The 57,671-nt window shown below is 37.4% G+C and carries 51 protein-coding genes, 2 pseudogenes and 1 riboswitch (2 of these 54 cut by a window edge); of the genes and pseudogenes, 20 read left to right on the top strand and 33 right to left on the bottom strand.

Translation table 11 applies throughout. The features are described 5' to 3' along the window. From moeA to DK861_RS15780, 3 genes and pseudogenes are all read left to right on the top strand, one after another. Positions 1-733 carry the 3' portion of a molybdopterin molybdotransferase MoeA gene (gene moeA / locus DK861_RS15790; protein WP_109400719.1) on the top strand. It extends 509 nt beyond the left edge of the window, so 733 of the gene's 1,242 nt are visible here — the last part of the coding sequence; the start codon falls outside the window, past its left edge; it ends in the stop codon at positions 731-733. 4 nt (positions 734-737) lie between these two features. Beyond that, positions 738-1,505, top strand: a complete 768-nt coding sequence (gene moeB / locus DK861_RS15785; protein WP_109400718.1) for a molybdopterin-synthase adenylyltransferase MoeB — start codon at positions 738-740, stop codon at positions 1,503-1,505. A 268-nt stretch (positions 1,506-1,773) separates the two neighbouring features. Then, positions 1,774-3,473 (top strand): annotated as a pseudogene (locus DK861_RS15780) (amidohydrolase). 91 nt (positions 3,474-3,564) lie between these two features. Here the strand turns inward: DK861_RS15780 and DK861_RS15775 are convergent. Further along, entirely contained in the window at positions 3,565-4,029 is a 465-nt protein-coding gene (locus tag DK861_RS15775; RefSeq protein ID WP_109400717.1) for a GNAT family N-acetyltransferase, read from the bottom strand. A 9-nt stretch (positions 4,030-4,038) separates the two neighbouring features. Then, complete coding sequence (locus tag DK861_RS15770; protein ID WP_006537557.1) at positions 4,039-4,617, bottom strand: TIGR00730 family Rossman fold protein; 579 nt, start codon at positions 4,615-4,617, stop codon at positions 4,039-4,041. A gap of 323 nt (positions 4,618-4,940) precedes the next feature. On the opposite strand from DK861_RS15770, the gene rhtA reads away from it, so the two are divergent. Together rhtA and dps are read left to right on the top strand one after the other, a co-directional pair. Further along, positions 4,941-5,834 (top strand): threonine/homoserine exporter RhtA, encoded by an 894-nt coding sequence (gene rhtA, locus DK861_RS15765; protein ID WP_109400716.1) that lies wholly within the window; start codon positions 4,941-4,943, stop codon positions 5,832-5,834. Positions 5,835-6,100: 266 nt separating this feature from the next. After that, positions 6,101-6,607 (top strand): DNA starvation/stationary phase protection protein Dps, encoded by a 507-nt coding sequence (gene dps, locus DK861_RS15760; RefSeq protein WP_006537560.1) that lies wholly within the window; start codon positions 6,101-6,103, stop codon positions 6,605-6,607. Between the two features lie 64 nt (positions 6,608-6,671). On the opposite strand, the gene dinG is transcribed toward dps, so the two are convergent. Beyond that, on the bottom strand, positions 6,672-8,786 hold the full coding sequence (gene dinG / locus DK861_RS15755; RefSeq protein WP_109400715.1) for an ATP-dependent DNA helicase DinG: 2,115 nt from the start codon (positions 8,784-8,786) through the stop codon (positions 6,672-6,674). Positions 8,787-9,037: 251 nt separating this feature from the next. Between dinG and DK861_RS15750 the strand changes: the two genes are divergently transcribed. Continuing rightward, positions 9,038-9,946 carry a LysR family transcriptional regulator gene (locus DK861_RS15750; RefSeq protein WP_109400714.1) on the top strand — a complete coding sequence of 303 codons (909 nt, stop codon included), beginning with the start codon at positions 9,038-9,040 and terminating at the stop codon, positions 9,944-9,946. Positions 9,947-10,156: 210 nt separating this feature from the next. Next, positions 10,157-10,582, top strand: coding sequence for a 3-hydroxyacyl-ACP dehydratase FabZ (gene fabZ, locus DK861_RS15745; protein WP_006537564.1), 426 nt, complete (start codon positions 10,157-10,159; stop codon positions 10,580-10,582). Between the two features lie 60 nt (positions 10,583-10,642). Here the strand turns inward: fabZ and DK861_RS15740 are convergent, their stop codons facing one another. Together DK861_RS15740 and purB are read right to left on the bottom strand one after the other, a co-directional pair. Then, positions 10,643-12,031, bottom strand: a complete 1,389-nt coding sequence (locus DK861_RS15740) for an MmgE/PrpD family protein (protein WP_109400713.1) — start codon at positions 12,029-12,031, stop codon at positions 10,643-10,645. An 82-nt stretch (positions 12,032-12,113) separates the two neighbouring features. Then, complete coding sequence (purB, locus tag DK861_RS15735; protein ID WP_109400712.1) at positions 12,114-13,481, bottom strand: adenylosuccinate lyase; 1,368 nt, start codon at positions 13,479-13,481, stop codon at positions 12,114-12,116. A gap of 403 nt (positions 13,482-13,884) precedes the next feature. On the opposite strand from purB, the gene metC reads away from it, so the two are divergent. The 4 genes from metC to sseA all read left to right on the top strand — a co-directional run bounded on the left by metC (position 13,885) and on the right by sseA (position 17,768). Then, positions 13,885-15,060 carry a cystathionine beta-lyase gene (gene metC, locus DK861_RS15730; RefSeq protein WP_072062876.1) on the top strand — a complete coding sequence of 392 codons (1,176 nt, stop codon included), beginning with the start codon at positions 13,885-13,887 and terminating at the stop codon, positions 15,058-15,060. Between the two features lie 34 nt (positions 15,061-15,094). Further along, entirely contained in the window at positions 15,095-16,462 is a 1,368-nt protein-coding gene (gene dcuC / locus DK861_RS15725) for a C4-dicarboxylate transporter DcuC (RefSeq protein ID WP_072062877.1), read from the top strand. 261 nt (positions 16,463-16,723) lie between these two features. Then, complete coding sequence (locus tag DK861_RS15720) at positions 16,724-16,912, top strand: hypothetical protein (RefSeq protein WP_174704117.1); 189 nt, start codon at positions 16,724-16,726, stop codon at positions 16,910-16,912. A 13-nt stretch (positions 16,913-16,925) separates the two neighbouring features. Next, a complete protein-coding gene (sseA, locus tag DK861_RS15715) occupies positions 16,926-17,768 on the top strand; it encodes a 3-mercaptopyruvate sulfurtransferase (protein ID WP_109400711.1) in 843 nt (280 codons plus the stop codon). A gap of 75 nt (positions 17,769-17,843) precedes the next feature. On the opposite strand, the gene DK861_RS15710 is transcribed toward sseA, so the two are convergent. From DK861_RS15710 to rhlE, 3 genes are all read right to left on the bottom strand, one after another. Beyond that, the gene (locus DK861_RS15710) at positions 17,844-18,092 is read right to left on the bottom strand and encodes a GlsB/YeaQ/YmgE family stress response membrane protein (RefSeq protein ID WP_072062879.1); all 249 of its coding nucleotides are present in this window, start codon (positions 18,090-18,092) and stop codon (positions 17,844-17,846) included. A 201-nt stretch (positions 18,093-18,293) separates the two neighbouring features. Beyond that, a complete protein-coding gene (gene dusC, locus DK861_RS15705; RefSeq protein WP_109400710.1) occupies positions 18,294-19,226 on the bottom strand; it encodes a tRNA dihydrouridine(16) synthase DusC in 933 nt (310 codons plus the stop codon). Positions 19,227-19,235: 9 nt separating this feature from the next. Beyond that, positions 19,236-20,663 (bottom strand): ATP-dependent RNA helicase RhlE, encoded by a 1,428-nt coding sequence (rhlE, locus tag DK861_RS15700; RefSeq protein WP_109400709.1) that lies wholly within the window; start codon positions 20,661-20,663, stop codon positions 19,236-19,238. A 370-nt stretch (positions 20,664-21,033) separates the two neighbouring features. On the opposite strand from rhlE, the gene cecR reads away from it, so the two are divergent. From cecR to DK861_RS15675, 5 genes are read left to right on the top strand one after another with little or no spacing between them, the layout of a single operon-like run. Next, complete coding sequence (gene cecR, locus DK861_RS15695; protein ID WP_109400708.1) at positions 21,034-21,732, top strand: transcriptional regulator CecR; 699 nt, start codon at positions 21,034-21,036, stop codon at positions 21,730-21,732. Between the two features lie 11 nt (positions 21,733-21,743). Continuing rightward, on the top strand, positions 21,744-22,730 hold the full coding sequence (gene hlyD, locus DK861_RS15690) for a secretion protein HlyD (RefSeq protein ID WP_109400707.1): 987 nt from the start codon (positions 21,744-21,746) through the stop codon (positions 22,728-22,730). A gap of 13 nt (positions 22,731-22,743) precedes the next feature. After that, entirely contained in the window at positions 22,744-24,513 is a 1,770-nt protein-coding gene (locus DK861_RS15685; protein WP_109400706.1) for an ATP-binding cassette domain-containing protein, read from the top strand. Beyond that, positions 24,506-25,657: an ABC transporter permease gene (locus DK861_RS15680; RefSeq protein WP_072062885.1), complete on the top strand. Its 1,152-nt coding sequence runs from the start codon at positions 24,506-24,508 to the stop codon at positions 25,655-25,657. The genes DK861_RS15685 and DK861_RS15680 overlap by 8 nt, the downstream gene beginning before the upstream one ends. Positions 25,658-25,669: 12 nt before the next feature. Further along, entirely contained in the window at positions 25,670-26,779 is a 1,110-nt protein-coding gene (locus tag DK861_RS15675; RefSeq protein WP_072062886.1) for an ABC transporter permease, read from the top strand. Positions 26,780-26,891: 112 nt separating this feature from the next. Here the strand turns inward: DK861_RS15675 and DK861_RS15670 are convergent, their stop codons facing one another. From DK861_RS15670 to moaA, 5 genes are all read right to left on the bottom strand, one after another. Then, positions 26,892-27,602: a Bax inhibitor-1/YccA family protein gene (locus DK861_RS15670; protein WP_006537586.1), complete on the bottom strand. Its 711-nt coding sequence runs from the start codon at positions 27,600-27,602 to the stop codon at positions 26,892-26,894. A 194-nt stretch (positions 27,603-27,796) separates the two neighbouring features. Continuing rightward, positions 27,797-28,258, bottom strand: coding sequence for a molybdopterin synthase catalytic subunit MoaE (gene moaE / locus DK861_RS15665; protein WP_006537587.1), 462 nt, complete (start codon positions 28,256-28,258; stop codon positions 27,797-27,799). Position 28,259: 1 nt separating this feature from the next. Further along, positions 28,260-28,505, bottom strand: a complete 246-nt coding sequence (gene moaD / locus DK861_RS15660; RefSeq protein ID WP_109400705.1) for a molybdopterin synthase sulfur carrier subunit — start codon at positions 28,503-28,505, stop codon at positions 28,260-28,262. After that, complete coding sequence (moaC, locus tag DK861_RS15655; RefSeq protein WP_072062889.1) at positions 28,502-28,981, bottom strand: cyclic pyranopterin monophosphate synthase MoaC; 480 nt, start codon at positions 28,979-28,981, stop codon at positions 28,502-28,504. Before moaC ends, moaD begins: the two co-directional genes overlap by 4 nt. Positions 28,982-29,020: 39 nt before the next feature. Next, positions 29,021-30,001 carry a GTP 3',8-cyclase MoaA gene (gene moaA, locus DK861_RS15650; protein WP_109400704.1) on the bottom strand — a complete coding sequence of 327 codons (981 nt, stop codon included), beginning with the start codon at positions 29,999-30,001 and terminating at the stop codon, positions 29,021-29,023. Further along, a riboswitch (molybdenum cofactor riboswitch) is annotated at positions 29,991-30,133 on the bottom strand. (Overlaps the previous gene by 11 nt.) A gap of 279 nt (positions 30,134-30,412) precedes the next feature. On the opposite strand from moaA, the gene yvcK reads away from it, so the two are divergent. Beyond that, positions 30,413-31,351 (top strand): uridine diphosphate-N-acetylglucosamine-binding protein YvcK, encoded by a 939-nt coding sequence (yvcK, locus tag DK861_RS15645; RefSeq protein ID WP_109400703.1) that lies wholly within the window; start codon positions 30,413-30,415, stop codon positions 31,349-31,351. A gap of 104 nt (positions 31,352-31,455) precedes the next feature. Here the strand turns inward: yvcK and DK861_RS15640 are convergent, their stop codons facing one another. The 6 genes from DK861_RS15640 to bioB form a co-directional block, all read right to left on the bottom strand. Then, positions 31,456-32,406, bottom strand: coding sequence for a DUF1266 domain-containing protein (locus DK861_RS15640; RefSeq protein WP_109400732.1), 951 nt, complete (start codon positions 32,404-32,406; stop codon positions 31,456-31,458). 196 nt (positions 32,407-32,602) lie between these two features. After that, on the bottom strand, positions 32,603-34,612 hold the full coding sequence (gene uvrB, locus DK861_RS15635; RefSeq protein ID WP_072062893.1) for an excinuclease ABC subunit UvrB: 2,010 nt from the start codon (positions 34,610-34,612) through the stop codon (positions 32,603-32,605). Between the two features lie 470 nt (positions 34,613-35,082). Beyond that, positions 35,083-35,766: a dethiobiotin synthase gene (gene bioD / locus DK861_RS15630; RefSeq protein WP_109400702.1), complete on the bottom strand. Its 684-nt coding sequence runs from the start codon at positions 35,764-35,766 to the stop codon at positions 35,083-35,085. Continuing rightward, on the bottom strand, positions 35,759-36,523 hold the full coding sequence (gene bioC / locus DK861_RS15625; protein WP_109400701.1) for a malonyl-ACP O-methyltransferase BioC: 765 nt from the start codon (positions 36,521-36,523) through the stop codon (positions 35,759-35,761). The genes bioD and bioC overlap by 8 nt, the downstream gene beginning before the upstream one ends. Further along, on the bottom strand, positions 36,498-37,661 hold the full coding sequence (gene bioF, locus DK861_RS15620; protein WP_109400700.1) for an 8-amino-7-oxononanoate synthase: 1,164 nt from the start codon (positions 37,659-37,661) through the stop codon (positions 36,498-36,500). Before bioF ends, bioC begins: the two co-directional genes overlap by 26 nt. Next, positions 37,661-38,698, bottom strand: a complete 1,038-nt coding sequence (gene bioB, locus DK861_RS15615; protein WP_072062897.1) for a biotin synthase BioB — start codon at positions 38,696-38,698, stop codon at positions 37,661-37,663. The genes bioF and bioB overlap by 1 nt, the downstream gene beginning before the upstream one ends. A gap of 103 nt (positions 38,699-38,801) precedes the next feature. Here bioB and bioA point away from each other — a divergent pair, with 103 nt between their 5' ends. Further along, the gene (gene bioA, locus DK861_RS15610; RefSeq protein ID WP_109400699.1) at positions 38,802-40,076 is read left to right on the top strand and encodes an adenosylmethionine--8-amino-7-oxononanoate transaminase; all 1,275 of its coding nucleotides are present in this window, start codon (positions 38,802-38,804) and stop codon (positions 40,074-40,076) included. Positions 40,077-40,150: 74 nt separating this feature from the next. Here bioA and pgl read toward each other — a convergent pair whose 3' ends face one another. Beyond that, the gene (pgl, locus tag DK861_RS15605; RefSeq protein ID WP_109400698.1) at positions 40,151-41,140 is read right to left on the bottom strand and encodes a 6-phosphogluconolactonase; all 990 of its coding nucleotides are present in this window, start codon (positions 41,138-41,140) and stop codon (positions 40,151-40,153) included. 149 nt (positions 41,141-41,289) lie between these two features. Here pgl and DK861_RS15600 point away from each other — a divergent pair, with 149 nt between their 5' ends. After that, positions 41,290-42,111 carry a pyridoxal phosphatase gene (locus DK861_RS15600; protein ID WP_006537605.1) on the top strand — a complete coding sequence of 274 codons (822 nt, stop codon included), beginning with the start codon at positions 41,290-41,292 and terminating at the stop codon, positions 42,109-42,111. A 77-nt stretch (positions 42,112-42,188) separates the two neighbouring features. Here DK861_RS15600 and modC read toward each other — a convergent pair whose 3' ends face one another. From modC to DK861_RS15580, 4 genes are all read right to left on the bottom strand, one after another. Next, on the bottom strand, positions 42,189-43,253 hold the full coding sequence (gene modC, locus DK861_RS15595; RefSeq protein WP_006537606.1) for a molybdenum ABC transporter ATP-binding protein ModC: 1,065 nt from the start codon (positions 43,251-43,253) through the stop codon (positions 42,189-42,191). Continuing rightward, positions 43,247-43,939, bottom strand: a complete 693-nt coding sequence (modB, locus tag DK861_RS15590) for a molybdate ABC transporter permease subunit (protein ID WP_006537607.1) — start codon at positions 43,937-43,939, stop codon at positions 43,247-43,249. Before modB ends, modC begins: the two co-directional genes overlap by 7 nt. 17 nt (positions 43,940-43,956) lie before the next feature. Then, complete coding sequence (gene modA, locus DK861_RS15585; RefSeq protein WP_072062901.1) at positions 43,957-44,727, bottom strand: molybdate ABC transporter substrate-binding protein; 771 nt, start codon at positions 44,725-44,727, stop codon at positions 43,957-43,959. A gap of 352 nt (positions 44,728-45,079) precedes the next feature. Then, positions 45,080-45,223 carry an AcrZ family multidrug efflux pump-associated protein gene (locus tag DK861_RS15580; RefSeq protein WP_071788544.1) on the bottom strand — a complete coding sequence of 48 codons (144 nt, stop codon included), beginning with the start codon at positions 45,221-45,223 and terminating at the stop codon, positions 45,080-45,082. 158 nt (positions 45,224-45,381) lie between these two features. Between DK861_RS15580 and modE the strand changes: the two genes are divergently transcribed. Further along, a complete protein-coding gene (gene modE, locus DK861_RS15575) occupies positions 45,382-46,173 on the top strand; it encodes a molybdenum-dependent transcriptional regulator (protein WP_109400697.1) in 792 nt (263 codons plus the stop codon). A 114-nt stretch (positions 46,174-46,287) separates the two neighbouring features. Here modE and DK861_RS15570 read toward each other — a convergent pair whose 3' ends face one another. From DK861_RS15570 to DK861_RS15525, 9 genes and pseudogenes are all read right to left on the bottom strand, one after another. Next, positions 46,288-46,530, bottom strand: a complete 243-nt coding sequence (locus tag DK861_RS15570) for a hypothetical protein (protein ID WP_109400696.1) — start codon at positions 46,528-46,530, stop codon at positions 46,288-46,290. A 986-nt stretch (positions 46,531-47,516) separates the two neighbouring features. Then, a pseudogene (locus DK861_RS18520) lies at positions 47,517-47,822 on the bottom strand (DUF637 domain-containing protein); the annotation flags it as partial. Between the two features lie 215 nt (positions 47,823-48,037). After that, entirely contained in the window at positions 48,038-48,184 is a 147-nt protein-coding gene (locus DK861_RS15560) for a contact-dependent growth inhibition system immunity protein (RefSeq protein WP_239452195.1), read from the bottom strand. Continuing rightward, on the bottom strand, positions 48,185-48,562 hold the full coding sequence (gene cdiI, locus DK861_RS15555) for a ribonuclease toxin immunity protein CdiI (RefSeq protein ID WP_109400695.1): 378 nt from the start codon (positions 48,560-48,562) through the stop codon (positions 48,185-48,187). It abuts the gene before it with no gap. Positions 48,563-48,800: 238 nt separating this feature from the next. Continuing rightward, positions 48,801-49,187 carry a contact-dependent growth inhibition system immunity protein gene (locus tag DK861_RS18515; protein WP_239452194.1) on the bottom strand — a complete coding sequence of 129 codons (387 nt, stop codon included), beginning with the start codon at positions 49,185-49,187 and terminating at the stop codon, positions 48,801-48,803. 297 nt (positions 49,188-49,484) lie between these two features. Then, positions 49,485-50,084 carry a hypothetical protein gene (locus DK861_RS15540; RefSeq protein WP_109400693.1) on the bottom strand — a complete coding sequence of 200 codons (600 nt, stop codon included), beginning with the start codon at positions 50,082-50,084 and terminating at the stop codon, positions 49,485-49,487. A gap of 408 nt (positions 50,085-50,492) precedes the next feature. Further along, entirely contained in the window at positions 50,493-50,825 is a 333-nt protein-coding gene (locus DK861_RS15535; RefSeq protein WP_109400692.1) for a hypothetical protein, read from the bottom strand. Then, positions 50,822-56,209: a DUF637 domain-containing protein gene (locus DK861_RS15530; RefSeq protein WP_109400691.1), complete on the bottom strand. Its 5,388-nt coding sequence runs from the start codon at positions 56,207-56,209 to the stop codon at positions 50,822-50,824. The genes DK861_RS15535 and DK861_RS15530 overlap by 4 nt, the downstream gene beginning before the upstream one ends. A 15-nt stretch (positions 56,210-56,224) precedes the next feature. Then, positions 56,225-57,671: the 3' portion of a ShlB/FhaC/HecB family hemolysin secretion/activation protein gene (locus DK861_RS15525; RefSeq protein WP_109400690.1), read on the bottom strand. 98 nt of this gene lie beyond the right edge of the window; only the last 1,447 of its 1,545 coding nucleotides appear in the window; its start codon lies off the right edge, out of view — the gene reads right to left on this strand; its stop codon occupies positions 56,225-56,227.

Genomic DNA, 57,671 nt, shown 5'->3' with positions numbered 1-57,671 from the left:
GATCGCCACTGTACCGGTTTATCGACGTTTAAAAGTTGCCGTTTTCTCAACAGGTGATGAGTTACAAACCATTGGTCAGCCATTAAAAGCGGGCCAAATTTATGATACCAACCGCTTTGCGGTACGTTTAATGCTTGAAAAACTAGGATGTGAAGTCTTAGATTTAGGTGTTATTCCTGATTCACCGGAAAAACTGCGTGAAACTTTTAAAAAGGCGGATCAAGAAGCAGATTTAGTGATCAGCAGTGGTGGTGTTTCTGTGGGCGAAGCCGATTACACCAAACAAATTCTTGATGAAATTGGTGAAATTGGTTTTTGGAAATTAGCGATTAAACCAGGCAAACCTTTTGCCTTTGGTCATCTGCACAATGCGTGGTTCTGCGGTTTGCCGGGTAACCCAGTCTCGGCAACTGTGACATTCTACCAATTAGTCCAACCTTTAATCGCTCGTTTATCAGGATTTAGCCATTGGAAAGCACCACAACGTTTCCAAGCTATTGCACAATCTCCATTGAAAAAATCCGTGGGTCGTCTTGATTTTCAACGTGGTATCGCAAGTATTAATGCGGAGGGTATATGGCAAGTAGACACTTCTGGTCACCAAGGCTCACACGTTTACAGCTCCTTTAGTGTCGCTAACTGCTTTATTGTCTTAGAACGTGAGCGCGGTAAAGTGGCAGCGGGTGAAACGGTCACAATCGAGCTATTTAATTCTCTACTAAAAAGTGAATAGTTTTATGAGTATCGAATTAACCGATGAAGAAACACTGCGCTACAATCGCCAGATTGTATTAAGGGGTTTTGATTTTGATGGTCAAGAGGCGCTGAAAAGTGCCTCTGTTTTGATTGTTGGTGCAGGTGGCTTAGGATGTAGTGCTTCGCAATATCTTACAGCTGCAGGTGTAGGAAAACTCACATTATTAGACTTTGATACAGTTTCCCTTTCTAATCTTCAGCGCCAAATTCTTCATCGTAATGCGACGATTGGGCAACCCAAAGTGCTCTCTGCAAAAGCAACATTAGAAGCAATTAATCCTCATGTCACAATAGAAACCGTTGATGCATTACTTGAAGATGAGGCTTTAGCTAAACTTATTAGCCAACATAATATCGTAATGGACTGTACGGATAATGTGGCAGTACGCGAGCAACTTAATCGCCTCTGCTTTCATCAGAAAAAACCGCTAGTATCTGGTGCCGCTATTCGAATGGAAGGTCAAATCAGCGTATTCACTTACCAAGATGACGAACCTTGCTATCGTTGCTTGAGCCATCTTTTTGGCGATAACGCTTTAAGTTGTGTTGAAGCAGGCATAATGGCACCTGTTGTGGGTACTATTGGTACATTACAAGCTGTTGAAGCAATAAAGTTACTTACTGGTTACGGTGAAAATTTGCATGGTAAGGTATTGATGTTTGACGCAATGCGAATGCAATTTCGTGAATTCAAATTACCCAAAAACCCGCATTGCGAAGTGTGTTCTGCCAATTTACCAGACAACTAACCACTTTCTATTATAAATAAGGTAAGTCTAACCTATTTAAACTTACCTTATCGCCTTTCAAAGATAGAGCTATTAATCTGTTTTTTAAATATTTTAATCGTCCTATAAATCATATTTTTCATTACGTCGATGTAACAAGCTTATAGTATTCACTCTGATTTAATTCTACTATGACCGCCCGCGTCAAAACGCAACAGGATACCCTATAAGCAGAATAATCATTTAAGCACGCATTCTACGTGCTAAAAAAGCAATACAAGGTAGAAGAATGACATTTCAAATTGCAGACACTCTCTATTACAACGGACTTATTTATACCGCTGATCATAATAACAATATTGTTGATGCTATCGCGATCAACCAAGGTGTAATTATTGCTTCAGGTAAAAAAGAGGCGCTACTTTCTTACTGTAATGAAAATACTGAGCAGATTGATTTGCAGGGAAGAATGGTCATGCCGGGCATTATTGATGCGCATATGCACCCTTTCTGGGGAGGTGCAACGTTAGCTGGTTGCCATCTTGATTATCAATCACTCACTATCGATGACATTTTATCGCGTATTCAAAAATACCTTGATGAAAACTTTATTGATAATGATACCGAATGGCTAAAAGTCTCTGCATGGTATCGTGAAGGCATGCAACCGGAAGGTGTGCAAATGACACGTTATCACCTTGATACCTTAAAAACGACGCGTCCTATTTTACTCTTTTCTAGTGATTGCCATAGTGTTCTTGCTAATTCTCGCGCTTTAGCGCTGTTAAATATCACTGCAGAAACGCCCGATCCCCCAGATGGAAATATTGAACGTGATAGTGATAGAACGCCTATCGGTATTCTTGAAGATGCACCTGCAATGCAAGCTATTGATAGCTTGCCACCCCTCACTGAAGCACAAAACCTACAAATCGCCCGTCATGTTCAAAAACGATTAAATAAACAAGGTGTAACCACTATTATGGATGCGCGTGTGGGTGAGCCTCAATTACGCGCCTTTAATAAATTAAGAAACACGGGTGAGCTGACCCTTCGTGTTGAAAATGCTGTTGAAATTACGCCAGATGATGTGCCATCTATTGATGATATTCCAAACGCTGTACGCCATGCTGCAACTCGTTTTTCACAATGGCATCAAATCAGCAATGGCGCTCAACCCAGTGTTGCGATCCGTCATATTAAACTTTTCCTTGATGGTGTATTACAAGCTCCGATTATGACAGCGCGCTTACATGCACCATATCGTATTAATGTTGGCACTGACGATACGCCACATTGGCAAGACTCTGAACATATTGGTGATCTCTATTTTTCACCTGAAATCTTAACGCCATTAATAACAGAAATTGCTCGTGCGGGTTATCATCCTCATATCATACCGTTGCTGAAGGTGCAATCAGTACAGCTCTGGATGCTATTAGTGAAATGCGTAAAGTCTTACCTGAGAAAGACATTAGACCGGGGCTTGCGCATAATGAATTAATGTGTGAAAAAGATTACGCGCGTTTTACACAATTAAAAACCTACCCTTTTCTCTCTTTCCAATGGGCGGCTGTCGATCAGAGCAATATCGAGAAAGATATTGAAATGCTCGGTAAATCTCGCTGTGACTATTTGGAAACAGCAGGGAAATTTATAGATGCGGGTGTCACTGTAGCTTTTGGTAGCGACTGGCCAATTGATCCACTTAATGAATGGTATGATTTTAAAGTTGCGATGACTCGCCAAAAAGATGCAACAAGTCCACGCCTTGATAACGATCGTAATCTGACATTAGTGGAAGTCTTACGTGCAGCCACCATTAATGCGGCAGAAGCTTTGGATATGGATAGGCAAATTGGATCATTAGAAGTCGGAAAATTTGCCGATTTTATTGTATTAGATAGAAACCTGTTTGAAATATCGGCAGAAGATGTTGAAAATGTCAGGGTATTGTGTACGATCATTGCGGGGAAACCCACAATTTAGCTGAATAATATAATTAATAAACCCGCCATTGAAGCGGGTTTATTTTTATCTGTGCACTTAATCCTATGAGAATTAACGTAAATTGGCTCTGCTATAAAGCAATTCCCATCACCGTGCTCACTTCTTTTAATCCTTCACGCCGGTAAAAACGTTTAGCCGCACCGTTTTCAGCTAATACAGATAACTCAAGATGAGTCATTTTTTCCGATTTGGCCCACTCTTTCATTGCTGTTAATAGCAAGCTACCTACGCCTTGGCTACGAATGGAAGGGTCAACAATAATATCGTAAATATAAGCGTATTTACGTTGAACCAAGCAGTTAAACATAGGTGTTTCTTGAATTTGCGCAATGCTAAATCCAACCACTTTGCCATCTAAATCTGCGACCAAAAGATGAAACTTATTATTTTTTATTCCATTAATAATAAAAGCTTCATCTTGCTTACCCGGTTTTAATCGATCGGGTTGTAAATTAGCCATTTCATTAAATAAATGGGAGTAAAGATCATTAATTTCTTCTACATCAGACAAAATCGCTTTTCTTATTATTATCATTTTTTACCTTTATTTGTCGTAGGTTTTTACTGGAGGTGCAATATATGTTTCAAATTTATCTAATAATTGAATAGGACATTGTTCCACAATCGCCATATTACGGTATTTTTCATGTAAGAATTGTTCGTCCGCCATTTTATCAATCATCATTAATAATGGTGAATAAAACTGATTGATATTAAGTATGCCCAATGGTTTTTGATGCAAACCAATTTGGCTCCATGTAAAGACTTCACTAAACTCCTCTAATGTACCAAAACCACCAGGTAAAGCGACAAAACCTTCTGCCAGTTCTATCATTTTACTTTTACGCTGATGCATAGTCTCAACAATATGCAGCTCAGTCAGATTTTTATGAGATATTTCACGCCCTTCTAATAACGTAGGAATAACGCCAATTACCTTTCCGCCTTCAGCTAATACTGTATCGGCAAGTGTGCCCATAATTCCTACACTTGCACCACCATAAATTAAGGTGATATTACGTTTAACCAGCTCTTTGGCAAAAATAATGGCCTGTTCTTTATAAATAGGTGAAGCACCTAAACTAGAGCCACAATACACTGCGATAGATTTTATTTTATTCATTTTTTATTCTCTTTTAGCTAGTTAAAACGAGTTTGGAATTATACTGAAGGTGCATTTAATAAAAAAGGTTAAAAAAAATGTTTTTACGCTTTTTATCGCATATATATTTTTAACCATTATTAATACTTATATTCATAAGAAGTTATTTTATTAAATATAAATTAATTTATATTTTAACCAATCTCACTAAACGAAATTAAAATAAAAAATATTTATTAATAAATAGCTATATTAAAGCGGGTAATTTTACTTTATATTATGCGATCCTTTGTTAGCTTTTAACAGAGCACACATACGATTGATTATTGACGAGGTTTTATAGGATGTTGTCAGCCAGGCACTCAGCTAAATTACAGGTGTTTTATCCTGTGCTTCTTTTGCTTCTCTCTATGCTTTCAATTCAAAGTGGCGCATCCCTTGCTAAAAGCCTATTTCCTGTTATTGGAGCCCCAGCTGTAACGGCATTACGTCTATTATTGGGTACGTTGATCCTCTTTTTTATTTTTAAACCGTGGCGACTCAAGTTCACTCGAGAATCGGTTATGCCACTGTTTTTATATGGCTTATCTTTAGGGGCAATGAATTACCTTTTCTACCTCGCACTTGAAACTATTCCGCTAGGTATTGCTGTTGCCCTTGAATTTACAGGCCCTTTAGCCGTTGCAATGTTTTCATCACGTAGAGCTATCGACTTTTTATGGATAATTTTAGTGATTGCGGGTTTGGGCTTATTGCTCCCTATTGGTGATAATATCCATGATGGTCTTGATCCGCTTGGTATGCTTTATGCGTTGGGTGCGGGTGTAGGTTGGGCATTATATATCGTATTCGGACAACGTGCAGGAAAAGGCTATGGTGCGGCAACAGTTTCAATTGGCTCATTAGTTGCTGCCTTTATTTTCGTACCTATCGGTATGTTACAAAGTAGCCCTGATATTATGTTTAGCTGGTCTATTTTACCTATTGCCTTAGCCATTGCGATTTTATCAACTGCTTTCCCCTATACGTTAGAAATGATCGCACTTACACGCCTACCAGCCAAAACGTTTGGTACTTTAATGAGCTTAGAGCCATGTATGGGTGCTTTTATTGGTATTATTTTCTTACACGAACATTTGACGCTAATACAATGGGTTGCCTTAGCCTTTATTGTTTTAGCTTCTATTGGTTCAACAACAACCATGAAAAGTAAAACCAAAATTGAGGAAGTAAAATAGATATTTAACTCATTTTACTCAGTAAAAATAAATATTAATTTAAAAAGGATCATATGATCCTTTTTACTTATTAAATAATAACTTTACTGACCTATCATTGCTATTTTTCGTTCATTGTCTTACCCTAAATAGACTATTTCGATAGATTAGATTTTTTAAATAGATGACCTATCAATTTAATAGTATCAATCGATAAGACTAACCATTAATAATTCACTATCATAATTAACAGAAATTAAGTTATTAATTATTTAGGGAGAACGATTATGAGTACTGCCAAATTAGTCAAATCCACACCTTCAAGCCTGCTTTATACCCGTAATAATCTCGATGACAGCGTAAAACTACACGCTATCGAGTTACTGCAACAGATGGTGACGCAGTTTATCGACCTATCTCTCATCACAAAACAAGCGCACTGGAATATGCGTGGTAGAAACTTTATTTCTGTTCATGAGATGGTTGACGGCTTCCGCGATACCATTAATCAGCACACTGATGAGTTTGCAGAGCGTGTTGTCCAATTAGGTGGCACAGTATTAGGTACTGCACAAGTGGTGAGTAAGAAAACCCCTTTAAAAGCTTATCCTCTGGATATCCATGATGTGCAAGATCACCTAAAAGCATTGGCTGATCGTTATGCTGTTGTTGCTAATGATATTCGTAAAGCCATTGACGAAGTTGAAGACGAAGATACCGCCGATATGTTTACGGCTGCATCGCGTGATCTTGATAAATTTTTATGGTTTATTGAAGCCAATATTGAGAACTAATTCTTAATAAAAAATTACAATTATGACGTTAAAAGGCTACCTCTCTTTCTTTAGGTAGTCTTTTTTATTTATCTTTTACTTTCGGCATATCCGGCTGATAGATAGGAAAAACAGGCAGTGCCGTTAATAAGCGTGAACCATAGTTTTTAGTTAACAGACGTCGGTCATAAATCACGATTTCACCGTGGCAATGATGACTACGAATAAGACGCCCAACTTGCTGAATTAAATTAAACGATGCACTTGGCAAGCTCTGCACTTCAAAAGGATAACGTTTCAGCGATTTTAGCCACTCACCTTCTGTCACAATCACCGGGTCCGTCACTGGCGGAAAAGCAATTTTATGAATATGCACTTGCGTTAAATAATCACCTTTTAAATCGAGCCCTTCGGCAAAAGATTGCAAACCTATTAATACACTATTATCACCTGCATCAATACGCTTACAATGTGTTTCAACTAATCTATAACGAGGCTGATCCCCTTGTACCAATAAGCATAAACGTAAGTCTTTCACTTCTTCTAAAAAGCCTTCCATTGCCCGTTGGCTACTAAATAAAACCAATTGCCCTCGATGGTTATTCTCTTCCATGCTTTGTCGAAAATAACACGCCATCTCTTTTAAATGTTCGCGCTCATGAATCATTGTCGGTTCATAGCGCATTTTAGGAATAACTAATCTACCCTGATCTTTATGTTCAAAAGGTGAAGATAACGTAATAAAGCGATCATCAAAATGCTCACTTAGCCCCGTTAATTCTTGAATGCGAGAATAGCTATTTAACGAGCGCAAGGTTGCAGAGGTAATAACCACATGCGGGATATTTTTCCATAACAATTGTGTCAGTTGTTCGCTGACACGAATACCCGCACAATGAAAATAGAGATGAGACTGCTTTTTATCGTAACGACGAGTTAGCCATTTGGATACTGGTGCTTTTGAGGTTTGTTCTAATGTAGCTAAACGCCACAATTTTGCCATATTCTCTAAATATCCCACCATTCTACTCGTCGTTAAAATGGCACGATGTAAACGCACAATATCTTCTTTCGCTGTCCGTTCTGTTAAATCAGTTAAAATGGCTTCACCCAGCATTTTTAAACCATCCGTTAGCTTAAATAATGTCTGGCAACTTAACAGGAATTGTTCAGGTAATTCACCTAACGGAAAGAGATATTCATCTTGTTCACTGCGTTCTGGTAATAGTGCTCGCGTAAAGGTATCAACCTCTTGATAAGCCTCACGTAACTTAGCAATATGAGCATCAAAACGAATAGGATCAGCCAATTTAGGTGGTCTTACAGGGATAAATTGCGCTAAATACTGACTAACATGGCGAGTGATATTATCAAGCTGATTATTAAGGGAAACTAAGGTTATTTCCCCTTCGACTTCAAGTGCATCTCGTGCAACATCAGGAATATGATGCCCTTCATCAAGCACCAAAAGCAGATTTTTAGCATCAGGCAATACGGATTCACTTTCCATTGCCGCCATCACTAAAGCATGATTTGTAATAACTACATCTACTTCATCAATTTCACGACGTGCAATAAAGAAAGGGCAGCGATGATAATATTGGCAATTGCGCCCTAAGCAATTCATTTTATCCGTGCTGATTTTGCGCCATAAACTGTCTGTTAGTGCGCGTTTATGGTGATCACGCAAACCATCCCAACCGAAACTAGTGAAATCATTTTTGAGCTCTCGACAAATTTCTCTTTCTGCACTCGTCGCAACATCAACTTTATCTTCAAGCAAAAACATTAAGTCAATTTGTTCGCCCTCTGTTGCACAAATCGCATCTAAATTACGAGGGCATAAGTAACGCCCACGACCGAAAGCGCCAGTAAACGTAAGATCAGGAATGATTTTTTTTAGTAATGGCAGATCTTTGCTATAAATTTGATCTTGCAGCGCCACATTGGCCGTACTGATAATCAGTGGTTTTTTCTCATCACGACTAATGGCAATACCCGGAATAAGATAAGAGAGTGTTTTTCCCACACCAGTTGGGGCCTCTATCACTAAATGACGTCCCATTTCATCAGAAAAAGTCTTAGCCACTTCAGCGATCATTTCACGCTGTGGCGCACGCGGAATAAACCCTTCAATATGATCTGGTAGGGCTTTATACCACTGACTTATTTGATTTTTAACTGATTGAGAAAGGGACATAACCACTCTGCAACTGATTTTAAGAAAGGCGCCATTGTCTCATAACACTGTATAAAAATCAGTAGTTACCTTCGATTGCTCTCCTTTTTCATCAAAGAATGGATAACACCTCGAAATTATTGAGCTTTGTTATGGATTATTAATTCAACTCTTCATAGTATGAGTATTCATTATGTAACATCTAAAATAGTCTTATAAAAATATGATTTATTGTTTTTACTAAACACAACATCAGTTAAGAGACTCCTATAATGACCTCTGCAAAGCGCCCTATTTTTAACTTAGAACTTGATTTACTTCGAACCTTTGTTGCTGTTGTCGATGGTAATACCTTTGCTGCAGCAGCGGAATCTGTTTGTCGTACACAATCTGCGGTAAGCCAGCAAATGCAACGGCTAGAATCTCTGATAGGCAAAGAGCTGTTTGCTCGCCAAGGTCGAAATAAAACACTGACAGAAGCAGGTACACAACTACTTAATTATGCTCGCCGTATTTTACGTCTGAATGATGAAGCGTGTCTTTCATTGATGCATGAAGAAATTGATGGGATCTTAAAAATTGGCTCTCCTGATGATACGGCAAACACGATTTTACCTGATCTCCTCGCGCGTTTTTCTGGAGCCTATCCTCGCTTAATCATGGAAATTATTGTGAAACGTAGTCCGTTCTTAATGTCTATGTTAGAAAATAACGAACTTGATTTAGCCATTTCCACCGAAGAACATGTAGGTTATCCCAAAATTGTATTACGCGTTTCCCCCTCTTTATGGTATTGCGGAAAACACTTCCGATTTGATCTTGATGATCCCCTACCATTAGTTGTATTAGATGAACCCAGCACATACCGCGATATGATGATTAATCACCTTGATCAGCAAGGTATTCGTTGGCGAATCGCTTATATTGCTACAACACTTTCAGGTGCCAGAGCCGCAGTACGTGCAGGCTTAGGTATTATGGCGCGTTCAATTGAGCTATCAGGTGATGATTTGCGTATTTTAGGCGAAAAGGAAGGTTTACCCGCTTTACCAGCCATTAGTTATAACCTGTATCTCAATGCCAATAGCCCAGGGAAAGCCGCACAAATACTGTTTGATTCATTAAAAAATGAACAAAATGAAGTGATTAATCATGCTGATATTACTCTTCAACAAGAATAATAAAAATAAATAAACCATTGCGATATCACATCAGAAAGTTCGCAATAACAAAGACTAGATTTTATCTATACTGGTCTTTGTTATCTATTTAACTCAAATTTCTCAATCAAAAGACAGGCTAACACTGTACGATATTGAATAAGAATGAAATAATAGCCACCCTTTTTGTAAAATAAAGTTTATCCTATCACCATAACGAGGAGAAAATGTATGCCCATTTCCGTCAGTGAAATAATGGAAATATTGCCTCATCGTTATCCATTCTTATTAATCGATCAGGTTATTTCTAAACCAGCTGAACTTGCCAGTGGCAAATTAACCGCTATTAAAAATGTCACAACCAATGACACTGTTGTTTTTGGCGAATTTTACCCACCGTTATTACTACTTGAAAGCATGGCTCAAGCTTCAGGCATTCTTGCACATTACTACCTTTCACCTATGAGTGAAGATCAGCGATGTTATTTTGCCAGTATAAAAAACGCACGCTTTTATGATGTGGTTAAAGCCGGTGATCAGCTACTTATTGAGATCCAATTTTGCCGGCAGCGACGCACTATTGTTAGCTTTTCAGGTACGGTGAAAATTGGGGAAAAGATAGTTTGTACCTCTGAGTTTATGTGTGCAAGGCAATAAAAAAGGATTGGTAGCTAAACCAATCCTTCATATCATCATCTTATTGACATTATACTTAACTTAATCGGTCACTTCTTCATTACGCAATAATTGTGTTATCTCAGAAAGAGTGATCTTTTCAAAATTCAATACTTTTTCAACGAGTTGAGCCGATTGTTTATCCTCTATTACTAAAGAGGCATTATCGTAAAACTTACTGATCACATCTTTATCTGTTATTGGATTTTTCGGATTACCATATTGAATATCTAATCTCTCCGTGATCTTCTCGCCATTTTTTAATGTCACAAAAATTAATCCAGGAAAATAGGTAGGAAATGGAATTTCGCCTTTTTCTGGATAACGATAACTCACTTTTTTCGCTAACCTTTGAATATCTTCACGTTGTAGGTTTTCAGGAAATAATGAAGACAGCGTTAAAGCATTATCTAAAAAGCCCGCTGCAAATAGCCACGGTAAACTAAATTTTGCCCCATAAGCTGTTTTAGGCGCCCATTTTGTTTCAAGTGGCTCGCAAATTAAAGCGGCTGCGACAGGATCAACTACGCACTCAACGCTTTCAATATCATCAGCCGTGATCCCTTTTTTCAGCAAATTACGGCCACAATCAATAGTGGCATGAGCAAAATGACACACAGGATAAGGCTTAATAGAAACATTTAAAAATTCCCATACTTCACCTAATCCCAATGCGACTTGTTCGGGTTTTGCTTGCTCTCGAATACCATGAGTTTGATAAAGACTATAGCGACCTTCAAATATCGTTTCAGGGCCAGTCATTCCACCTTTTGCTAATGATGCTGCGATAATACCAGATTGCGCAGCCCATCCCGCATGAAAGCATTTAGAAGATGAGCTATTAGCAAGATATTCTGCTACTCCTCCTGCTTGGCTTCCTGTTAATCCTAATGCATTCACAGTTTGTTCAGGTGTTAATTTTAATAGTGAGGCAGCACAAGCTGTTGCACCAAAAATACCAGCAATCGCTGTGGCATGAAAACCACGCTGATGAAATCCACTATGGCTTGCTAAGCCCACTCTTGCTGCCACTTCCCAGCCAATCACCCATGCCGTTAAAATATCTTGTGATGATGCACCAATAGATTCACCCAATGCAAAAGCAATCGGCGTTAATACCGCACTGCCATGTGCAATCGAGTCTGTGTGTGTATCATCAAAATCTAATGCATGTGAAGCAATACCATTTGTCAATGCAGCCACAGTGGTACTTGCCGTTAGCGAACTCCCCCAGATTGGGACATTTCCTTGACTATCAGGTAAAAAAGCTACACCTTGGCGACTTTGAATAGCGCTTTGTTGCACACTTCCAGCAAGGGCGACACCTAATGTATCTAATAAATGAATTTTAGCGCGCTCTACAACTTGAGCCGGTAAATCAGAAAAATGGGTTGTGGTAATAAATCGGGCTAACTGCTGACTCAATGTCATAAACACCTCGGAATAGATAAGAAAAAGCCAGCAATATCACCGGCTTTTAGGATAATAAGAAGGTTAGATATAATTAAGTCACTTAGTCATTTAGCCAGCCAGAGGCTTTGGTTTGTGCAACAACACGATCAACTTGGGCTGGTGCATTACCAACATATGTCGTTGGATCTAAAAGCGCATCAAGCTCTTCTTGAGTAATGTGATCACGAATACGAGTATCACGATTAATCGCTTCCACGAAGGTGATACCTTCTTCTTGTCCGGACATTGATGCTTCATACACAATTTCATGTGCAGTTTGTTTACCCGCTTTATCAGATAATGCAAACATCACACGCTCTGCCAACATGAAGCCCCCTAGGATATCCATATTTTCGCGCATTTTCTCGACATGCACATTCAGTCCACCTATTACTGTTTTCATATTATCGAAGATTACAGATAGCATCAGACACAGTTCTGGCATGATCTTCCATTCCATTTTCCAGATTGCACCATCACGCTCATGTTGATGTTTCATCATATCCGTTAAAACAGAAAGATTCGCTTTTAGGGTATTACTCACACAGGCCGCATTTTCAACAATGGCAGGATTACGTTTATGTGGCATGGTCGAAGAACCCACTTGCCCCTTACCAAAAGGCTCAGATAATTCATCAATTTCGTTATGTGCTAACAGTAAGATTTCATTAGCAATTTTACCTAAAGTTCCGCTAATTAAGCCTATTAGCATGCCATATTCACTGAATCTATCACGCGCAGGTTGCCATGAAATTTCAGGTACAGCTAAGCCTAAGCGTTTTAATACGCGAGCTTCTAATTCATCTGCCTTATCGCTTAAAGAGGCTTTTGTACCAACCGCACCGACAACGCTGCCAACAAATAAGCGAGGTTCTATCTCTTTAAGACGTTGATAATGACGCGCTAATTCAGTTAACCAAATCGCTGTTTTATGTCCAAACGTAATTGGCAGAGCTTGTAATGCTAATGTACGCCCAACCATTGGTGTGTTGCGATGTTGTTCGCTTAATGAAAGCAGAGCACGACCTAATACTTTGATATCACGCAAGAAAGTATGATGAGCATCTTTTAATTGCAGTACAAGGCCAGTATCAATTACATCTTGTGTTGTTGGACCAAAGTGAATATATTCTCCATAGTGTTCTGGACAAGCATGCTCTAAACCACGAATTGTTGGCACTAATGGATGGCGAGTAAGACGCACTTGTTCTAATACATAATCCATATCAAGTTTTTCAAGCTTCGCAGTCTCTGCAATAACTTTTGCAGCGTCTTTTGGAATCAAACCTAATTCAGCTTGCTCAATCGCTAATGCAGCTTCGTAATCAAGCCAATTTTGCATTCTAGTTTTATCAGAAAAAATAGTTCTCATTTCTTCTGTTGACCATAAATTCTTTAATAAAACAGAATCAAAAACACTGGTTCCCATAATTATTTCCCCTGTTAAAAGAATAATAAAAAAATCGTTTTTTAAATAAAACGACTTGTTAGATTGTTATTTTATTTATGCAATATAATCTCAATAAAAACACTTTGATAATTTTAATCTAATTTAAAGCTTTTCTAATCAATTAAAAAATAACATCAATTCAAATGGTTACAAATAACTCTTTATTTATTAGTTATAACTTTTGAATCTTAAATGTTATTTAAGATTTAATTAGAATAATTAATGCTAAAAAATTAGAGGAAGATCATCATTTTTAAAAAATAGCTATTTTAAAAACAAATAAGTTTGTTATAAATAATAGAAACAAAATAAGCGCAAACAGTAATTAACCCTTTTATTTAATTACCAGGGAACTCTATTTCTATATTTGGAGATATTAATAATGAAACAAAATAAACAAACAAAACTAATACACAGTGGACGCCAAGCAATCAAAACTTCTGGCCCCATTAATCCACCAGTCATGAGAGCCAGTACCATTGTTTTTGATTCGATTAAAAGCTGGCGCGAAGTGCGTGATCGCCGAGCAACAGAGCGTGTTTTAAGCTATGGCGCACGTGGTACCGAAACCGCATTCGCCCTTGAAGCTTTAGTAACCGAATTAGAAGGTGGCTATCGCGCTCAGTTGTTCCCTACTGGATTGGCAGCTATCGCCGTCACTATTATGGGATATGCGCGTAGTGGTGGGCATGTTTTATTTGCTGATTCTGTTTATGAACCTGTGCGTAAAATTGCATCGGCTTTTCTTGAGCCCAATAACATTGCTTATAGCTTCTTTAAAACAGATGGTTCAGATTTTGAGCAAAAAATTCAACAAAATACACAGCTTATTTTTGTCGAATCACCCGGCTCATTACTTTATGAAATGCTCGATTTACCTGAAATTTGCAGAATTGCTCATGAACGGGATATTCCTGTCGGTGTTGATAATACATGGGGCTCTGCGTGGCTTTATAACCCACTGGAATTAGGCGCTGATGTCTCTGTTATTGCTGCAACTAAATATTTATGCGGTCACTCTGATGTGATGATGGGCATTATGGTTGCGAATGAAAAAGCATGGAAAAAAATTGGTGCATTACCTGAAGCATTAGGTCAAGCCAGTAGCCCTGATGATGCAGCACTGGTACTTCGCGGAATGAGAACATTAGGTCAACGTATTGCTGCTCATGGCAAATCAGCTTTGGCTATCGCACAGTGGTTAGAGACGCGTCCTGAAGTTGAAAAAGTATGGTTCCCTGAATTACCTAATCACCCTCGTCATGATTTATGGAAACGTGACTGCAAAGGCAGTAATGGCCTATTAACCATTGAGTTTAAACAAGAATTTACCGCAAAACAATCAGAGCAATTTATTGATGCGCTTGAACTATTTGGTATTGGTGCATCTTGGGGCGGATTTGAAAGTCTTGCATTACCTGCCAATGTCGTTGGCGCAAGAACAGCGTCTAATTGGCGTGAAGGTCATGGCCCTTTTGTACGTTTACACATCGGCCTTGAAGCAACAGACGACCTCATTGCAGATATTACACAAGCTTTTTCAGCATTAAACCAATAACAAAAAGTATTGCATCATTACCGGGGAATTCACTATGACAGGTTTAATTATTGCCGCGCTGGTAACAGTGCTGGTGGTTTATTTACTGGCGCGGGGTTATAAACCTCAACCAGTATTATTACTCGGCGGGTTATTACTCTTGCTCTTAACAGCATCTCTCGACCTTAATCCGTTATTACCAGAAAATAAATCCACTCAATTTAAATATTTTGATGTTTTCCAAATCTTTACGAATATTATGAGTTCTCGCCTAGCGGGTCTTGGTTTAACATTAATGGCAATTGCCGGTTTCTCTCGTTATATGGAACACGTTGGCGCAAGCCGTGCTTTATTCGCTATTTTTGAAAAGCCATTAAAAGCGATAAAATCACCTTACTTATTATTAGTGATTTCATTTCTCGTTACTCAAATCTTGGTGATCTTTATCCCTAGCCATGCAGGTTTAGGTATGCTGTTAATGGTCACTATGTATCCGATATTAATTCGTTCTGGTATTAGTCCACTTTCCGCTTTAGCCGTAATTGGATGTTGCCAGTTTATCGACCATGGTCCCGGTTCTGGTAATGTGATTATGGCAGCAAAAACAGCGGATATTGAACCTGCCGTCTATTTTGTTCAGCACCAATTACCCGTTACTATTCCTATTATTATTGCAGTTGCGATTACTCATTTCTTTATTCAACGCTGGTGGGATAAACGTGAAGGATTTGTTTTTGACCCAACAACCATTGATGTCGTAAAAGAAGAAGGTAATAAAGTCCCGTTATCTTATGCCTTATTACCCGTGATCCCTTTAATTCTGATTATCGGCTTCAGTCCTTTGCTACACCCTTATATTAAATTAGAAGTCACCACAGCGATGATTATTAGTACTGTGATTGCACTTCTTTTTGAATATGTTCGCTTACGCGATGCAAAAGCGGTAATGAATAGCTTTATGCTGTTTTTTGAAGGAATGGGTAAGCAATTTGTATTAGTGGTCTCGTTAATTGTATCGGGTGAATTCTTTGCGAATGGTTTACTAAAAAGTGGTGCCGTCGACACACTAATTAGCTCTGCTCAAGATGCGGGTTTTGGTATTGCCGCCATGATCATTGTCATGAGTGCCATTCTTGCATTAGCCGCCTTTTTAATGGGATCAGGTAATGCGGCATTCTTCTCATTCGCCGCCTTAACACCAAAAATTGCTGCATTCTTAAAAGTAGATGTGGTCACTTTAATTTTACCAATGCAAATAATGACAAGTTTTGGTCGTACTGTTTCACCCATTACTGCCGCTATTGTCGCCATTGCAGGTATTGCGAATGTCTCACCTTTCCAAATAGTTAAACGTACTGCTATTCCTATGGCTGTCGCAGCCATTGTGAACTTAGCAATGACATTCTGGTTTTTATATTCTTAATTAAGTTGCGTTACCCCTTGCCCTTAAACTCATTTACTCCTGAGTTTAAGGGGTTTTTCTTATCATTGACTGTAACCTTTGATTGAAATAATTAACGCCAACACCAACTTTACTCAGGCTATTTATAAAAAATAAATAGCCTGTTTATTTATCTATTTATCTCTTTTTTAGCCACTATCATTTGTCGATTAAACTGACTTAGCACTTGTTTCAACTTCATATCTCGATATACTTTTGCGCAACATTCATCTGCAAATGAACATTATGAAAAAAATAATTATTGTTATTATCGCGCTACTTGCCTTTGGTTCTATCGGTGGTGTTTTCCTTGCGGGCTTAAATATCTATACACGCTCCACAACACCAATAGAAACAGAGCAAACTCAACCTGAAACATCACCTACACAGCAATTTCCAGCTATCCCAGACAGCTCACCTTCTGCTAAATAAATGAGGTCGCACCGTGGAATACGATTACTTTGTTACCCCCCAATGGCTATTTGAACATCAACATAATGCTGATGTTGTGATCCTTGATGTCAGCGCACCAATGCCCACTCAACAGATTGACTATCAAGCACTTTATCTTGAACGTCATATTCCACATGCTCATTTTTTTGATCTCGATGAAATCGCAGATAAAACGACAACATTGCCCCATATGTTGCCATCTGATGCACTCTTTTCAGAAACGCTGACACAATTAGGTATCTCTAATACCACAACGGTTATTCTTTACGATCAAGGCAACTTATTTTCCGCACCTAGAGGTTGGTGGACATTAACAACGCTAGGTTGTTGTAATGTGCGTATTCTTGCTGGTGGCTTACAGGCATGGGTTGAAGCTGGATTTGCAACAGAACAAGGTGAAGTAATTAAAGTGCCGGCACTGTCTCCTTTTATTGTTGAACGTCATGCACAACGTTATGCCAATAAACAGCAACTTCTTGATAATTTAGAGACCAAACAAAAACAGGTAGTTGATGCACGTTCTGCTGATCGTTTTTATGGTAGAGCACCTGAACCCCGTCCTGGTTTGCGTAGTGGACATATCCCGGGCAGTAAAAATGTACCTTGGAATGAACTCGTTGTTAATGGGCAATTGAAAAGCAACGCTGAGCTAAAGCAAATTTTTGAACAATCTGGTATTAATTTATCACAACCTATTATTGTGACTTGTGGTTCAGGTATGACCGCGGCAATTTTATTTTTAGCGTTAACCGTATTAGGTTGCCAAGCTATCGCACTTTATGACGGTTCTTGGGCACAATGGGGTGCTGAAAGTGCCCTTCCTTGTGAATGCTAATTTGATCTATTTTGCCTGAAAAAGTAAACCCGCATTACGCGGGTTTGTTGTCAATCTCTATTTGGTATGGAGATATTAACTTGCAAATATCTTTGCAAGATAGAGCACCACAATGGCACCAATTACAGCAACGACAAAACTACCAAAGTTAAAGCCATCCACTTTGCCTTTGCCAAAGAAGCTACTAATTGCGCCACCAACAACCGCCCCCACAATACCTAAAATACAAGTCCATATCAGACCAATATCATAAGAGCCGGGCATTAAGAATTTCGCCAGAATACCCGCAATCAAACCAAAAATAATCCAAGAAAGAATTCCCATATTTCCCCCTAAAATAGTCATGATATAGACAACATACCTAAAAATGTCACCTATTGAGTGTAAGTCGAAATAGTTATTTTTTCCAATTGTTAGAGATAAGTAACATCATATTTAAGATAAATAGAGAGATTATTGCTTAACGAACAAAAAAATAGCGCTGATTAATGAGCGCTATTATTATCGAATAAGATTATTTTTAAACTACAGCGCCTCTATGGCGAGCGCAATTTCTGGCGACGTTTTTAATGTTCTAATTTGCCGAAATAACTCATCGGCCTCGGGATACTCTTTGCGTAAATAGCTAAACCACTGTTTAATCCGTGATGCATGATAAATTGTTGTATCGCCACGCTTTTCTAAACGAACATAGCGCTTTAATAATTCAATCACCTCTTGCCAAGGCATTCTTGCTTCAATCCCCTTTACAACACGGCTTAAATTAGGCGTGTTCATGGCGCCACGACCAATCATTATCGCATCACACCCCGTTGTCGCTAAACAGGCGAGTGCGTCTTCACGGTTCCAAATTTCACCATTGGCAATCACAGGTATTGAGAGTCTTTGACGAATATCACTAATGGCTTGCCAATTAATTTTTTCAGCATTATAGCCATCTTCTTTTGTCCTGCCATGTATCGTGATTTCCGTAGCACCACCTTGTGCTACGGCATCAGCAATTTCATGACTATACGCAGAAGAATCCCAACCAAGTCTCACTTTAACAGAGACAGGTAACGCTGAAGGCACTGCGTCACGCATTGCTTTTGTTGCTTGATAAATCGTTTCTGGCTGTTTTAGAAGAGAAGCACCACCACCACTACCATTGACTGTTTTTGAAGGGCAACCACAGTTTAAATCAACCCCCCAAGAGCCTAACGATACCGCCCTAAAGGCATTTTCAGCCAACCATTGTGGATGTTGCCCTAATAATTGCACCCGCACCAGTGTTCCACTTTTAGTGCGACTTTCTGTATGTAGTTCAGGACATAAACGATAAAAAGCTTTTGTTGGTAATAATGAATCAACAACACGCACAAACTCTGTAATACAGAGATCGTAATCGTTAATCGAAGTGAGCAACTCTCTCACAAGGGGGTCTAAAACCCCCTCCATTGGCGCTAATAAAACTCGCACTTTTTAACCTCAAAACTCTTTTCTAGCTTTTGACCAAGGGCTTTGATTATTACTACCTTCATCACTTTTACGTGAACGACGAGGCCCTAATTTACCAGTACGAGAGCCATCTTTATTACGGTAGTTTTCTTTGCTTTTATAACGACCACCTTCTTTACTGCCTTCGCTATCATTCTCTTTACGAGCATTATTACGATTATCTTTGCCACGAATATCTGCACGCCCATGACCACCGCCACTTCTACGTGGTGCATTATTTTTTGGCTTCTTATGCAATGGAGCAGCTTTAATTGAAGGATCAGGATCGTAACCTTCTAAGGCTAAACGAGGAATTTCACGTTTTAATAGACGCTCGATATCAGCTAATAATCCATGTTCATCAACACAAACCAATGAAATAGCTTTACCTGTTGCAGCAGCACGACCTGTTCTACCAATACGGTGAACATAATCTTCTGCAACTTGCGGTAATTCAAAGTTGACGACATAAGGCAGTTGGTCAATATCAAGGCCACGAGCGGCAATATCAGTTGCCACCAGCGCTTTTAATTTACCGTCTTTAAAGTCAGCTAAAGCACGAGTTCTCGCACCTTGGCTTTTATTGCCATGAATAGCCGCTGATTTGATACCATCAGCATTTAAATGTTCAGCAAGCTTATTAGCACCGTGCTTTGTACGTGTAAAAATAAGCACTTGTGGCCAGTTTTCTAAGCCAATTAAATGTGATAACAACTCTGTTTTACGTTTTTTATCCACTAAATGGACATATTGATCAACAGATTCAGCTGCTGAATTTTTTGGTGCAACGGAAATACTCACAGGATTATTTAACAACGAGTTGGCAAGTCCTGTGATCTCTTTAGAGAATGTCGCAGAGAACAATAAATTTTGACGTTTTTTCGGTAATTTATTGATCACACGGCGAATATCATGAATAAAGCCCATATCTAACATACGATCAGCTTCATCAAGCACTAAAACTTCAACACGAGAAAGATCAACCGCATTTTGATGTTCAAGGTCGAGTAAACGCCCAGGCGTTGCAATCAATACATCAACGCCACCACGCAATTTCATCATTTGTGGGTTAATACTCACACCACCAAAAACCACAAGTGAACGAATAGGAATATAACGGCTATACGCTTTTACGTTTTCGGCAATTTGGGCGGCAAGCTCGCGTGTTGGTGTCAAAATCAGCGCTTTAACGGGTTGGCGACCTTTAGTTTTTGTAGCTGATTGAGATAACTTTTCCAATATTGGTAATGTAAAAGCTGCTGTTTTACCTGTGCCTGTTTGTGCACTGGCTAATACGTCTTTACCTGCCAAAATCGGCTCAATCGCCTGTTGTTGAATAGGGGTTGGGGTTTTATACCCTTGTTCATCAATAGCGCGGAGAAGCGCCTCACTTAAACCAAGCGATGTAAAATCGGTCAAAACAGTAGTCTCCTACAACCAGAACGTATAACACGGTGATTGAAATTAAAAATGACGGGCTTTCATACTGTCAATCTATAAAGATTATTACTCTATAGGTACTATCATTTCTAGGCATAGACAGTGATAAAAGAGAATGAACCTTGCTAGGTTAACCTAATAACCCCTATTTTAACAGTTTTTGCTATATTCAGAATACAAAAATAATTTTCAATAATAGATAGTATTTTTTATTACAAATCACTTTTATTCGATTATTTATTACAAATTTTCCCTATGTTCAATATCATCTAATATAATACGCCTTGTTATCGCTGTTTTTAATATCATTGGTTTTGTTACATTTTACTTAAGTAAGGTATCTTCTATTATGTCAGAAACCCATCAGAAGACGACACGTGGTGAACTAGCAAAACGACAATTATTGGAAGCGGCATGTGAGATCTTTGGTAAAAATGGCCCCGATGCAGCCACCACACGCCAAATTGCACAAGCTGCTCAACAAAATATTGCCGCTATCGCTTATTATTTTGGTTCTAAAGAAGGGTTGTATCTCGCCGTTGCACAACATATTGCTGATCTTATTCGCCTTGATTTTGAACCGACAGTGATCATTCTTGACGAATTTCTTGAACGACCTAACCCAACAGAACATTTGCCATTACTGCAAACGCTTATCACAGATAGTTTTCTACAATATGCTCGTCTTGTGCTTGATAAAGAAAATATTCACCTTAGTCGTATCATGGCAAGAGAACAGCTTGTTCCCACAGAAGCATACTCTTTGATCCACCAACAAGCATTATCGCCTCTTTTAACGCGTGTAAACAAACTATTAGCTCTCTATATTGGTTTAGATGCTACACTACCCACAACGATGTTACATACTCACGCTATTTTAGGCGAAGTACTATCATTTCGTTTAGTAAGAGAAACCATTCTTAGACAAACAGGATGGGATAGAATAGGTAAAAATGAATATCAAATTATCTCGAACACCTTAAAAACTCATATTACCTTACTACTCAACGGATTAAGAGAGATTTACACTAACCCACATCACGCATAAATAGAGTTATTATGAAAACTAAAAAAGTCAGTTTGTTTATTATCTTAATGATTATTATCGGTATTATTGCAGGTATCTATTATTATGAAGAAAACAAAGAGTCTGAATTAGTACTCTATGGCAATGTCGATATACGTACAGTCAATCTTAGTTTTCGTGTTGCTGGAAGATTAGACACATTACTCGTTGATGAAGGTGCCCCAGTCAAACAAGGGCAATTGTTAGGAAAACTTGATGATGCCCCCTATCGTAATGCACTAAATAAAGCTTATGGTGAGCGTGATAGTGCTATTGCTGCATTAGCGTTAATGGAAGCCGGCTATCGCAGTGAAGAAATTGCACAAGCCCAATCTGATGTGTCATTAAAACAAGCAGCTTGGCAATATGCCAACAACTTTTATAAACGTCAGCAAGATTTGGCTAACCGAAAAGTCATTTCAGCCAATGAGTTAGATAGCGCAAGAAATAATCGCAATCAAGCAGCCGCAGCCTTAAAAGCAGCCCAAGATAAATTAAATCAATATCAAAATGGTTATCGAAAAGAAGATATTGATGCGGCGAAAGGACAAGTTATGCAAGCTAAAGCCGCCGTCGCACAAGCTGAATTAAATCTCCAAGACACGCAATTAATCTCTCCATCACAAGGTACTGTGTTAACTCGAGCTGTGGAGCCAGGCACAATATTATCTGCTGGAAGCCCTGTATTTACGGTGTCATTAACTAACCCTGTTTGGGTCAGAGCTTATATCAGTGAAACACATTTAAACGAAGCAATTCCCAATCGAGAAGTTTATCTCTACACCGATGGACGTAAGGATAAGCCATACCATGGTACGATTGGATTTGTTTCCCCAACAGCCGAATTTACGCCAAAAAGTGTGGAAACACCTGAATTAAGAACGGATTTAGTTTATCGCCTCAGAGTGGTTGTAACAGATGCCGATGACGAATTGCGCCAAGGTATGCCTGTCACCTTAAAATTTGCCTCCTCTCATTAAATGTGAGGGAAAAATGGAACACACTGATTACACTATCGAACTTCAAGGTGTTGAGAAACGCTTTATAGGGATGGAAAACCCTGCAGTTTCGTCATTAACAGCCACCATCACAGGTGGCTCTGTGACGGGATTAGTTGGCCCTGATGGTGCAGGTAAAACAACCTTAATTCGGATGCTTGCTGGGCTATTAAAACCAGATGCCGGTGATATTCGTATTTTAGGCATGGATCCGCAAAAACAGAGTGTCGATGTCAGAGCTATTCTTGGCTATATGCCACAAAAATTTGGGCTCTATGAAGATTTAACGGTATTAGAAAACCTTAATCTTTATGCTGATTTAAAAAATGTCATCGGTGAAGAGCGTAAAAAAGTTTACCAACAGTTGCTCTCTTTTACCGATCTCACTCGCTTTACCTCTCGCCTTGCAGGCAATCTTTCAGGCGGAATGAAACAGAAATTGGGGCTTGCTTGTACTTTATTAGGTAGTCCTAAAGTTTTACTGCTTGATGAGCCCGGTGTTGGGGTCGATCCCATTGCACGCCGTGAACTTTGGCAAATGGTGCATGCTTTGGCTAGCGATGGCATGTTGATACTATGGAGCACCTCTTATCTTGATGAAGCAGAGCAATGTAAAAACATTCTTTTGCTTAACAAAGGAGAGTTACTTTATAGTGGTATTCCACAAGACTTAACAGCAAAAATGGCAGGTCGTTCTTTTCTGCTTGATGTTGAAGGCCATCAGCGAAGAAAAGTATTACAACAAGCTATTATTCAACCTCAAGTAACTGATGGTGTTATTCAAGGACAATCTGTTCGTTTGATCCTGAAAAAACAGAGTAATCAATCTGAATTACTGGACGCTTTGGGTAAACCTGATGCGAAGCTTATTCCCGCTACTCCTCGCTTTGAAGATGCTTTTATCGATTTATTAGGAGGTGGACCTTCTCATAAATCTGAATTAGCTGAAATTATGCCTCAGATCCCTCCTTCACCTAATGAGACTGTAATTGAAGCACAACAGTTAACCAAAATGTTTGGGCAATTTGCAGCAACCGATCATGTCGATTTCCAAGTTAAACGTGGTGAAATTTTCGGTTTATTAGGCCCTAACGGTGCAGGTAAATCGACAACCTTTAAAATGATGTGTGGTTTATTAGTCCCTACCAGCGGTAAAGCCCTTGTGCTAGGTATGGACTTAAAAGAAAGCTCAGGTAAAGCGCGTCAACATTTAGGTTATATGGCACAAAAATTCTCACTTTATGGCAACCTTAAAGTGGGACAAAACTTGAAATTCTTCTCTGGTGTTTATGGCTTACATGGCAAACAGCAACGCAATAAAATCAACGATATGATAACTGCCTTTGGTTTACAGCCGATGGTAAATCAAATCACTGAAACCTTACCTTTAGGTTATAAACAGCGCCTTGCCCTTGCGTGCTCATTAATGCATGAGCCTGATATTCTCTTTTTAGATGAACCAACATCAGGCGTTGATCCATTAACACGAAGAGAATTTTGGCTACATATTAATGGCATGGTTGATAAAGGAGTGACCGTGATGGTTACCACTCACTTTATGGACGAAGCCGAGTATTGTGATCGTATTGGTTTGGTTTATCGCGGAAAAATCATTGCGGCTGGTGAGCCAGATTCTCTCAAAAAAATGGTTGCCAGTGATGATAATCCAACTCCTTCAATGGAGGATGCCTTTATTGGTTTAGTGCTGGATTACGATAAAAAACTTGAAAGTGAAAATGATAAAGGGAGCGAAAAACATGCATAATTCAGCTCAATCATCTCATGCTCGCTTTTCTTGGCGACGTTTATACGCACTGTGTTTAAAAGAAACAAAGCAGATCACCCGTGATCCCAGTAGTGCCCTAATAGCTATTGTTATCCCGCTCACTTTGCTATTTATTTTTGGATATGGCATTAATTTAGACTCAAGCAAATTAAATATTGGTATTTTAACTAATCAACAAAGCCAACCCGCACAAGAGCTTGTTTACACCTTCACAAACTCACCGTATATCAATGCAACTATTAGTGATAATCGACAATTATTAATCGATAAAATGCAAGCGGGGCAAATTCGTGGCATTGTGGTTATTCCTGTTAATTTTGCTGAATTACTTGCCCGTCAAGATACTACAGCCCCTATTCAAGTGATCACCGATGGCAGTGAGCCCAATACTGCAAACTTTGTTCAGGCTTATACCAAAGGCGTTTGGCAAATTTGGTTGCAGCAACAAGCCATTAGTAAGGGTATTGATACTACACCATTAATTGAAATAGAGCCCCGCTATTGGTTTAATCCTGCGGCGATAAGTCAGCACTATATTATTCCAGGAGCGGTTACTATTATTATTACCGTTGTCGGCGCAATTCTCACTTCGTTAGTAATAGCTCGTGAATGGGAACGTGGTACTATGGAAGCGCTACTTTCCACCCAAATCACTCGCACAGAACTCTTACTTTCAAAACTTATTCCTTACCAAGTGTTAGGCAGTTTTGTCATGATCTTGTGTATGGTCGTCACCGTATTTGTGCTTGGCGTACCTTATCGAGGATCGTTGTGGATTTTAGGTGGGATCACCTCGCTCTTTTTAGCTACCGCTTTAGGCATGGGATTGCTTATTTCCACACTAACGCGTAATCAATTTAATGCTGCAATGATTTCGTTAAACGCTGCATTTTTGCCCGCAATTATGTTATCAGGCTTTGTGTTTGAAATTGATAGTATGCCCATCTTTATTCAGGTGGTGACCTATTTTATTCCTGCGCGTTATTTTGTGAGTAGTTTACAAACGCTATTTTTAGCTGGCGATATTCCATTGATATTGATGCTAGATATGTGGCTATTAATTGTATCGGCGATATTTTTTATTGGATTAACGGCGTTAGCAACACGTCGTCGATTAGATTAAAGGGAGAACTTTATGTTTTATCGACTTCTCACCTTGATAATGAAAGAGCTACAGTCATTATTACAAGAGCCTCAAACGCGTATTATTTTAATAGTACCCGTGATCTTTCAGATGATCTTATTCCCTTTTGCAGCGACGTTAGATGTTACCAATGCCTCTATTGCAATTTTTGATGAGGATAATGGAAAACAATCTATTGAGTTAACCCAACGTATCGCCAAAGCAAGTGCATTTTCTCAAACTCTTTTGCTTAAAAACGAACATGAAATAAAAGAAACGATTGATAATCGCAAAGCGCTTTTATTAGTTCGTTTTCCACAGAATTTTAGTGCTGATTTAGAAAGCCGTGCTCCTACCAAATTGCAATTAATCCTAGATGGTCGAAATTCAAATAGTGCGCAAATCGCTGCTAATTATGTACAGCAAATCGTTCAAAACTATCAAGCTGAATTAGCAGGTAATACACCTTCTTTGCTGAATAAAACAGAACTTGTTGTTCGCAATTGGTATAACCCTAATTTAAACTACAAATGGTTTATTGTACCTTCGTTAGTAGCGTTGATTATTACCATTGGCGTGATGATAGTCACTTCACTTTCCGTTGCTAGAGAACGTGAACAAGGCACTTTAGATCAACTATTAGTTTCACCTCTATCAACATGGCAAATTTTTATCGGTAAGGCGATTCCTGCAATGGTTGTCGCTGCCGTTCAAGGTACCATCGTATTAATTATTGGGATATTTGGTTATCAAATTCCGTTTTCTGGCTCACTGGTTCTATTTTACTTTACCATGCTGATTTATGGCTTATCGCTGGTAGGGTTTGGTTTGTTAATATCGGCCTTAAGTTCGACACAACAACAGGCTTTTATTGGTGTATTTGTGTTTATGATGCCTGCGGTTTTATTATCCGGTTATATTTCTCCCGTAGAAAACATGCCCGTTTGGCTACAACATGCCACATGGATAAACCCTATTCGTCATTTCACTGATATCACAAAACAGATTTACCTTAAAAATGCAGATATCACCGTAATATGGCACAGCTTATGGCCTTTATTAGTGATTGCAGTAGGAACGGGTAGCATTGCTTATTATCTTTTCCGAAGAAAGATTGCTTAAAACAATAACGATTAATTTATTCAATACAAAAAAATCCCACAACTTATAAAGTTATGGGATTTATTTTTTATACTGTTGTTAAACAGCGTCTATCAACGTTATATCGTTAAAATTAACGACGGTCGCCTAAAATACGCAGTAACATTAAGAACAAGTTGATGAAATCTAAATAAAGCGTTAATGCACCCATGATTGAGTAACGGCGCATATTTTCTTTATCTTCTTGGTTAATCTCATTACCCATATCTTTTAGTTTTTGTGTGTCATAAGCAGTTAAACCTGCGAAAATTAACACACCAGCGTAAGAGATAACCATGCTCATCATTGAGCTTTGCATAAAGATATTCACGATAGAAGCAATAATGATACCGATAAGCCCCATAAACAGGAAGCTACCCATACCCGTTAAGCTACGTTTAGTGGTGTAACCGTAAATACTTAATGCACCAAACATTGCCGCACAAATAAAGAAGGTGCTCGCAATCGAAGATGCGGTATAAACCAGTAATACGCTTGAGATAGTGACACCGGTTAGCACGGAATAGAGCATAAATAATGAGGTTGCCATTGCACCACTCATTTTATGAACCATACCTGATAACACGAAAACTAATCCTAATTGAGCAATGATCAAACCAAAAAAGACGATCTTGCTTGAGAAAATCATTGATAATAATGCTTCGCTTGATGCAACGTATAATGCAACAAACGCAGTTAATAACAGGCCGACAGTCATCCAACCATAAACCTGAGCCATAAAGGTTTGTAGGCCAGAACCTGTGCGCTGTACGATTGAATCATTTGAACGTGAAAATCGATCCATGATGATTACCCTTTAATCATAGTGATAACGTTAGGTTTAACGATAACGTTTATTTCAGTAAAGAGTCCATTATGGACTCATTAGGATTTAATTTTATCACACTGACTTTACATTTCCATAAAATAAACTGTATGAAATGTCATCATAAAATAAATTGAAGTAAAGTTATGTAGCGTTTAATTCAGCGTAGTGGTTTATTCCCAACGCTCGGCTGAATCATAATCACTTTGGCGTGCTTCAACCCATCTATCATTATTTTCAGAGAGCCCTTCTTTTTTCCAAAAAGGCGCACGTGTTTTTAAAAAATCCATAATAAATTCAGCAGATTCAAACGCGCTATTACGATGGGAACTAGTGACACCCACAAACACTATTTCTTCACCGATATTCAATGTACCCACTCGGTGAATAACACTAACTCGTTGTAAAGGCCAACGACCTCGCGCTTCATTAACAATGTCATTAAGCGCCTTTTCAGTCATGCCTGGGTAATGTTCAAGCGTGAGCGTACTGACTTCATCCCCTAAATTGTGATTACGCACTTTCCCTGTAAAGGTCACAACAGCGCCATCACTGTCGCACTCAGAAAGCCATTGGTATTCATCACCAACACTAAAGTTTTCGGTTTGTACTGAAATACGAGTTGATGCGCTCATCTTATCCTCCTGTAACAGGTGGGAAAAAGGCGATTTCATCACCATCATTAATAACGTGAGAACCTTGAACAAAAGATTGATTTACCGCTGAGAGTAACTTGCCATCTTCTAACGCAAGTGACCATCGTTCACCTTTGTTGATTAATACTTTACGTAAATCGTCTACCGTGTGGTATTCACAATCTAATTCGAGAGAATCAACACCCACTAACTCACGGACTTGCGCAAAAAAGAGAACTTTAATCATGCTTCCACCTTAAAGTGACCTGATTTACCACCTGTTTTTTCTAATAAACGTACAGGCCCTATCACCATATCTTTTTGAACGGCTTTACACATATCATAAATCGTTAACGCCGCTACCGATGCCGCAGTCAATGCTTCCATCTCAACCCCTGTTTTACCAGTTAAACGACAAACAGATTCAATGCGTACACGATTAGATTCAGTGAGTGCTTCTAAACGCACTTCGACTTTAGTTAATAACAGCGGGTGACATAATGGGATTAATTCCCATGTTCTTTTTGCTGCTTGAATACCTGCAATTCTTGCGGTCGCAAATACATCACCTTTATGGTGTTTACCTTCGGTGATCATGCTTAATGTTTCTGCTGACATTTCAACAAAAGCTTCAGCACGCGCTTCTCGCACTGTTTCAGCTTTAGCGCTAACATCCACCATGTGAGCTTCACCGGCAGCATTAATATGAGTTAGTTGAGACATGCACAACTCCTGAAATTAACGAAATAACAGAGCGAAAAACTATCCACCAATAACAGATAAATTCGGTGTCATACCGCTATCGCCTTGATGAAGAAAATGAGTTTCTCGTTTATGAAGAAGCCCGCCCTGAATACGCTGTTGTAATGCTTGTTGTTGACTATCATCAGCAAGTAAGTCGCGTAAAGGAATACCATTTTCACCAAATAGACAAAGATGGAGATTACCAATAGCCGAAACACGTAAACGGTTACAGGTTAGGCAAAAGTCTTTCTCATAAGGCATGATCAGACCAATTTCACCTTGATAATCAGGATGGGTAAATACTTGAGCAGGCCCGTCACTACGGGCGCGAGGAATTTGTAGCCAACCTTCATTGAGTAAGCGCTGACGAATAACTTCACCAGACAAATGAAAGCGGTTGAAAATATCACTACCGTCACCGGTTTCCATTAATTCAATAAAGCGTAGCTGAATAGGTCTGTCTTTGATCCAATTAAGAAAATCAGGAAGATTTTTATCATTCACATTGCGCATCAACACAACGTTAACTTTGACTTTTTCGAACCCCGCAGTAAATGCTGCATCAATACCTTCCATTACTTGACTAAATTTATCTTGCCCAGTAATAGCATGGAATTGACGAGGATCGAGGCTATCAACACTCACATTAATTGCACTTAAACCCGCGTCACGCCATTGTGCAACATCTCGTAACAAACGATAACCATTTGTTGTTACTGCAATTTTTTTAATTGCATCATTATCTTTGATTGTCGCGATAATATCAGTAAAATCGCGGCGCATTGTCGGTTCACCACCGGTTAAGCGGATTTTTTCTGTTCCTAATGCAGCAAAAGATTGCGTGAGTCTACTGATTTCATCTAATGAAAGAAATGATTTGTGGCCATTAGGCTTATAACCATTAGGCAGGCAATAAGTACAACGGAAATTGCACACGTCTGTAATTGAAAGACGTAGATAGAAAAACTTGCGGGAAAACGCATCAACGAGTTGTTGCATAATAACACCTTTCCAAATCGGGAGATGCAGACATTTCTACCTTGCACCCTGGTGACTTGCTTCGTCACGGCCAGAACATCATATCTTGTCAATACACGACTTAGACGTAAAGGCTAGGAGTTTATCTTTACCTGTTTTTCACAGGTTTCTAATACCTATATATTTATTGTGGATTCTACCTGCTAATTATGCAAAAAGCGAATAATGTTTTCGCTATATAATTTACAATACAACGACTTACAACACTTTAGTCACGCTAACAACATAAATAAAAACACTTTCGTTGGTTAAGTATTAGGCTATCAAAAGTGAAATAAAACTAGGAATGTGATGAAATCACGTCGCGATCATAGGCTTAAATTTTAATTGTGATAAATTAGCGGCAAATTTTTAAAGATGAGTAGAACAAATATGCGAAATCGCACGCTAAGTGATTTAGATCGTGTTGTTGCCCTTGGTGGTGGTCATGGCCTTGGACGTGTGCTTTCAGCACTCTCCTACTTAGGCTCTCGCCTTACTGGTATTGTTACAACAACAGACAATGGCGGTTCTACTGGCCGTATTCGTCAAGAAGAAGGTGGCATTGCGTGGGGTGATATGCGCAATTGCATTAATCAGTTAATTACTGAGCCTTCGGTGGCTTCTGCCATGTTTGAATACCGTTTTTCTGGTACAGGTGAACTGGCTGGGCACAATTTAGGAAATTTAATGCTAAAAGCGTTAGATAACTTAAGTGTTCGGCCTTTAGAAGCAATTAATCTTATTCGTGGCTTATTAAGAGTCAATGCACATCTTATTCCTATGTCTGAACAAGCCGTTGATCTAATGGCAATAGATGACCAAGGTAATGAGATTTATGGTGAAGTTAACGTTGATATTTTGCCTAAGATCCCACAAAAACTTGATCTTTATCCTAAAGTACCCACGACGAGAGAAGCTATTGAAGCCATTGATCAAGCAGATCTTATCTTAATCGGCCCCGGTAGTTTTTTTACCAGTTTAATGCCTTTGTTATTATTGCCAGAGCTTGCACAAGCATTACGCCGTAGTAGTGCAACAACGATTTATATTGGTAATTTAGGCAAAGAGCTAAGCCCCGCGGCTGCCAGTATGACGATGTCTGATAAAATCGCTATGATGGAAAATTATATTGGTTTACAAACAATAGATGCTGTGATCATTAGCCCTGAAACACAATATGAATCGATGAAAGGCCGATTAATTGTACAGACCCAATTGGAAGCTAAAGATATTCCTTATCGTCACGACCGCCATCTATTAAGCAAAGCTATTGAGTTAACGTTGCAACAATTAGGTCAACGTAATGCATCACCTCAAGCGATTAAATAGTATTTATTACCTTGCTTCCATAAAAAAACCGCATCTGCAATAAACAGCAAGTGCGGTTTTTGGTTGGTAAAAACACAATATCACTATTGGTTTTCAACGTATTATTAGCTATTAAGCTGCTTTAATGTAATACGCTGGCTAATCACTTCTTCAATTTCGTCAAGTGTCATTGGTACATCATTTTTCATCAGACCGAGACCAGCCACAGTACGAGAGAAAGATGTTAAATCCAATGGCGGTAAATCCATTATCCAGTTTTCTTCTGTTGCCAACGTATCTTCTGCATTCAGAATATTTTGTATCACATCCGTAAAAGCTTGATGTGAAGAAACCCAATCTTGATCGCCACTTGCCCAAAACCAACGAGCAGCAATAAAGTTTCTCCACATATCTTCCCAGCCATCATAGATCCGACGCAACATTGATGCGCTCATTAATGACCAGGTTTGAGCTTCTTGTTGAGTAATATAACCTTGTTGGCAACCTTCTAAGCAGAGCTTGTTAAAACGGCAGAGATCCCAAATAAGGTATTTCACATTTTGGATGTTCATGCGATTAGTGCTCATCATATCAATTTGCCATAAACGCTCATTTTTATCATGTTCAGTTAACTCAGAAAGTAAAATGTCATTTTTTAATGACTGAACATCGTCTTCTTTGCCATTCAAAATTTGATCACGTAGCTGATAAAAATCATTGGTGTGGCCTTGAGTGAGCAACCAAAATAGTTGATACACTAAATCCCAACGGTCGTTAATTCCCCAACCTGCTGATAATCCACCATCATCTTTACCTCGAGCATATTCGTTATATGCCCACTCATTCATTGCGGCATAAGGTGCTGCTACATATAAACCCCATTCATGAGGTAATAACTGAGCTGATGTATTTTCTGCTTCAGATAAAATCGGCTCTTTCTCTACCACTGGTGATTTTGAGAACTCACTATCTTGTACAGCAACTTTATGTAACCACTTAAAAAATAACACAACAAAAATAATCCCAATAATGATACCTAGTGACTTTGGAAACACTGAAAAAATATCAATAGCCATTACACTCATCCACTGTCCTTAATATCTTTTTTATCTTTGTAAATAATTGACGCTTTGTTTGTTGTGGTATTTAAACAGTTGAACGCCATTAAGGGAATATCAAACTAGGCAAAAAATGGAAGATAGAAGATAAAAAGGGATAATCCCTGTAAAATAAGGATATCCCTTTATCGGTTTGTGAATTTAATTTCGCTAATTAAGAGTTAGCAATAAATTGAGCACGTAATGCTTGCAACTTATCACGCGTACTCGCTGCTTTCTCAAATTCAAGATCTTTTGCATATTGGTACATTTCGGCTTCTAAACGTTGGATCTCTTTTTCCAATTCAGCCGTTGATAACAACGGATAATTTTCATGAATATCTGTTGCTTTATGCCCTTTCTTATTGCGCCCTTGCGTAGGTTGACCAATCTTAAGAATATCACCCACTTTTTTATTTAATCCTTTAGGGACAATACCATGCTCAAGATTAAATTGTTGCTGTTTCTCGCGACGACGCTCAGTTTCGCTTATCGCTTTTGCCATTGAATCGGTAATTTTATCGCCATATAAAATCGCTTTACCTTCAAGGTTACGAGCCGCACGACCAATTGTCTGAATCAATGAACGTTCTGAACGTAAGAAACCCTCTTTATCAGCATCTAAAATCGCTACTAAAGAGACCTCAGGCATATCTAAACCTTCTCGAAGTAAGTTGATACCCACTAATACATCAAACTCACCTAGACGCAAATCACGAATAATTTCGACACGTTCAACAGTATCAATGTCAGAGTGTAAATAACGAACTCGTTCGCCATGCTCTTCAAGATATTCTGTTAAGTCTTCAGCCATTCGTTTTGTTAGTGTTGTAACCAATACACGTTCATTTTTTGCTGCACGAATACGAATTTCAGAAAGTAAATCATCAACTTGTGTGGCAACCGGTCGCACTTCAACAATCGGATCAAGTAAGCCTGTTGGTCTTACAACTTGTTCGATAATTTCATCACCTGATTTTTCAAGTTCATATTTGCCCGGTGTTGCTGAAACATAAATTGTTTGTGGTGCTAACGCCTCAAACTCTTCAAAACGTAATGGACGGTTATCAAGCGCGGAAGGTAAACGGAAGCCATATTCAACTAAGGTTTCTTTACGCGAGCGGTCGCCTTTATACATTCCGCCAATTTGTGGAATGGTAACGTGTGATTCATCAATCACTAATAGACCGTCAGCAGGAAGGTAATCAAACAGGGTTGGAGGTGGCTCACCAGGCCCTCTACCTGATAAATAGCGTGAATAGTTTTCGATACCTGAGCAATATCCCAATTCATTCATCATTTCGAGATCAAATTGAGTACGCTGTGTCACGCGTTGTTCTTCAACGAGTTTATCATTCGCTAAAAGCACTTTGCGTCTGTCTGCAAGTTCTTTTTTGATTTCTTCCATCGCTTCAAGAATACGCTCGCGGGGAGTGACATAGTGCGTTTTAGGGTAAACGGTAAAACGAGGCACATTATAGTGAATTTGCCCTGTTAAAGGGTCAAACAGTGAAAGGCGTTCAACTTCTTCATCAAATAGCTCAACACGTAATGCATAATCATCAGATTCAGCTGGAAAGATATCAATCACTTCACCACGTACGCGAAATGTACCTCGCTGGAAGGCTTGATCATTGCGAGTATATTGTAAATCAGCAAGGCGGCGTAAAATGGCACGTTGGTCGATTATCATGCCGTTAGTCAGATGAAGCATCATTTTTAAATAACTATCAGGATCACCTAAACCGTAGATAGCAGAAACCGATGATACGACAATAACATCTTTACGTTCTAGCAAAGCTTTAGTCGCAGATAGACGCATTTGTTCAATATGTTCGTTAACAGAAGCATCTTTTTCAATAAAAGTGTCTGAGCTTGGCACATACGCTTCTGGCTGATAATAATCGTAATAAGAAACAAAGTATTCCACTGCATTTTCAGGAAAGAATTCTTTCATTTCACTATAAAGCTGTGCTGCCAATGTTTTATTCGGCGCCAACACCATAGTCGGACGATTGAGATTGGCAATTACATTGGCAATCGTAAAGGTTTTACCTGAACCTGTTACCCCTAAAAGGGTTTGATGAGCAAGACCATCATCTAACCCTTCACAGAGTGAGGCAATAGCGGCAGGTTGATCACCACCCGGTTTAAATTCAGAATGCAGTTTGAAATCTTTGCTCATATTTTCATCTCCTCGCTGACACTCCTTATGATACTGGATAAAAATCCAGCTTCAATCTCTATCTCACAAAATTTGTCTGAATAATTAGCATAAGTTATCCCCAGTTTTGGAACTGAATTTTTTTCAAAAAGGCAACCCCTTTTTTGTGAATTATTCCAAGAGACACACCAACACCACTCTCTCTATTGATTTTATTTAATTAATTGATATATAAGAATTAAAAATTAAAGTTGAGAATAACACCAATCTTTAGCAATGCCTTGTATTCTCTCTATTCAGCGTATTTTTATAATGGTAATACACAAGGTTATCCACAGGAATAGTGGATAACTGTACAAAGTTGTTATCTCTCGGTAGGTTACGTCTTTTTTTCCACCTTAAAATATCCCTAAAAATTGACTGAATTTATTTTTTTTATTTTTTTATTGGTATAAAAAATAGACTTTTATAATTTACTTAATAACCGCCTATCAACTTAGTTTTAAACAGGAAAGATCGAGATAAGAAGTAAAATTATGCTCTTTTACTTCGTTTAAGTAGGGTATTTTGCCTAAAAATGGTGCGTTAATATGCTGTTTTAATGTTGCCAGATATTCTTTTTGATATCGCCCCGCAGGTTCAACTTCATTTGCAACCCAGCCAGCCAATGTTAAACCAGACTGAATAATTGCTTGTTGCGTTAATAACGCATGATTAATGCAACCCAATTTAACACCCACAGTCAAAATAACAGGTAGCTTTTCATTGATAACCCAATCAGAGAAAAAATAGTTTTCTGACAGTGGGGTAAACCAACCACCAGCCCCTTCGACTAAAACCCAATCAGCTTGTTGCTTTAAATAAGACAAACCTTCTGACATCACATTAAAATCAATAGGCTGTTTTATTTCTTGGCTAACAATATGGGGCGATGTTGGCGTTTCAAAACAGTAAGGATTAATACGGTGATAATCTAACTTTACTGTACTGAATTTTTGCAGTGTCAGTGCATCTGAATTACGTAAACCTTCATTTAACCACTCACTTCCCGATGCAACAGGTTTATAGCCCGCAGTTTGATATCCTTGATGCGACGCACATTGTAATAGAGCGCTACTTACCACGGTTTTCCCTACTTCTGTATCTGTACCTGTTAAAAACCATGTCTTAGCCATATGATATTTTTCCTATAACAATTTGATAAGTGAGTAAATATTTACCTGATTCTGTTTTCCATACATTTTCTAGCGCACGAAATTTCTGTCGTGTCATCAACCCTTTTTGTCGATCTCCTTGCACAAAATTGGCGCCAACGCCCTTTAAAGAAGCAAACAACGCATGTAATGAATCATAATGTTCTGTAACCGTTTCAGTAGAAAATTGGCAATGAAAACCACAACACGCTTTCTTAATATCGTGAAGCGATAAAAAAGGATTAACATGCGGATGTTGATCAAGAGATTGCCAAGCCTCTCTGACTTCTTGCAGTGTCAACGTAGTGAGTGTTGAGAAATAAAGTGCACCTTTTTTATTTACTGCTTTCATGAGTGAGTTAATCGCAACAGATAAATCATCACACCATTGCATCGCTAAATTACTAAACACGATATCCACACTTTGTGGCGTAATTGCACAATGCTCGATATCACTTTGTAAGTAACCATCAGCCCGCTGTTGTTGTTTTGCCACTTGTAGCATGGTGTGTGACAGATCAAGTGCAATAACAAACTTACCTTGTTGTTTCCATTTTTGACTGAAATATCCTGTTCCGCATCCTGCATCTAAGACAATTTTGCCACTATCATAACGCGCTAAATCCATTAATTTATTACCGCTATAGCGCTGAATATTGGCGTGATTATCATAATGAACCGCAGCTTTACCAAATGTTTGGGCTATACGTTGTTTATCTGTTTTGACTAAAGAATGCATGAAGCGTCTCGATTAACAGCTTAATATCTGAAAGATGATGGCGAGTGGTTAACGTTATTCGTAAGCGTGCACTTTGAGGCGGTACAGTAGGAGGAAAGATTGCCTTTACCCATAGGCCTTTAGATTGCAGATAATCTGAAAGTGTTTGGCATAATTGCTCATCACCGATAATTAATGGCTGAATAGCCGTTTGTGAAGGTAATAATTTAATAGGAAGCGACACGACACCTTGGCGAAAGGTATCAATTAATTGTTGAAGGTATGCTCGCTCACCATCAGCTTGTTTAATCATATTTAGTGCTGAATGTAACGCAACAGCCTGTGCAGGTGGCATTGATGTACTGTAAATAAGATGGCGTGCGTATTGTTCAAAAAATTCCGCTGTTGATTTGTTACAAAGCACTGCCGCCCCACTGATACCAAAAGCCTTACCAAAAGTCACCACTAATAGCTCTGGTTTGATACCCGCTTCATCACAACTACCTCGACCTTCTTTACCTAAAACACCAATACCGTGTGCGTCATCGACCATTAACCATGCACCATGTTGTCGGCTTATTGTTGCTATTTCTGTTAATGGGGCTTGATCTCCATCCATGCTAAATACCCCTTCTGTAACCACCAAGGTTTTACTAGCCGACGTTTTATTAAGTCGTTGAAATAAAGAATCAGAAGAATTGTGTAAAAAACGCCATAATATAGCGGGTGATAATACAGCGGCTTCCATTAACGAGGCATGGCAAAGTTTATCCGCAATAATAGCATCGTCTTTTTCAAGTAATGCCGAAATAACACCTTGGTTAGCACTATAACCGGATGAAAATAACAATGCATTATCGTAACCTAGCCAATCTGCAAGATGCTGTTCTAACTGTGCATGAGCTTGTGTAAATCCAGTGATATGCCCTGATCCACCGCTACCTACACCATACTCATCAGCACCTTGTTGCCATGCTTTAATGACGTCCGCATGTTGGCTGATACCTAAATAATCATTACCTGAAAAATTAAGGTACTTTTCACCTGATATTGTGATCAAAAAACGCCCCTCCGCCTGTTTGATCACGTTGCGTTTTCGCCATAATGGCGTATTTCTACGCCCATTAAGTTGTTCATTTAAATAGGTTTGCCAACTCATTACAGTGCCGCATTATAAAATTGTTCAGTGTCTTTATTGGCAACCGCTTGCATCAAAGCTTCTTCTTGCTGATTGTCACCCATAGATACTGCTAATCGTTCAGGATTTAAGCCTAATTTACGGAATAATTGGTGATCTTTATCTTCAGTTGGATTAGTTGTTGTTAACAATTTGCAACCATAAAAAATAGAGTTCGCTCCAGCCATAAAGCAGAATGCTTGTGTTTGTTCACTCATTTGCTCACGACCGGCAGAAAGGCGTACATAAGAGCGAGGCATCATGATACGAGCAACGGCGATAGTACGAATAAAATCAAAAGGATCGACATCTTCATTATCAGCTAATGGCGTACCTTTAATTTTGGCTAACATATTAATCGGCACACTTTCTGGCGGTTGTGGCAAATTGGCTAATTGCACCAACATTGCAGCGCGATCTTTAACTTCCTCGCCTAACCCTAAAATTCCGCCAGAACACACTTTAATACCCGCATTGCGCACTTTATCAAGCGTATCTAAGCGATCTTGATAGGTCCGTGTTGTCACAATACTGCCGTAAAATTCAGGTGAGGTATCAAGGTTGTGGTTATAAAAATCCAGCCCTGCATCTGCTAATCGGTTAGCTTGTGAATCATCTAACTTCCCCAAAGTCATACAGGTTTCCATGCCTAATGCTTTGACTTCTTTCACCATCTGTTCAAGATAAGGCATGTCACGTTCATGCGGGTTTTTCCAAGCTGCTCCCATGCAAAAACGCGTTGAACCCGCTGCTTTTGCTTTTTTCGCAGATTCAATCACTTGCTGCACTTCCATTAAACGCTCTTTTTCTAATCCGGTTTTATAGCGCGCACTTTGAGCACAATATTTACAATCTTCAGGACAAGCTCCTGTTTTGATAGAAAGCAATGTACTGACTTGGATCTGTGAAGGGTCAAAATGTTGACGATGCACTTGTTGTGCTTGAAAAACCAAATCTAAAAATGGCATATCAAACAGTGCTCTGGCTTCTTTTAATGTCCAGCGTTTTAATGTGCTCACAATACAATCTCCTGTTTAAAAGTGATTGCCAGTTTAAATAATAGGGTTATCATGTCAACTAAAATTGAACACCATTGGTTTACATGATTAAGTGAAAAATAGAATGACACCTGAAGATATCGCTTTCGATTTACGCCATATTTGGCATCCATACACCTCGATGAGTAATCCGTTACCTGCTTACCCTATCGTCAGTGCAAAAGGCGTTGAATTAGTCTTGGCTGATGGTAGAAAACTAATTGATGGAATGTCTTCATGGTGGGCTGCAATTCATGGATATAATCACCCAGAACTTAATAATGCCGTTACAACACAGCTAAGCAATATGTCTCATGTGATGTTTGGTGGCATTACTCACCCCCCAGCAGTATCACTTTGTCGTAAATTATTGGCGATAACACCAGAGCCTCTTGAATGTATATTCTTAGCAGACTCAGGTTCAGTAGCTGTTGAAGTTGCACTGAAAATGGCCTTGCAATATTGGCAGGCTAAAGGTGAAAAACGTCAACGTATTGTGGCGCTAAAACAAGGCTATCATGGTGATACTTTTGGCGCGATGTCAGTGTGTGATCCAGATAACTCCATGCACAGTCTGTACAAAGGTTACTTGCCTAATCATCTCTTTGTGGATGCACCCAAAACAGGCTTTTATGAAGAATGGGATCCCACTGATATCCACTCATTACGCTCAACACTAGAGCAACATCATCAAGAAATTGCCGCCGTTATGCTTGAACCCATTGTTCAAGGCGCGGGTGGAATGCGAATTTATCATCCTGAATATTTGAAACACGCAAGAGCATTGTGTACTGAATTTAATGTGTTATTAATTGCAGATGAAATTGCCACGGGTTTTGGCCGAACAGGTAAGCTTTTTGCTTGTGAGCACGCTGGAATTTCTCCTGATATTATGTGTGTAGGTAAAGCCTTAACGGGCGGTTATATGACCTTATCTGCTACCTTAACTACACGTCATATTGCCGAAACCATCAGCCAAGGTGATGCAGGATGCTTTATGCATGGCCCTACTTATATGGGAAATCCTTTAGCTTGTGCTGTTGCTGATGCCAGTTTATCTCTAATAGAAAAAGGCGATTGGGTAAATCAAGTTGCACAACTTGAAGCCCAACTTAAAAAAGAGCTCCTGCCATTAAAACAGGTAAAGAGTGTCAAAGATGTGCGAGTGTTAGGTGCGATTGGTGTGGTCGAAATGAACGAGCCCGTTAATATGGCAAAATTACAAAAAATTTTTGTAGAAGAAGGGGTTTGGATCAGACCTTTTGGTAAGCTGATTTATATTATGCCACCATTTATTATGCCACCAGCAAACCTGACTAAACTCACTCAAGCTATTGAGAAAGTGGTTAATTTCTCATAAATCTTTCATCCAAATAAACCTCTAGCAAGGTAATGTTTTGCTAGAGGTTTTCAGTAACTTTTATACTGTAATAGTTATTTCGTCACAACAGTAACCCACATTGCGCCTTTACCTACTGGATAACACGCTAATTCTGTTAAGGCACCCGTATGTTTATCAATCCGAGAAACAGACGCAAAATCTGATTTTTGACCACAAGAAATCAAGTAATTACCTGTATTATCAAGATTAAAACCACGAGGCTGTGTTTGTGTTGGATAATAACCTACAGGTTGTAGATAATCGCCAGCCTCAGAGATTGCCATCGCACAAATAAAGCTTTCAGAGCGTTCGCTAGCATAAAGAAAACACCCATCAGGCGTGATATGAATATCTGATGCCCAACGAGTACTGTTAAATGTTTCAGGAACAATATCAACCGTTTGCATTAAACGGTATAAATCCCCCATGCGACGATAAACATTGATTGTCGCATCTAATTCATTAAGGCAATAAAACACATTACCATTAGGATGGAATGCCATATGGCGAGGCCCTGCATTTTGTGCGGTTGTCAGCTCTTCAGTACCTGCTTCTGTTAAACGCCCCTCTTCTGATAAATTAAATAAACGAATATGATCTTCACCTAAACAAGGCACAATCAGTTGTTTATTATTCCAATCAATATTAGATGAGTGAGGTTTATTTAATCCTTCAATAATTTGGATAGGTGATTGAGGGATCCCCTTATCATTAATAGGTAAAACAGCTAAATTACCTTGATGATAAGAAGGTACAAATAAGAAACGCCCCGTTTTATCTAAGCATAAATGAACAGGAGTACTTGGAATGGAAGTGATAGCCTTTTGTTCTAACTGACCATCGGCAGCAATCGCAAATGTCACCACACTAAAATGAGGTCGAATACCGACATAAAGGTATTTTCCATCTGCACTTGCAATCATCGGTTGTACTTGCCCTGCAATCTCTACAACCTGCAATAAATCCATTTCACCTTCAGCGTTTAATGCATAAACATGGATTTGTTGACTCTCTGGACTTGCTACGTAGACTACCTGTTTCATCCCTTCTCCTTAAAATCGATTACCCATTGATTTATAAAGAATAATAGAATAACTAACGATAACCTGTCACGATTAAGCTAGTTTATCTTTTATTAGTTAACGTGTACCATCAGTAACATTGCATCTTAATACTATCAAGGGGCTTATTTATGTCATATCGCGTTATTGCATTGGATCTTGATGGCACACTGCTTGATGACCAAAAACGTATCCTGCCAGAATCTTTAGAAGCACTCAATCTTGCAAGAAAAGCAGGTGTTAAAGTCTTAATTGTAACAGGTCGTCATCATGTTGCTATCCATCCATTCTATCAGGCACTCGATCTTGACACCCCTGCAATTTGCTGTAATGGGACTTACCTTTATGACTATATTGGTAAAAAAGTACTGGAATCCGATCCATTAACCACTCAAGAAACCAGAGCAGTATTAGATCTCGTTAAGCAAACAAATGTACACCATTTAGTTTATGCTGACGATGCAATGATGTACGACCAACTTACTGCAGCAGTACAACGCACTCTTAATTGGGCAGATACCCTTCCCATTGCACAGCGCCCCAATCTCGTTAAAGTCGATGATTTTTATAAAGCAATGCATGATGTTAATGCCATTTGGAAAATTGCCACAACAACGCCTGCTCACGATGAACTACACGCATTAGTTGAAAAAATTGAACAACAAGTCGGCTTAGAGTGTGAATGGTCTTGGGTTGATCAAGTTGATATCGCTAAAAAAGGCAACAGTAAAGGTCGTCGTTTGCAACGCTGGGTTGAAGCGAATGGGATGAATATGAGTGATGTTATTGCCTTTGGTGATAATTTTAATGATCTTAGCATGTTAGAACATGTTGGTTTAGGTGTTGCAATGGGTAATGCTTCAGATGAAGTGAAAGCACGTGCGAAAATGGTCACCAAAGTGAATTCGCAGCCGGGTATTGCAGAAACTATTCACAAATATATTTTGTCTTAGTTTTATTTTTACCTCCCCAAAAGGAAAAGACCTCATTTAAAATGAGGTCTTTTTTATCAGCACATATAACGAATGAATCAAAGATGGCGGCTTAGGGAAATACTCTTAATTTGCGCATAAAGCCATTGCCCTTCTTGAATATTCAATTCATCTTTTGCCCAAGGCGTGATCCTTGCCCATAAATAATTACCATCATTGACAAGTTTTACATCGACCTGACCATCATTTTTAATGGTTTCAACCACTTTCATATGCAAAATATTACGAATACTGCTATTTGATGGACGACTCGTGGTTAATGACACATCAGAAGCATCAATACGGACACGCACATCACGACCAATTTTAGCCTCGATTTGAGGTAACCACAGCACTTGGTTACCAAAAGCCGTTGCTGTCATATCGTAATGACTATGGTGTTCTACCACCATCACATTGGCGATACTGCTTAATGTCTCTTTTTGTAACCATGGACGTAATGCACTGCTTGCCCATACATCTTCCAGCTTACCTGTCGCCTTAATTTTTCCTGCATCCATCACAATGACGTTATCTGCAAGTCGAATAATTTCATCAAGACTATGGCTCACATACAAAATAGGAATTTGTACATCTTGTGAGAGCTTTTCTAAATACGGCAGTAATTCACGTTTACGCGGTAAATCAAGCGAGGCTAACGGCTCGTCCATTAGCATAATATCTGGCGCTGTTAACAATGCTCGCCCTATGGCAACACGCTGTTTTTCACCACCTGATAGTGTTATCGGGAAACGTGAGAGTAAATGTTCGATACCTAACAAATGAATAATGCGATCAAACTGCACTTTCATTGTTGGAGACATACCATAAAGCAAATTTCCTCTTACTGTATAATGAGGAAACAGTCGAGCATCTTGGAATACATAACCCACTTTACGTTTTTCAGGTGGCAGATAAATCTTCTTTTCAGTATCAACCAGTGTGTGATTATTTAATACGATGCGCCCTGAATCGGGTTTGGTTAAGCCACCAATTACATTAATCAGTGAGGTTTTACCCGCGCCAGATAAACCAAAAACTGCAGTAATACTTTCTGTTGGCAGTTCAGTATTGACTTCCAGACGCAGTGATCCTAGCGTCTGTTTAAAATTCATCTCTAGCATACGCCCCCCAATCTTTTACGACCCCAACGAGTTAGCCACTCTGAAGCCATTAAAGAGACGAGCGCCAAAATAATTGCAATGACACATAAACGGGCAGCATCCATTTCCGCACCAGGTGTTTCAATCAAAGTATACATTGCCAGAGGGATAGTTCTTGTTTCCCCTGGAATATTGGAGACGAAAGTGATTGTTGCGCCAAATTCTCCCAATGAGCGCGCAAATGCCAACACAATACCTGCGATGATCCCTGGCATAGACAAAGGTAACGTTATGGTAAAAAAGACACGCAAGGGTGAAGCCCCTAAAGTTCTCGCTGCTTGTTCCATTCGTTGATCGACGGCTTCTAATGCTAATCTGATCGCTCTTACCATCAATGGAAATGCAACCACTGCGGATGCAAGTGCTGCGCCTCGCCAACTAAAGGTAAAGCTAAAACCAAACCAGTCATATAACCATTCACCAATAAATCCACGCCTACCCATACTGATCAGTAAAAGATAACCGACTACAACAGGAGGTAGAACTAAAGGTAAATGAATAATGCTATCAAGCAATGATTTACCGGGAAAACGTACCCTAACTAAAAGCCAAGCCATAAAAATACCAAAAGGTAGACTAATAATAACTGCAACAGTCGATACCTTAAGGCTTAGTATGATGGCTTGCCATTCGTATTCACTTAACATCTCCAAAAGTATAATTCCTACAGTGGACTAAAGCCGTATTTCTTAAAAATTTCTGCGGCTTGAGGTGTTTTCAGATAGTCATAAAAATCACGAACTGCTTTATTGTCCTGACCTTTTACAACTGCCATTGGATACTCAACAGGTTTGTGGCTATCAGCTGGGAATACGCCGACCACTTTCACTTTATCACTCGCAACTGCATCAGAACCGTATACGATACCTAATGGTGCTTCATCACGTTCAACCAGCGCCATACCGCTACGCACGTTATTAGTACGAGCCATATCTGGGCTTACTGTATCCCATGCACCTAAATATTCTAATGATTCTTTTGCATAGATACCAACAGGCACATGGTCCGGATCGCCAACAGCAAGTTTTCCACCATTAAGTAAGGATTTCCATTTGGTTTCCTTATTAATAACAACGTCATTTAATTTGCTATCTTTAGGGGCAATGAGTACTAAATCATTACCTAATAGTGTATGGCGTGAATCCGCAACCATTAAATCTTTATCGATTACGTAATCCATCCACTGCTGATCTGCTGAAATAAACAGATTTGCAGGTGCACCTTGCTCAATTTGACGAGCCAATGTTGAAGAAGAGGCATAAGATGCAACCACTTCAGTTTTCTTTTCTTGCTTATATTGTGCCGAAATTTCATTAAGAGCATTGGTAAGAGAAGCGGCAGCAAATACCGTTACTTTTTCCGATGCAAAACTTTGACTCACTAAAGCAAAAGAGATAACCGCACCAGCAAGTAACTTACCTGATAATTTTTTCATGTTCTAATTCCACTTAAATTAAGGATAACCACGCTGTATATATCAAGATATAGCGTGAAATGAAAGGATTAGATGTTAGAAACTGGTTATATATCAATAAATATAACCATAAAAATAGAGGCAAAAAATAGAGATAGAAGCGCAATAAACAACACAACAATATGAAATGAGTGAATAGATACTCTAAATAATTCAAGTCACAGCTAGGCGACAAGTGAATGAGTCACTAGGAGCATACATAAGTATGTGACTAGTGCGAATGAACACAGTCAACAACGCTGTGGCTTGAAGTATAGCGAGTAAAAAAATAGCCCTTTAAGATAAAGGGCTATTCTAAATCAGGAAGGGAAAATTATGATTTTTTGTCTGCTTTTGGCTGACTTGGTGAAATCAAGTTAAACACTTCACCTAAACCATAAATGATGCCCATAATGAGTACCATTACAACAGGTACCATCAAGAGAGCGAACCCTAAACTTTTCAATAATTCAAGCATGATAACCTCTTTATCATGGTATATTCGGAAAGCCAGAGTTGGCATTTCTTCACGAATAACGAATAATAACGCTATAGTTGTATATATTCTAGAGAATTATCGCTTTGTGTCGGCACAAAAAATGCGATAAACACACAAAAAAGAAGAAGCCTATCATTATGCAAGCAGAAATATTATTAACACTTAAACTTCAAGATAAGCTCTTTGCCGATCCTCGTCGTGTTGCATTATTAAAACAGATCAAAGCGACAGGTTCTATTAGCCAAGGGGCAAAAATGGCAGGCATTAGTTATAAAAGTGCTTGGGATGCCATCAATGAAATGAATCAACTCGCAGACGAACTTCTTGTTGATAGAGCAACAGGGGGTAAAGGCGGTGGCGGTGCAACACTGACACATTATTGTGAGCGTTTACTTCAACTTTACGATCTGCTAGGTCAAATTCAGCAAAAAGCCTTTGATGTATTGAAAGACGACTCACTTCCTCTTGATAGCCTGTTAGCAGCTATTTCTCGTTTCTCATTACAAACCAGCGCAAGAAACCAATTTTTCGGTACCATTATTGAGCGTGATAACCTGCAAGTTCAACAACATGTTAATGTTCAACTGTCTGATAAAAAAACCATCATTCATGCAGCCTTAACGGAAAAAAGTGCAGATCGCCTAGGGCTTAAAAAAGGTAAAGAAGTACTGATCTTAATTAAAGCGCCATGGGTCAATATTGAAAAAGGTTCATCTTTAACACAGCAATATGACAATGCCTTGTCAGGTATCTTAACTCAAATTGAGACGGGCAATGAAAACAGTGAATTAGTAGTGACATTAGAAGGTGGACAAGAAGTGTGTGCAACCTGTTCTAATCAACATGTTAAAGAGCAAAAACTGCATATTAATGACAGCGTAACGGCTTTGTTTAATGCCGATCAGGTCATTATTGCCACACTGTGTTAATTATTAACATTGTTGCTTTTCAATAAAAAATAAAACCATCACTTAGTTAGTGTTTTAGTAAAAATATTAAGTGATGGTTATATTTATATTTTAAAAATTGAATATGGAATAATTTTAGGCATTAATTAAATCTAATTTGGCACTATTCAAAATGGCCATAAAATTATCTAAATTAAATTTATGCTTCACATCTTCACTTAAACACCGACTATCATTAAAAAATTCAATTTCTATTTTATCGGCTCCACTATCTTTATTTAATTGACAAAGTATTTGTTTTTTATATGAAATTTCAACAGTAATATTCTCATATTTATTGTCACTTACAAAATCAATTTCAAAGTTAGAATCGATCATGAGTTATTACCTCTTTTAGGATCAAGAAAACCAGAAAAAGAACCATCTGCATTATATCGAACACCTTGCCCATTAGGTAATCTATATTCAATTCCACCTCTAGATAATTCAGTTTTAATTGTGGATGGGTTTTTCAATAATTTTTCTATAAAAATACTTGCTAACGCATTTTTATTCTCAATGTTTCCTTTTAATGGTTCAAAGGACCCTCCCTTTCTACCTGCATGTTTTTCCCATGCTCTAGCCGCTTCAGATAATCCTTGTGAATTTATAGGTTTATTCGCTGAATCTAATAAACTTTTTATACTAAATTTATTTCTTGTAGTAATTTTAGCTGATGTCTTAGCTATAAGCTGAGAACTTCCTTTCGCAACTCCAGCACCACCAGCAAATAAACCTACGAGATCAAAAATGAGTTTTCCACTTTCAACACCCGCATTAAATGAACCAGATACACCTGCTTTTTGATATTCTGCCTCTAGCTTTTCAATACGATCGATATAAGATTGTTTAGCCGCTTGGGTTAATGTATCGAAAGCATTATCACTTTGAATCACCGCTTTGATAGCTTGGTATGTTTCTAACGGATTTATAGCAAGAGAAGCGAGCCCTTCAATCGTTTCATACAATCCTGTTGGTATACCTGCTACAAGGCCTGCATTAAACCCTGTATCTTGTCCTATATCTGCTGATAGCCATTTAAGATAAATTGCTGTCTTTTTAAAATAATTAGTTTCAGCAGATAATTCTTTCTCCATTAATTGCTGCTGATGGTGAGAGAGATAATTGTAACGGAAACTATTTTCAGCCCCTCTTGCACCACTATATACACCACCTGGCTCACCAGTAAAAATCCCACCTGCAATGCCACCAAATAATCTAACAAATTGAGCTTGTGATTCTGATTTTTTCTGCCATTCCTCAGCCTTAATAGTGTTATCGCCCAACGAAATAGCCGCAATTTCAGCAGCTAAACCACCGACAATTGCACCTTTAACATTTTCCCCACTAATTTGGGCAGATAAACCAGATAATGCTGCATGACTTAACACCTTTCCCGCATGCCCTAATACGGCACCGTTATCACCAATTAGATTGGCACCTTCGGCATGGAATTGACTGCCAATATTGCTTAATAACGCGGTTTTAAAATTATCAATAAAACTACCGCCTTGAATTGCCGTACCCAGTGTTGAGCTAACAACTGAATGCGAGGCAACACGCTGTGCAACTTGATTCCATTGATTATTCTTTTTGGGCTTTAATATCCGCAGATATGCCTTTAGGGGCATCAATTGTGAGCTTTACAGCAATATAAAGCTCAGGTTATTACTGCTATTCTTTATTAATTATTAAGATGATTAGTTTTATTAAAAAAATAAAATCAGCTAAGAAAATTCTATTTTCCATTTAATTATTTACAATTGCTAACAAATATTTTTATATAGATATAATAAAAAATCACCTTACCCATAATTAGCATGAGGTGATTTTATTTAGTATCCATTTAAACTTTACAACTAATACAACGTGTAAAAGCTTCTTTTATTGAAGCACCTAAAACTTCGTCACTACAATTGGTTTTTAATGTAATAATTGCACTATCGGGTATTCCCTCACCTACCCAATGCTCCATACGTAAATGGTTTTCCATTTATAAACTAAAGTGATTTAATCTATTTTTTGATAGCAACATTTTAATTTTTATCTTATCTTCAGGATGCTTTAACAAATACTTTTCACAAGATAATCTAATAAATTGATAACAAGTATCTTCGCTTACAATAACAATATCTTTATCTGTTAGAGGATATCCTACTCCAAATTTAACACCCAAAAAATGATCAGATACATCAGCACTATTCATATCTGGAAAAAAGCAATATATTCCATCAAGGGCAAAAGATTCTTTTTGAACAATATTAGAAACAGCATCTAAAAAACAACCTTCATTATATATAAGATCAAAATAATTTTTTATAGTCCAATTAGGCTCACTCTTTTCATAGGGTAATTCAAATAAATATTTCATCAATAATGCTCCTACTTAGGATGGAAGTTAGTAACCATCTTTGTTTCTTTATCTAAATATACTCTAAAAGTAATGCCTTCTGACATTGCATCATAGGATTGCAATTCTTTATCTAACGCATTCTTATATCCATTAGCCGCTGCTTTTTGACCTAATTCAAGTATTTTTTGGTCAGAAAAAATCTTGGGATCATAAATTGTTTTTTTAAAAGGTTGAGCGCCATTACCTTTATAATGAGTTATTTCTCCAGTTTGAGGATGCTTCGCAGGTATTTTATATTCATATATATTATCCCTCGCACATTTGTTGGGATCTCTTTTATAATTTTCAAATTTTTATCCTTTACAACATTGTAAAATACATTAGCATTATGACCACCTGAAATTCCTATTTTCTGAGTAAATTTATCTACTGTAGCTAAATTTACTTTAATCTGTTCGCTCTTAATCGGTGCGACTTTTGCATAATAACCTAATTCTTCATCAAGAAGATCATTAGGTAAAACTTTATAGCCTTTTTTTAAATCCATTATATAAATTGAGAATCCAGAAAAGGTGACTAAAATATAGTAATTACTATTGTAATAAACACTTGCCTCTAGTTCATTTTTTTTAGATAAAAGCATTAATTATTCCTCTATAATAGTGATATTAACTTTTATATTTTCTGATGATGCATTTTTAATAGAATTATTTATTACATCCCATTGTTCTTTGGTTGTTCTTGCAGGAACACCTAATTCTAGATTTTTTTGATTTAACATCAATTGATAAAATCTAAGCTCTTATTTTTCTCCAGAATATTTATCTATTTAAGTATTTTTAAAATAAAAACCATCACCTAACCATTATCTTTAGAATAATATTAAGTAACGGTTTTTTATTTAATTAATATTTTTATAAAAAATTAGTAGCTAAGTTATTTACTCTGAATACATGCGAGTGAAATAATCGCTAATTTTATTGTTATCGAGCAATCTATCTTTGGTAAAATCAAGACTATCAGAGACTACAATATATTTTCTTAGCTCTTTAGGAATATCCTCTATCGTTGCATAAATAGTAGGAACAATAAAACGAAAATAGTCACCCATTTTGGTTTTTCCTTCATAGCCTACGGGATGGTCTTCATATAATTCATTAAGGGCTTCAAAAAGAAACATTCCCATTTTAGCCCCAATTCCCGCATCACAATGATCCCCATTCCACTTTTTTAATTCAAAATCAAATTCTTTTATTATTTTTGATTTATCATATTTTCTATAAGTATAACTTGAATATAAATCAACAATATAGTTAGCATTCTTATTTATTTTATTGTTGTATTTTTCTGATTCACCATCAATATATTCAGATAAGTCATCCAAATATAATTTAATATCAGGTATCGATAATAGTACTTCAGGTAACCACCCACTATTGTTATTATACATTTTTGCTAGATACCCTTGATTATCCATAGCAACCCACGCATACGTATAAGATGAACCTGGTACCCATTCTGGGCTTAGAGGTAAAACCATATATTCTCCTAGGATTATTTATCTAAAAAAATTCTTATACAATTCTTACATGTATCAACAAATGCTTCTTCTGGCATAGTAGATAAATCATATCCGTAATCTCTTCTTTTTCTCCAGAATATTTATCTATTTAAATATTTTTAAAATAAAAACCATTACCTAACCATTATCTTTAGAATAATATTAAGTAACGGTTTTTTATTTAATTAATATTTTTATAAAAAATTAGTAGCTAAGTTATTTACTCTGAATACATGCGAGTAAAATAATCGCTAATTTTATTGTTATCGAGCAATCTATCTTTGGTAAAATCAAGATTATCAGAGACTACAATATATTTTCTTAGCTCTTCAGGAATATCCTCTATGGTTGCATAAATAGTAGGAACAATAAAACGAAAATAGTTATCTATTTTGGTAAATTTACCGCAACAAGTAGTTTTAACCTTAATTTTTTATCCTTTGTTTTTTTTGAATATAAATCTAATGATGATATATTGATATCTTTAAATTCACCATTAAATCTAGATAATTCAAACTCAACAATAGAATCTTTATTAACTAATAATGTATACAGATCATAATCTTCTTCTAAAATATGCTCCAAACAATAGACACTTATTATATTGGAGAATCTATTTTTTAAAAGACAATTAATTTTTTCATTTTTTAGAATAGAATTTTCATTTTTAATTAACCTATCCTTAATAATCATTTCTTTTCTAGAACCAATTAATTTCATTTTAGTCTTCCTGGCGTTGCTGTTACTAAATTACCTAAATCATCCGTTAAAATTGTTATGATATTCGTTGAGTTTTTAGTAAACTTATCAATACCTATATATTTATCTAATATAATAACTCTTTCATACAATTTTTCATCTTTACTATTAATGACTCTACTAATTTTTATTTTTGAAATATCATCACTTTGAAGTATTAGCTTTAAATCTACTTGACTTATAGTGAATTGGCTAGCATTTTTATCTGAAAAATGCCGATGAATTACATGTACCCAACCACGCTTTAAGTTACCATTATGAATATTAATCCTAGATTGAACAATAGGATGGTCTAATTCATTTTTAGAAACTACTGTTTTGGCTCCATTAGATACTTTATATCCATTCGTAGTTACTCCTGTATATATTATAAGTTCCCTGTTGTTGATTATTTCAATAGCTTTTTTATTTGCTGCTATTAATAATTTTTCTTGTTCTACTATCGGTTTTATAGCAGTAATATTTAATTTACCCGACGTCATTAAAGACTTTGAGCTATTAGCTAACATGCTAGAGAAAGCTTTAGTACTTTCTTCTGAACTTGCTAATACCTTATAACCGCTGCCAAAAGTGACGCCTGCTATTGCTGCTTCTGGAGCCGATATCCCAGCAATATTAATACCTAGCTGATTAGCACAATAAACCCAGTTAGCTTTACATGTATTAAATGCAACTTGAGCAATAGCAATAAGTTCTGGTGTTGCTGCAATAACCGTATGACCAGCAATAAAACTTGCACTTCCTCCTAAACCAAGCGCGATTGCAATCATTCCTGCATTTTGTCGATTGACAACTCTTTCTGCTGCTGCAACATCTCCTTTCGAAGCAGCGATCATATCTTTATTATTTTCTAAGGCTAAGTTAGAAAGCATATGCTCACTGTAATTATGCCGATAAACCAACTCAGCAGAATTAGCCGCAGAAAATACGCCCTCAGGCTTATGAGTTACAATAGCGCCTGTCAGTGCACCTATTAATTTAGTGAGCTGTGTTTTTCCTTCATTGCCATGCATTGCCTCTTGAATTAATGCAACTTGTCTGTCAGTTTCATTTAAATAACTAGGCTCAAATAATTTACTTTGTAGCGATATCGCCGCTATCTCTGCCGCCAAGGCGCCTGCGACTGCACCAGTAACACTGCCTCCTGCAATTTCTGCACTAATACCTGCAACGACACCATGACTTAACACCTTTCCTGCATGCCCTAATACGGCACCGTTATCACCAATTAGATTGGCACCTTCTGCATGGAATTGACTGCCAATATTGCTTAATAACGCGGTTTTAAAATTATCAATAAAACTACCGCCTTGAATTGCCGTACCCAGTGTTGAGCTAACAACTGAATGCGAGGCAACACGCTGTGCAACTTGATTCCATGTGGCATTATCAGTAAGCAATAACTTGCCTGTTGAGGGTAAGGTTCCTCCTTGGATTGCCTGATCCCAACCCATAAATTGGTCAAGACCTTGCAATGCCCCTGCAACCACCATACTTGTAACAATAGATTTAGCGGTATCACTACGGCCGAGTGATTCAATGGTTTTATAAATGCTGCCTTTGTTTTCGGCTAAAGATACCGCAGCTTGCGATACTAAAGAGGCAAAACCTGCTTGTGCTGCAACCGATGCCGTTGAAGCCACGCTTGCTGAAGCCCCTGCCGCAATAGTAGCTTCACTTGCCATTCCACCAATGGTTGCCGCCGTGGCAGTACCGTAAGTTGCGACCCCTACCGCGATGGCAATAACGGCACCAACAACCGGATTTAATTGCTGAGTTTTATCATTCCAACTGGAATAAGTGTCTTTAACTAAATTCCAATTAATATTTTCTTGCTGTTGGAGAGCGTTAAGCCAAGCATATTCTGGTGTATTACTTAAAACAGTTAATGCTTGTTCTAGTGATTCTTTTTTCTTAGCCTTAATATCCGCAGATATGCCTTTTGGGGCATCAATTGTGAGCTTTCCGCCAATATAGAGTTCAGGTAACACCCATATTCCTTTGGTGTATCCCTGATCACGCTGAGTAATATAAATATCTTTTGAATGAGTAATAACTTGTTTAAATGCCGTATTTTTTACTGCTTTAAAATTAACTTTTCCTGTTTTACTGGTTAATTTTGCATTCTTAGCTGTTTCTAGTTTGCTTGCTTCTAAGGTAATATCATCTTTAGCAAATAAGTTAATATCGCCATTAGCAATAAACTCGGTAACTTTATTATTGGTATTATAAAATGTTTTTGTATATTTCTTTTTAGTAATACACAAAGTCCACCTATTACATTTTTTCTTTTCCTCTTCGTAATAACTCGACTCTTCCATTGCTTGCGCGTAAAGAAAACCACCTTTAGCGGCGATATCCATCTCTTTATTAGCAGTTAATCTTGATGCTTGAAATAAAATACTGCCTTCAGATAATAGAGTTAGATTATTACCACTATTAATTTCCGTACTTATTTGTTTGCGAAGATCTTCTAACTCAGAACCCGACTCTTTACGAAAATGTGTTTGCAGTGATCCCAATTGAATATTGCCACTACTTGAAATAGTGACATCACCCTCTGATTTAAGTGAACTTCCTTCTGTAATTAATGTGCCCGATGACGCAATAGAAATACCTTTATTACCGGTTATCATTGCTGTGGCATACTGAATATCTTGAGCATCTTCGTGAGGATCTGTAATAGCAGAATAAGCATTTGCACCCAGCTTTATATTTCTACCTGCTAATACAATGACTTTATCTTTTGAATTTAATACTGTTGAACTTAAGTCAATATCACGAGCAGCATTTAAAATAAGGTTATTGTCTGAAAATAATTTAGATTGTAATTGAGGATAATAAATGTCACTAAAGAAAGGATCGGCTTCTTTTATTGATTTAGAGGCAAGAAAAATATCCTGTCCGGCATTGAAAGTTATGGCTTTATCACTATGATATTTTATTCCTTGACTGATAATATCTTTACCTGAAGTAAAAACGATATTGTTATTACTTTCCCAAACCCCCATGTTAATTAAAAAGCCCGGAATATATCCACTATCTCTAATAAAAGGTACTAAATTAAAAAGAAAAGATTCATCACGATTTATTTTAATATCTTCTAGTGCAGATAAATTTATTTCATTAGGTTTATTAATTATTACATTTGAAATGTAAATATTTTTTCCAGAATGAAAATCTATTTTTTTAGAAATATCAATATATGGTGATTTAATACCTTTTAGAGTATAAAAGGTAGTGGGATTAAATAAATGACTAATATCTCCCTTTTTAGTTGTAGTAGAAAAATATTTTGCAGCTACATCTATATTCTCAAAATTTATAGCATCAGTCGCTGTCAAACTTATATTTTCATCAGCTAACAACTCTGAATTAGTTATATTTATATTTTCATCAGCAATAATAGATAAGGAATCTTTCGCTGTTAAATTTAAAGAAATATTCACATTATTAGCATTTAATAATATATTTTTAGCTAATATAGTATTTTCAAAATCTGATAATCCTCTGAATTTTTTTATTTCTTTTTCTAAAAATGGAAGTTTACGTTCTAAATCTATACTATTTTTAAAATCTAAAACTAAATTGTTACCTGCTTTTATTACATAGTCGGAAACATCATTTACAGAAAATTCATAATGACTACCCGTTTTCACAAAAGGTACGAAATGACTTACCTTATTAAACTTAGCTTCATCAAGCTTATATTTAATTATATCATCACGATAATAAAATTTAACATTATCATGAGAGTACATGTCCCATTTATTAAAATATCCAGAACGATAATAATATGATTTCGCATTACTGCCTGTTGCAATTAAATTATTATTTGCAACAATTCTAGATTGGTTATTAATAAACTCATTAGATTGTATATATAAATTATTCCCTGAAGAAATAACACTTGGAACATATTGATCACTTTTTTCAAAAAATGTGCGTTCTACATTAACTCCTCCATTACTTTTTAAATCTAAAATATCAAACCATTTTTTATCAGAAAAATCTTTTAATTCAGGGAATAAAATAACTAAAAGAAAATCATCCGTAGGACTTCTGGAAGGCAAGAGGAGATGATTACCGATATTTATAGAGAGATTAGAATCAGGCTCTTGTTGTATCTCTTTAAATAAAGGAGTAATAGATTCATTGACCAACTTCTTTGTTCTAATAATCAAATCACCTTTTTCTGTTTTTATTGTGGCTGATTGATTTTCAATTAAACTACTAGGATCACCCTGCGCATTTTTTTGTATCCATAAATTATCTTTTGCCTGAATAAGTGCCTTTTCACCTTTATTAGTGAGTTTATCTGCAAATAAACGCATATCTTTTTCTGAGATAATTTCACTATGATTAGTTAATGTGTTAGATGCTAAAGTAATATCCCTTTTTGCTTTTAACTTTGCATTACTATTAATTTGTAGTTCTTTACTGCTAACATTAATATCTTGTTCAGATTGAATATTGCCATTAAAGGTAATTTTTCCATCAACCGTTAAATTCACACTATTTTGATTTGTTTGAATACCACTTAAATTAACGCCAACCCCTTTTTCTGTACTGACTAGCCTGATTTGGTTGGCATACATTCCACCCAGTGCTTTCGTATCAATAGAGATTGTTGGCTTTATGCCTTCTCCAATAAGGTTATTTACTGTTCCTTTTTCAAAATCAATACGGTTATTTCCTTGCATTAAAGAAAGGTTTTTAGCATTTATTTTCCCGTTTAACTCAATACTACGGCTAATAATGTCAGCATAATTCTGAGCTTGAAGATCTATACCTTGCGTGCCAATAACAACATCACCTTTTTTCACTTCTATTGCCGAATAAGCACCTTGAGGATTAAAAAGAGGTTTTCCTGTTGTGAGCGTAATTGCTGGAGTATTAATAAATGAACATTCATCACAAGTAATGCCATTTGGATTGGCAATTAAAACATCTGCTTGTTGTCCTGCAATTTCTAATTTACCTAATAATTGTGAACGCCCATTTCCCACTACTTCATTAATAATTAAATTAGCTGCATTACCTTTTAAATTGGTATTGGCATTCACTTGTTTGACTAATTGTGTATTAACAGCGGTTGTTGCATTATTCAGTACAACACCTTGTTTGCCGACGTTAAAGGAGTGAAATTGATTATGAGAAATACCAACATTATTAGGTGTTGTAATATTAATAATAGGAACGGTATTTTGTTGACTTATTTTTATTGTTTTATCTGATGGAGTCATCGCAGAACTCCAAGCAGGGTGTAATGGATAAATAGCGGTTAAATAAATAATGCTATAGCCAATTAAGCGCTGTTTTCGAGAGATATCCTTTTCGTGCATATAAACCTCCAAACTTTAAATAGCAAAAGAAACAGACCAAAATAAAGACCAGTGATCGGGCTTTAATGATGTGGGATAAAATATAGGTTTATTAATTAATATCTGAGAGGAAAAAATAGAGTGATAAAAAGAAGCACCTATTGCACTTCCAATTATTTCACTCTTCTTTGTTTCATATTTATCTGAATGAGCAACACCATAATCAAGTGCGAAAATAAAATTCCATTTTCCTAAAAAAGAATTTATTGGTGATATATTGATTTCATTACGCCAATAAAACCCGCTATTCGCATTCAATTTTGATTCTTTATATCCACGAACTGCTTTTATTCCATCAATTGCTAGTTTTTCTATACTATAAAGATTATCTTGCGTATATTGTCCATAAAATGACGTAATATAGGAAAGTTTATTAAATAATAAATGTTGATAGCTTAAATTTATGCTTAGCTTTCGATAATGACTACGAGGTGAATTATCAGCAATATAATCAGGTGATGCCCCCAAAAAAGAAAGTCCCACTTCTATCATTGGATTAATCGTTAAATATCCTCTATCGAAATGTAAACTATATTGTGGGCTGAATAATAAAGAAGTTAATGTGGGGCTACTTATTAATAATTTTTGTTGAGCTAATTGTGTTTTTGCTTTTTTATGTTTTAATGTCCCCTTTAGGGTTATTCGTTGTTTATTATCACGATAGACTAAACGGCTAATATCAAATTGTTGATTTCTATTTTTGTTTTTATAACTATACTGAGCATTCTGACTTTGAAAAGGATAAGAGGATTGACTATGGAATAATTGATATTGATAAAACCAATAACCATAAGGAATATTCACACTTGCAGAATAAGAGCGAGAATAGTGAGCACGAGAAAAATCTATATTTGAACTTAGTGAAAAACCCCATTGTTCACCCAATCCAAATAATGAATCTATGGTTGTAGTATTCGCTAATAGAATTTCACCTGTTGTTTTATCACCTGAATTATCAACGATTAATTGATTTTTAAAAGGAGGTTTTTTATTGTTTTGAACAATAAAAATAGAAGAATATCCCACATTATCGCTTGGTTTTATATCTAATGTATATTGTGATGTTGTTAATCGATTAAGTTGTTCTAACCCATGTTCTAACTCTCGTAGATTTAAAATCGCCCCTTTAAATGAAGGAAAAATAATATCGACCAATCTAGAAGAAACACCATTGATAGAAATATCTTTTATTCTGCCTTCAATAATCTTTATTACTAATTTATGATTGGAAATCTCTTGCTCTTCAATTATTGCTTGTGATGTGACATAACCTTTTTTAATATAATTATGAGTAATTAATTCAGCTATCTTTTTTATCTTATTTGATGTTAAACATTGTTGTAGATATGGTGAAATTATTTTAGATTTACTTCTATGATCTAATAAATTGCTTCCTATAAGATCAATTTTATTAATAAGAAAG

Origin of the sequence: Proteus sp. TJ1640, assembly GCF_003144445.1 — a bacterium.
GTDB lineage: Bacteria > Pseudomonadota > Gammaproteobacteria > Enterobacterales > Enterobacteriaceae > Proteus > Proteus penneri.
The sequence above is the reverse complement of the archived record's forward strand: the minus strand, read 5'-3'. Positions and strand labels throughout refer to the sequence as shown.

Excerpts from the sequence above, each read along its gene's own strand:
- DK861_RS15680 (WP_072062885.1), top strand. The coding sequence starts at position 24,506 with ATGCATAATTCAGCTCAATCATCTCATGCTCGCTTTTCTTGGCGACGT.
- bioD (WP_109400702.1), bottom strand. The coding sequence starts at position 35,766 with ATGGCTAAGACATGGTTTTTAACAGGTACAGATACAGAAGTAGGGAAA.
- modE (WP_109400697.1), top strand. The coding sequence starts at position 45,382 with ATGCAAGCAGAAATATTATTAACACTTAAACTTCAAGATAAGCTCTTT.
- moeB (WP_109400718.1), top strand. The coding sequence starts at position 738 with ATGAGTATCGAATTAACCGATGAAGAAACACTGCGCTACAATCGCCAG.
- moaA (WP_109400704.1), bottom strand. The coding sequence starts at position 30,001 with ATGCAACAACTCGTTGATGCGTTTTCCCGCAAGTTTTTCTATCTACGT.
- moaE (WP_006537587.1), bottom strand. The coding sequence starts at position 28,258 with ATGAGCGCATCAACTCGTATTTCAGTACAAACCGAAAACTTTAGTGTT.
- DK861_RS15710 (WP_072062879.1), bottom strand. The coding sequence starts at position 18,092 with ATGGGAATTCTTTCTTGGATTATTTTTGGTTTGATTGCGGGTATTCTG.
- DK861_RS15560 (WP_239452195.1), bottom strand. The coding sequence starts at position 48,184 with ATGGAAAACCATTTACGTATGGAGCATTGGGTAGGTGAGGGAATACCC.
- rhtA (WP_109400716.1), top strand. The coding sequence starts at position 4,941 with ATGTTGTCAGCCAGGCACTCAGCTAAATTACAGGTGTTTTATCCTGTG.
- cdiI (WP_109400695.1), bottom strand. The coding sequence starts at position 48,562 with ATGAAATATTTATTTGAATTACCCTATGAAAAGAGTGAGCCTAATTGG.
- DK861_RS15530 (WP_109400691.1), bottom strand. The coding sequence starts at position 56,209 with ATGCACGAAAAGGATATCTCTCGAAAACAGCGCTTAATTGGCTATAGC.
- DK861_RS15580 (WP_071788544.1), bottom strand. The coding sequence starts at position 45,223 with ATGCTTGAATTATTGAAAAGTTTAGGGTTCGCTCTCTTGATGGTACCT.
- bioA (WP_109400699.1), top strand. The coding sequence starts at position 38,802 with ATGACACCTGAAGATATCGCTTTCGATTTACGCCATATTTGGCATCCA.
- DK861_RS15775 (WP_109400717.1), bottom strand. The coding sequence starts at position 4,029 with ATGATAATAATAAGAAAAGCGATTTTGTCTGATGTAGAAGAAATTAAT.
- purB (WP_109400712.1), bottom strand. The coding sequence starts at position 13,481 with ATGGGAACCAGTGTTTTTGATTCTGTTTTATTAAAGAATTTATGGTCA.
- DK861_RS15770 (WP_006537557.1), bottom strand. The coding sequence starts at position 4,617 with ATGAATAAAATAAAATCTATCGCAGTGTATTGTGGCTCTAGTTTAGGT.
- dcuC (WP_072062877.1), top strand. The coding sequence starts at position 15,095 with ATGACAGGTTTAATTATTGCCGCGCTGGTAACAGTGCTGGTGGTTTAT.
- DK861_RS15685 (WP_109400706.1), top strand. The coding sequence starts at position 22,744 with ATGGAACACACTGATTACACTATCGAACTTCAAGGTGTTGAGAAACGC.
- DK861_RS15640 (WP_109400732.1), bottom strand. The coding sequence starts at position 32,406 with ATGGCTATTGATATTTTTTCAGTGTTTCCAAAGTCACTAGGTATCATT.
- metC (WP_072062876.1), top strand. The coding sequence starts at position 13,885 with ATGAAACAAAATAAACAAACAAAACTAATACACAGTGGACGCCAAGCA.
- pgl (WP_109400698.1), bottom strand. The coding sequence starts at position 41,140 with ATGAAACAGGTAGTCTACGTAGCAAGTCCAGAGAGTCAACAAATCCAT.
- moaD (WP_109400705.1), bottom strand. The coding sequence starts at position 28,505 with ATGATTAAAGTTCTCTTTTTTGCGCAAGTCCGTGAGTTAGTGGGTGTT.
- fabZ (WP_006537564.1), top strand. The coding sequence starts at position 10,157 with ATGCCCATTTCCGTCAGTGAAATAATGGAAATATTGCCTCATCGTTAT.
- DK861_RS15750 (WP_109400714.1), top strand. The coding sequence starts at position 9,038 with ATGACCTCTGCAAAGCGCCCTATTTTTAACTTAGAACTTGATTTACTT.
- moaC (WP_072062889.1), bottom strand. The coding sequence starts at position 28,981 with ATGTCTCAACTAACTCATATTAATGCTGCCGGTGAAGCTCACATGGTG.
- bioC (WP_109400701.1), bottom strand. The coding sequence starts at position 36,523 with ATGCATTCTTTAGTCAAAACAGATAAACAACGTATAGCCCAAACATTT.
- modC (WP_006537606.1), bottom strand. The coding sequence starts at position 43,253 with ATGCTAGAGATGAATTTTAAACAGACGCTAGGATCACTGCGTCTGGAA.
- dinG (WP_109400715.1), bottom strand. The coding sequence starts at position 8,786 with ATGTCCCTTTCTCAATCAGTTAAAAATCAAATAAGTCAGTGGTATAAA.
- DK861_RS15570 (WP_109400696.1), bottom strand. The coding sequence starts at position 46,530 with ATGATCGATTCTAACTTTGAAATTGATTTTGTAAGTGACAATAAATAT.
- bioF (WP_109400700.1), bottom strand. The coding sequence starts at position 37,661 with ATGAGTTGGCAAACCTATTTAAATGAACAACTTAATGGGCGTAGAAAT.
- DK861_RS18515 (WP_239452194.1), bottom strand. The coding sequence starts at position 49,187 with ATGCTTTTATCTAAAAAAAATGAACTAGAGGCAAGTGTTTATTACAAT.
- DK861_RS15540 (WP_109400693.1), bottom strand. The coding sequence starts at position 50,084 with ATGGTTTTACCTCTAAGCCCAGAATGGGTACCAGGTTCATCTTATACG.
- modA (WP_072062901.1), bottom strand. The coding sequence starts at position 44,727 with ATGAAAAAATTATCAGGTAAGTTACTTGCTGGTGCGGTTATCTCTTTT.
- DK861_RS15740 (WP_109400713.1), bottom strand. The coding sequence starts at position 12,031 with ATGACATTGAGTCAGCAGTTAGCCCGATTTATTACCACAACCCATTTT.
- cecR (WP_109400708.1), top strand. The coding sequence starts at position 21,034 with ATGTCAGAAACCCATCAGAAGACGACACGTGGTGAACTAGCAAAACGA.
- yvcK (WP_109400703.1), top strand. The coding sequence starts at position 30,413 with ATGCGAAATCGCACGCTAAGTGATTTAGATCGTGTTGTTGCCCTTGGT.
- dps (WP_006537560.1), top strand. The coding sequence starts at position 6,101 with ATGAGTACTGCCAAATTAGTCAAATCCACACCTTCAAGCCTGCTTTAT.
- DK861_RS15670 (WP_006537586.1), bottom strand. The coding sequence starts at position 27,602 with ATGGATCGATTTTCACGTTCAAATGATTCAATCGTACAGCGCACAGGT.
- DK861_RS15675 (WP_072062886.1), top strand. The coding sequence starts at position 25,670 with ATGTTTTATCGACTTCTCACCTTGATAATGAAAGAGCTACAGTCATTA.
- modB (WP_006537607.1), bottom strand. The coding sequence starts at position 43,939 with ATGTTAAGTGAATACGAATGGCAAGCCATCATACTAAGCCTTAAGGTA.
- hlyD (WP_109400707.1), top strand. The coding sequence starts at position 21,744 with ATGAAAACTAAAAAAGTCAGTTTGTTTATTATCTTAATGATTATTATC.
- DK861_RS15535 (WP_109400692.1), bottom strand. The coding sequence starts at position 50,825 with ATGAAATTAATTGGTTCTAGAAAAGAAATGATTATTAAGGATAGGTTA.
- uvrB (WP_072062893.1), bottom strand. The coding sequence starts at position 34,612 with ATGAGCAAAGATTTCAAACTGCATTCTGAATTTAAACCGGGTGGTGAT.
- DK861_RS15600 (WP_006537605.1), top strand. The coding sequence starts at position 41,290 with ATGTCATATCGCGTTATTGCATTGGATCTTGATGGCACACTGCTTGAT.